Source organism: Marinomonas sp. S3726 (assembly GCF_000967665.1).
Lineage (GTDB): Bacteria > Pseudomonadota > Gammaproteobacteria > Pseudomonadales > Marinomonadaceae > Marinomonas.
This window is the reverse complement of sequence record NZ_JXYC01000008.1, coordinates 1-57,671: the sequence shown is the minus strand read 5'-3', so window position 1 is coordinate 57,671 and position 57,671 is coordinate 1. Positions and strand designations below refer to the sequence as shown.

Here is a 57,671-nt window from a genome sequence, read left to right as displayed (position 1 = left end):
GCGAAAACCTGGGATCAACTTAGCTAACCAAAAAGCCTTCATATTGAGTATTGGCGCATACTGCAAAGCAGCCTCTGGCACTGGGCCATGGACTTTCGCTTGGCGAAAGTAAGTCAACCTATATTGCAAAGCAGAAGACGGCTGAGGGTATCGTACCGTCTCTAATGGCCCATTGATCGCAGGAGAGACAAAGGCCACAGCTTTAATCTCATCACAGCCGTACTTATCGATATAGCGCAAACAAACCACTGCACCGGCTGAGTGCCCGCCTATCACTATGGCAGCCTTTTCATCTTGGCTTTTGATATGGGCAATCATGTCAGCCAGATCATCTTCTAACTGCCCCACATAATGAAGATCCCCCGGCTTACCTTGAGACTCCCCATGACCACGCCAATTAAGCAGACAAGTTTGGTAACCTTTACCAGACAGCGCCTTAGCAATATTGGCGTAACGTCTTGAGTTATAGGTACTGCCATGAAGGAAGATGAAGCACACTCTGCTAATCTCATCACTGCTGTTTGCGGCGATATCTTGAGCTAACGCCCCTTCGGGAGAAAACTCATCGTAGGCGAGGCGCACACCATCCCTGGCAAAAAAGCTCCTTTTTTCCATTAACATGTGCCTGCCTTTTCAGTTTCTGTCGTTTCTTCTTGACCAAGCTGCACACGCTCTTCTGCGCCAGCTGTTTGCGATTCTCTTTGCATTTGCGCAATCAACCTTTCTGCCGCGACTTTGCGGGTTGGCACTTCGGCATCCTGAATAGGGCCGTTCATAATGTTTTCATCGGTTTGACGGCAGAACTGTAAGAAATAAGGCACGGTAAAAGGCATGTGAATGTATTCTTGCTCTTGCGCCCACAACGCCTTAGCTTGCTTGGTCAAGAGCGCAATGTCGTCCTGAGTTAGCCCCTCTTTATTGAACGCTAAATGGACATCCCCTGATTCAAACGACATCTCATCAATACTTGCGACAAGTTCGTCTGCTTGAAATTCCAGCTCACTTTGCTCGATAAGTTTTTGTGTTAAAGCGGCATTAATATCCTGTATCAAGCCAGGCAAATCAGCTTTAGTGAAACTGTCTTTCGTCAGGATTTGCGGTAGGTTCAAACACTCTTGCACCAAGTTTCGGCTAGCAAACTTTTTAAGATTCAAACGGCTCCCCGTGACTTGCAGATAGATGCTAGCCCAGAGTTTGGTATGAAGATCGATACGACGACCATCCTTACCCTTATCGCCCATTTCGAAGACAAAGTAGCGATAAATCTCGGCACCAGACTCAAAAAAGCCAATTGAGTTACGGTCAAAATAACGACCTTCGTAGCTTAGAATTTCTGCGGTTTCTAGAATTTGTCGATTGAGTTTTTTCTCCAACGCTAGATAACCACGGCGTAAATGACTCTTAGATTGCCACCTTTCAAGATCGACAAAATTATCCGCCATATAATCCCAAGCAGTCTCTAAGAAGTAGGTCGCCGTGATGTAAGCCAAGATAGGAGAACATAGCTCGCCACAATCCAGCACGGGCGTCACATTGTTCACATGGCTATAAATACGTTGGTAGAACTCATGGGCCTGCTGGTTAAGGACAGGCAAGTTTTGCGCTAATTTGGTAATGGCTTCGCTTTCATCTTCGGTGGCAAAATCCTCACAAATGGTTTTGCAAATACCATCATTGAAAAGCGAAATCATATCGCCGCCAAAGCTAAACAAAGGGTCTAGGAACATGGCAGCAAAACCTGTGGTTGCCCACCTATGTTCGCTCATGTACTTCTCACCTCGGTAAGCAAGTTGCCCCCAAGCTTCAAAGTCTTCCATTTGTGCACCTTCAAGAAGGTCAGCAAGGCCTTTATGGCTTTTCAAGAAAGCCATGAACTCATCCCTTTTTACAGGGCGTTTTTTCATCCTTTCTTTGTCACAGTCCACACCAATACTGGTAAAACCGCCGCTTAGGGGAATGACCCAGATCCAATATCCTTCTCCTGTAAAGTGGATCGTCGATAGGAAACGCCCATTCACTTTACGACGCCACTCTTTTGGCCCTAGGGCATCGATATCTTTGATATTACTAAAGCGCGCCCAAGTGGAAGCGTTTTGTGGCACATCGCGTCTATGGTGCAGCTTGTATTTTTTAGCGATAAGCCCCGCTTTACCACTGGCATCCACCAGCCAGCGACCGCTGACAGTTTGCCCCATAGGATCAATGCTCTCTCCAAGTGCTGGACAATCAAATTGCACTAGGTGTGGCGCCGCATGAATGCTTTCATTTATTTCCAGATCTTTAACCCGCGCACCAAGCAGAATATCAATGCCCATTTCGCGGTTCATAGCAACCAGATCTTCTTCTAGCCTTGCCCTATCGAGCTGAAAAGCAGGATGTGGCGGAATATTTGAAGTACCGTGCTCACTCATTTCATGCAGTTCTAAGTCGTGATGTTCTGAATCAAACAAGAACCTCAAACCATTTTTAGGCAGATGATTACGATACAAGTAGTTCGCTAAACCAAGACGGTGCATAAAATAATGCCCCGTCATTTCAACGGTTGCTTCCCCAACTTTCGCCTTGTATTCAGTGGCGGCATCCAACTGCACAATGGAAAGCTCTGGTCGACTCATTTTCAGCTGTCTTGCTAAGGTTAAACCCGCCCAACCCGCACCAATAATCACCACATCATAACTAGGCTTAACTTTGGTGGTTAGGTTAGCTTGGGTAAAAGCAGGACCTGCTTTTACTTGCTCAGTCACGCTAGACATTCCGTTCATCTATCTACTCCTAAGTGTCACATTGTTAATAATTCGGTGATCGTTTCTGACCAGCGAAAATAATGATTATTGATACCCCGGTATTGGGTTTGCGGGTATTTCAGGGTGTGTTTTACCTGCTGGTAGTAACTTGCCTGACATTCGTTTTTGACATGCAAAGCGGCTTGATAGGCACTTTGATCTGATTTGATGCAGCACTCACTCAGTGACGCCTGAGTTAAAGCTTGATCGGCTTTAAGACCACGGCTTATCAACATGCAACCTAAACGACCGCCACCTCCCAATGTCATCAATAGCAAAGGGCCTTTTGCCAATGCTGCTTGGTAACCTTGCAATTCAAAAAGCGGTTTAAGGCTTAAAAAGTGTTGTTGCCCTTGTTCTGCACTCGCTAGCCATTCACTGGTGGCAAAAGGGCCAGATAGCCGCTCTTGCAAGGCAAGTTCTAGCTTCTTCCCCCATTGGGAACTGATAGCAAAGGAAACGGGCTGAGTCGCCTCTGGTAAGCACTTGATATAGTCTTCAAACATCAACAAAAGCTTTTGTGTACCCGACATACCAAGGGGCTGAGAAAGTATGTCGCACTGCATTATGATGATGTCTTTTGGCTCAGCATGTTTTTTACGAAGTACACACAAGCCAACGCAATTAAGCACGGTTAAGCCATCTTGTTCGACGTCATTGCCCACACCTAAAGAATTTAAACAGGCTTGCTGCAAACCTTGGTCTAGCTCTAGCGCAATCACCAAGCAGTCTTGGCTTTGCGATTGACTGGCTTCAAACACAGCCGCATGAAAACTGGTACAAGCCGCGCTAACAAATCGCAACTGACAGCCTTTTTGCATCAAGCCCCGAGCAAACTCGCGAATTTTTGCATTTAACAAAGGCTTCACTTCTCCAGCGCTAATCAAGAGCACTTGCTCTGGTAAAGTCGTTAGCTGATTTAACTGAGCTTCAAGCAAACTTAAACCATGACCCACCGAGAGCACCTGCCTTGCCCAAAGGGACTCAATCACCATACTAGTCACTGCAAGGTCTTCTGTCGGCGCAGAGCTAAAAGAAGCATCAAATTGCATCATCCCTCTCCTCTTTGGCAGCAATACCAAACTCAGCCAGTGACTCAATCAATTGCAAAAAGCAGGCTTCTTCATGAGAAGAGTCAAACTGGCTTTGGCTATACAAGCTGAGATGCATTTGATTTTTACCTTGCTCAAGCTGATATCGAAGCAGATGGTCATCAATCACCAATAGCCTTGAGACCTCACCTTTTGATACACCCTTTTTTAGGCGTAATAATTCAGGCTGAATGTCTTGCATTAAGAGCACATTAGGTTCTAATAAAACAGCAGGTAAACGCATACCACCTGGCATTGAAAGGCGAATAAGAAAGTTGACTTCGCCCTCAAAACAGGCATTTGCCTGCTTCACAAAACCCTCTAAAATCTGATAATGCTCAGCAAAGTTCAGGTAAATGGGTGTCTTACTGGAAGGCAATAAAGCAAAGACTTCAAAGTCGTTTTCACTTTCTAGCGGCATATATCTCGCAAGAGCAGCAGACAACTTGCCTTCAAAAGGCACTCGCTTAAGCTCGCCTTTAAAATACAGCTCATTCATAGCTCGCCTCCTCATTCAGAATTAAATGAGTGTCTTGATTCACTCGCACCTCTGCCATGGCAAAATAACCATTTAGTGCAAGCGAGGCAGCCATGTATTTTTGCTCTTCTAAGGGTGGATTTTCCAAGCTATGGCAAAGTATGGATAACCAAGGATCTGAGCCAAAACAATGGCCCCAGTTATGGTGTAAATCCGGCAAGCGCCATTGCTTAGCCAATAGCTTGTTAAACATCTCTTGAATGTGTTCGGGGAAAAACGGCAACGCCAGACAAACATTGTCTCTGCCTGTCACGGTACGCCTTACGACTGTGGCAAACTCAGCCATAGAATTATGGGTCAGCGCACATTGAGTGATGAGTTCGTTACTGACTTCACCTGTGACCTCAAGCAAAACCGTAGTGATACCAAAACCCGATTCATGCCAGTTCTCGTTATAACGCCAAAAAGTTAGATCATAGAGATTGGCATCTAAAATACTGACCAAAAGGAAGCGCTTCTTCTCTGCCTTGGCATAGGTTAGATAATGGCGTAATGAATAGCCCCAAGAGGCACATTCATAGGCATTGATATAAGTATCTGGGTTATTAGGACCAAGCGCCGTTAGCTTTTCAGCCACATCTGACCAAGCAATATCCCCTGTGGTAAATGGCATCTCTACCATGGTCGAGCACAGGAAATGCCTATCTATCTGGCTTCTTTCCTCTTCTGAAAGCTTGGCGAGCACTTGCTCTGTCTGGGTATGAATTAATCCAGATAACCATTCAAAGCTTGCCTCTATACTTGGCCTTTGCTGATAAAGGCAAGACTTAAGTGGCTGAAAACCTATCCCTCTTACGGTTAAAGCACTCATCGTCTCGCCCTCTTCTGCTTGGCGTATATCTCGAAAAAGCAGCGGTACGAGCTTCCTTCCATTTTAGTGAAACCCAGTAAATCTCTTTGATCAGCAAAGCTTTTTACTTTATTGCTTGCTACCAAGTTTGCTAATAGCTCATTACTAGCAAACTTCAGCGCTAGCACCTGATCCACACTGTGAATGGAGAAATCCGGTTGAGCCAAAAAGTGATCGGCAAAACCCAAGATAAAATCGATATTGGTTTTAAGTTCGGCATCCATATCTAATCGATTTTCTTTATCTAGCCACAAAAGGTGGTGCATTAAGGCTTTGACAAAACGTGGACGCACTAAGGTTAAAAAGCGGTTTACACTGGCCATGCCACCTTTCTTCAGGATCTGATCTGGGCTGACTTTCACCTCACCCACCACATTGCCTAATTGCAAAACACCATCAAGATAAGCACGCCCGACCTTGTCTTGCTTGAGCGCTTTTGACTGCTCGGGAGTAAGCATTAAAGTAATGGGATAAGGTTTACCTGACTGCTTCACCACCAACATAACAAAGCCTAAATCGTGGGCTTCAATGCCCCATTTTTTATTGACTTTTAGCTGGTGCATACCAGTTTCATCTGGACTCACTGACAACTCAGTCGACCAATTAGCGAGACTTGGACCACCTGCATCTGTCATTAAGAAATGTCCAAAAATATCTTTCTCTAGCCAAGCATCCACCTGAGCTTGCTGCGCTTCTGTGGCTGTCAGGTTGAGCATAATAGAACCAAACAGCCCGATAATTTGATGAAAATGCGGGCCAAAGCCGGTCTCTTTTATGGCCTTTGTTAATTCATCAATAACAAAGGTTTGCTCAAACTTGGGCAATGGCTGTTTTACCTTGGCAACACTTAATGGCAAACGCTGGCTGAAATCATCTTCAATCAGAATTTCCGAATCTAGCAGCGATAAACACGCTTGGTTAATCATGCTATCTAAGCTTTCAGGCAAGGCTTTGTAGCCAGCCAAAGGCTCTGTGATAAAGCCACCAAAAAGTTGTGATAAATCATTCATAATGATGGCCTATTCGATAATGTAAGTTTTAGCTTGAGGAAGCTTGAGAAATGGTGTGACCGTATAACTGGCGTTATAGGCTCCACAGTGATCGTAAACACAGATGTCGCCCGCTTGCGGCAATAGATGCTTATCCGTTTGTTTACCAATTACATCGTCTTTAGAGCAAGAACTGCCCACATAAGTACAAGCACCCTTTTCTGTCTCATCCAAAGCAGCATCAGTACTTAAGTCAGCATTAGGCTTGCGCCATAACAAAGGCGTTTTCAATTTACGAAAGGTGTTTTCCGTTTGAGCCAATAAGAAGTTTTGATTAATACCACCATCGCAAATAGCAAACTGGTTACCATCAATTTGCTTGGTATAACGAACCCGAGTAGCAAAGTAGCCTGCACTTGCCATCAGGCCTCTGCCTGTTTCGTGGGCAAGGGTTATATGAGCAGGAAACTCGCCAAGAAGCTGACGATAAGATTCAAAGTCGAACCCTTGCTCTTGCCACTGCTCGGAGAATCCGCCCCCTAAATTGACAAAGCTTAGCGCTTGATCATAAAGGCGTTCCATTTCAGCGAGGATAGCAATAGCAGCAACAGCCGTGGCATTGGCAGCCTTAGTAAAACTGTAAGAGCCGTTAAATAGATGGAATCCTGCTAAGGGGATATCAAACTCTCGACATAAGCTAATCGCTGTTGTCACAGTCACCCAATCCATACCAAATTGATCGGCACGAATACTGGGTAAATCTTGATTAAAACGCTTTAGAACAGAAGAGTTCAGACGCAAAAGGACAGGCTTTAAAGGGCGTTTACCAACAAATTCGCGCAAAGCTTCAAGCTGAACCAAGTTATCAAGAATAATGGTAGAACGTGATGCTACGGCAGCCCTTAGAAACTTCTTGTCAGCAGAAGGGTTATTAATAAACTTCTCACTATCTCCACCGGCAACAAGGTTAAGTTCGCCAATAGAAGCGACTTCGATACCACCATCAAGATGGTGACTGGCTCGCATCAATAAATCCGCGTTGTTATTCGCCTTCATTGAGTAGATTAATTTGGTACCTAGCGCCTCAGATAAAGCCTGATAGTTTTGTGCTACTTGGGACACGCTATAGAGATAACATGGGGTTTCAATCTGCCCTGCATTCTCTTGTAATAAGGCCTTAATCTTATCCATTTGACTCACCTTTCATTCTCCAACTGCTTGATATTGGCCTGTTTTGGGCGCAAAGGACCAAAGCGATGTGTTTTCACATCACAAGTAACAGGCTTATTGTTATTTTTTAAAGCGTAAAAATGCTTGGAAGCTAACCAGAAGATAAGCTGGCCATTAGATGCTGCTTATCCACTTTACTATTTTGAGTTAAGGCTAATTCATCAATAAAAATCAGCTGTCTGGGTCGGTAGTTATCTTCAATTTGAGTGGTTAACCAGTCTCTAAATGCTTTTTCTTGTTCCACACCAGGATTGATAAGTTGGACATTCAGGCAGGCAATTTCATCCCCCCATCTGTCTTTGTGTGGCACGATGGCGCAGAGGAAAACATTCGGATGTTGTTCAATTTGAGATTCAAGCTCTGCTGGGTACAAACAAAAACCAGCTTGCTTGATTAGGTCTTTAGATCGACCCTTGAAGTAAAAATAGCCATCCTCGTCTTGGCAAAATAAATCTCCTGTGGCTAGCCAATTATCATCACGATAATCGCCCGCTAATATACAGGCTCCAGCATTCGCCATACCAAAATAGCCCTGCATCAAGCTTGCGCCACGAATAAAGAGTTCGCCTATTTCACCCTGCTCCACTTCGTTATAGCTGCCATGATTTTCATCTTTACTTGGATGTAAAATCTTGGCTTCTAATCCAGGAATAGGCACACCCACAGAGCCTAATTTACGCAAGCTGTCTTCTGGCGGTAAATACAAAGCTCGTTTGCATTCGGTCAGACCATACATGGCAAAAATTTGTAACTGGGGTAATAGCTCACTGAGTAATCTAATATTATCTTCTGCTAGGTGACCGCCCGTATTGGTTAGTTTTTTGAAATGAGGCAAAGGCTTTTTAAAGGTTTGAATCATTTTCGCTAGCGCACTCGCCATCGCAGGCACCACAGGCACCAAACTGGCTTGGCTCAGTTCCAAGGCCTTAAGCACCTTGATAGGATGAAAGTCACCTTCGAATAAGGTTAATTGGCAATCGTAAGCCAAACTAAATAGCAATTGGTATAAACCATAATCAAAGGATAAGGGTGATAAACACAGAATATGCTCTTCTTCATCTATCGAAAGATAAGTTGCAATTGAAGACATGGCATTTAGCACATTTGCATGACTAAGCATGATGCCTTTGGGTTTACCTGTACTACCTGAGGTATAAATGATTAAAGCTAAATCGGCACCCGTTACTCTGCGCTCACTTTTAAAATTAAACTTAGTGGTGCTAGTTTGTTTTCCATGAGCCTCACCTTGGTTTTTATTCAAAGGTGCTAAATGGATGAGAGCATCGCCATGCAAACACACACTAGCATGGCAGTCTTGTGCGATAGCTAACCTGGCTTGTTCAGACATAGTATGTCTAACAGGCACTACAACGGCACCTTTACCCCATAGGTAAAGCATATTCGCTAATGTTTGAAGAGTCGGTTCATCCGTCACTAAAACAGCATCACCAAACTTTAAATTTGTTTGCTTATCTAGTCTGCTTTGCAATTGACCAGAATAAGATTCAAAACCCGCTAGATCAAACTGCTTGGCACTAGGGTAGAAACCAATCTTACCTTGCCATTTTCCTTTTGATACCTTGTGAAACAGGTCTGCCAATGTGAACAGCATACATTTTACTCCCTTAACATCCATTTAGTTTTGGCCATAAAAATCCGTTAGCGTTTATTCAACAATAAACACTTTATTGAAACTCAGCTAAAGGCAAACTAAAGAGAAAACACTTCAGATAAACATTCGACAAGAAAAGTAATTAGAGGAAAACCCTACTAGTTAAAAATCTAGAATACGAAAATCACCAAATGAAAAAACCAACTTTCTCAACCAAGCTTTCTTAAAAACAACTTAACCTTATTAGTCATTTTTTTATTTTCGATTAAATTAAAATTCATATTTTATTTTGTCAACTTAATTTTTATTGCAGAAAAATTAAAAACCTTAGATTCAAACAAAGCTTAAACAAACAATATTTTTTAATCTAGAACGAAAAATGAGCTCATATTTAAAATTCAAAAACATATATATAAAAAGCGTAAACTTTATATCGTTAATATTTATATCAGTTAAAAGGTCTAAATTTATTTTATATAAATTCAATAGGTTAGATATTGCCCTTAACGTAAACTAAAGACTTATGGAGATGAGTTAGCTAAGTGTGGAATCGCTCTAATAGACAAGTAAAACTAGCTTAAAACGCACAATAAAACTTCATTTTTAAGATAATTCATGCACATAACCTGCACAAAAATCAAAGGTGAAATTATTTTTTAAAAAATTAACTTTTTTATCCTTCGTACCAGATTTTAACTGAAAGAGACCACTCTAATCACTATAACCCTGGTTATATTTCGTACACTAGTTATTACATAAAAGGCCAGTTATTAAGGCTAGGTAAAACCAAACCATTTAAAAATAGAACTATCGGTATCAAATTTTGAGATTGAATTAATATTCAAAGAGAAAAATACTCTATAAAAATAAATTTTCCCATTTTCGTTTAGATATTAATGTTTTCGTTTTTCGATATTATTACTATATTTGATAAGCCTAATACAAGAACCGACCGGTTAGTTTAATACCTTAGGCTTTTAGTTATATTAAAGGACAAGTTAAAATAACTACATTAGACCAAAGAACTAGAAAGGTTATTATTAATATAAACACATTATTAAACTGAAATTTAGATACCTTACACAGACTAATATCAGATTAAACAATGGATCTAATTAAACTATTTAGTCTATGAGTCGTAAAATAGTGATATTCAAGAAAATGAGAGAATAATTATCATTTAGAAAAAATCAGGCTAACGCTTTCCTCTTCCTCAAGCCTTTCAAGACCCCATTGTTTAAGGAACCACAATTAGGGAACCTGCTATTAAGTCACCTCTTCTCTGTCTTTACGCCAAGAGCCTTATCAATAAAATAACGATTAAGTTGCGCCCTTCGCTATAAATCTAGCGGCTTTTATCCATACACGGAGGCAGGAGGACTGATTTGCAGATACCTTAAGCAAAGGATCTTGGTGTGCTATTGAAGTATCGTTTAAATTCACGACTAAATTGAGTTGGACTTGCGTACCCGACCATAAGTGCAGCCTCGCTTGCTCGCTTACCTTCTAAGTTGATCAGATCTTTAGCTTTACTAAGACGTATCTTTTTTAGATATTGCAGAGGGGTTTCACTCGTCACTTCACGAAATGCACGATGAAAGCCAGATAAGCTCATATGTACCTGTTGCGCTAGATCTTCAACTCTAATTTCGTCCGCATAAGCCAGATGTAAATGGTTAAGCACTTTAGCTATACGGGCATAATGTCCATCATGCTGGGCAAGATCAAACAAGATATGCCCATGACGGCCTAATAATGTGCGATAGACAATTTCCTTCACTATGCCCTCGCCTAAAACCTTGGCATCCCTGTCACAATGCAACACTTTAAGTAGACGTGCTAATGCATCGTCTAATTCTTCATTAAGACTTTCAGATTGAAGCCCTAAATTAAGCTTTTTCTCTTTTTGTTCTTTGTTTTTAAGGTAAGGGGTGAATAGCTCGGCTTCGTGCCTGTGAGAAAAAGCACCTTCAGTTAATTGATTCACTAAGGTGTGTAAAAGCTGAGCATCCACATCGATAGATAAGCCCAAAATGGGTTTATCATCTTGTGTGTAGGCTTCGCACTCTAGCGGCATAGGCACGCCAACCACAACATAATCCCCTGCCCCATAAGTTACACTTTTTCCACCAAGATAGATCTTTTTATGGCCCTGTGCCATGGCGATAATCCCAGACTGATATAGAAAAGGTTGACGCTTATTTCCAAGTGGGCTGCGATAAAAGTAGACACCATCAACTAATGTTTTAGCGACACCATCAAGTTGGTTTAAATTTTTTTTTTCGGCGTACGACTGCATTAGTAAGGCAAGTTTTGACATAAAAGACTCAGCTTGGTGTTCATTCAAACGTAATTTAAGCTAAATATAATTGATAATAAATAATGAGTAAAACAGAAATAGGCAAGTTTTATCTATTAAACACTCTACTTACGTCATAACTGCAATGATATTATGCAATCATAAAACAAAAGCATTCACTTTAAGGGGAAGTGAACGCCTTTGTTCATTTTCAGAAGACTCAAAGAGGTAAAAGATGGAATTTTCATATGTAAACCACACCCAGATACATTTTGGTAAAGGTCAAATTGCTAGCATTAAAAATAGCATTAGCCCCAATGATAAAGTCTTATTCATTTACGGTGGTGGCTCGATTAAAAAAAATGGCGTTTACCAAGAAGTTGTTGATGCTTTGTCAGACCATGCTTGGGTTGAGTTTTCAGGTGTTGAGCCTAATCCAACGATGGAAACCTTAGATAAAGCAGTTGCGCTTGTTAAACAAGAAGGCGTTAACTTTATTTTGGCAGTTGGCGGTGGCTCTGTTATCGATGGCTCTAAATATGTGGCAGCAGCTAGCCTTTATGATGGGGCTGGCTGGGATATTCTCGAAGGCAAACACTCACCTAAATCGGCTTTACCTATTGGCGCAATTTTAACATTGCCAGCAACAGGGTCAGAATCCAACCCTGCAGCTGTGATTACACGTGCAGCCACTCAAGAAAAGCTCTCTTTTTATAACCCAATTGTAAGACCGACTTTTGCTGTTTTAGATGCCCATGTGATGAAAACATTGCCTGAACGTCAATTAGCAAATGGCTTAGTTGATGCTTGGGTTCACGTGTGCGAGCAATACATTACTTATCCAACCGGAGCCATGGTACAAGATGGTTATGCAGAAACCCTGCTCAAGAACCTGCTTATCTTAGCTAAGGATTTTGACAATAGAGACAATGATGCTTGGCGTGAAAATCTAATGTGGACTGCCAATCAGGCGCTGAACGGTTTAATCAGTGTGGGTGTACCGCAAGATTGGGCAACCCATATGATAGGCCATGAGTTTACCGCGCTTTATGGCGTAGACCATGCCCGTTCATTAACACTGGTACAGCCTTCACTCCTTCGTCATCAAATCGAAGCAAAACGAGGCAAGTTAGAGCAAATGGGTAAAAATGTGTTTGCTTTGAATGACTCAGAAACACTGGCTGAGCAAACAATCGATGCGATTGAACACTTTTATCAGAGTTTGAATCTAGAAACTCGCTTTAAGCCTGAAGGGGAAGATAAAACCAACAGCATTGAAAAATTAATGGCTCAAATTGAAGCTCACGGCCTTACCGCAATTGGTGAGAATCAAGCACTTGGACTCAAAGAGATCCGTGAAATACTTAATGCGGTGATTTTGTAAAATGCGTTCTTGCTGATCGGTACTCATAGCGACTGACCATTAGCCACTTTAAAGACAAGTCGCAGCTAATCATGGACATTTTGGTACTTATGAAAAAACATGTCATAAGTACCATCTTGTTTCATCTCATTTAAAATGCGATCAATTCTATGAACATAGCTAATATCAGTACGTTTTTTTGAAAATAGAATATAAGTAGGCCATGTCAGCACAATGAGAGGACGAGATTGTTGCTCTTCTACAACAATATCTATCTCACTCGTTAAGCCATTTTCTTGAATGTAATGCATTACAGGAAGGTAATCCCCAACAAACATATCCACTCTCTTATTCAAGAGTAAATCAATGCTTTGCTTCGTTGTTTCAGACTTAACGAGATAACTGAATTTGTCTCTATCTAAAGCTTTTCTAAAAACACCAGAGCCATATAAGTAACCTGTGCGAATTGCGATGGCTAATGACTTAACATTATCAAAATTGGCATTGACTTTAACCTCATCGCCCTTGCGCTTAAAAAGTACATACTTCTGAAGAATTAAAGGGCTTTCAACATAGTACCCCCAAACCTGCCTTGCTTCATTTTTACCCGCGTTAAATAAGATATCACTCGAACCAAACTCGACTGAGTTCACCGCTCTTCGCCAAGGATAAAAATTAAATTCAACTCTGTGATCGCCACTTCGCTTGATCGCTTCTTTAATAATATCGACAGCGATACCTTTTGCTTGACCATTTTCCACGTATTCATAGGGCGGGTAATCAAGCGTTGAAGCCTGTAGCGGGTCTGCTTTTACGTTTAGAGAAAACGCAAATAAAGCGATAAAAATCAACGTATGAAGACAGTGCTTGAAATTCAATCGATAAATCACACATTCACCTTTTATTATTTTTATAGGATATGTATTGAGAAAGCTGAGGCTTACTACTCCTCTATTAATAAGGCCTTTATTACTTCAACATTCCTGACAGCTTTGCTGTGATAGGCAAAGCCTTTCTTTTTCATTAAGTTGCGTTTTTACTCAATTTACTTGGAGGAAAACCCATCTCCCTCTTAAAAGCTCTTGAAAATGCAGCCTCTGAACTATAGCCCAACTCTTCTGCTAAATTGATCATAGGCTCACTTTTTTTCATAAGCCTTTGGTAAGCAAGCTTCATACGCCACTGAGTTAAATAGTTTTTGACTGTATTTCCTACCAATGAGGTGAAATGCGCCGAGAAGCCAGAACGTGACATACCACACTCTCTTGCCAGAGAGTCTACTGTCCAGTTTCTCTCGGGTTCATGATGAATTGCCCTTAAGGCTAAACCTAAATGCTTATCCTTAATCGCCCCTAACCAACCTTGATTCGCTTCTGGAGATTCTTCCAGCCAATGGCGAATCAGCTGTATCACTAAAATATCAGCAAGGTGAGTAATAATGGTCTCCCCACCTGGTTTTAAGTGGCGCGCTTCGTGGCTAATAAGGTGAAGACTTGATTTGATCCAATCGGCCTTCCCTTCTTCTAATTCCTGTAACAAAATCATCTTAGGTAGAGACTCAACCAATTGCATACCTGTCATCTGATCGAAACTAAGAACACCACAGGTTAACTCTGTTTTTTCACCATTTCCTAATATGTCTAGGGTTTCATAACGCTCGCTAACTCGCTTAACACCTGAATCAAAAAAAGGGGTCGCTTCAAGGTTTGGGTTACTGGATAAGGTATGCCCTAGTCCATGGGGAATAAGAACAAGTGCGCCTTGTTGTAACGCTATAGGCACCTCATCTTTTACGCTTAACCAGCAGTTTCCTTTATTAATGATATGAAACATCATTTTTCCGGGCAATACAGGCATAGCGAGAGACCAATCCCCAGCAAGATGAGACCGACAATACAAGCTGCCATCTAGCCTGAGCTGATGTAGCACCTCACCAAGGGGATCATTAGCTAAGGGGTAAGCAGGATTATCCAATGTCATTTTAATTACCTTTTTATTTAGGAAGCCCGATACAAAGATTCAACTCAAAGCTCGACTCAAAACCTGTTTAGATAATTCATTTAGCTTTTTTGAAATGCGACTTTTCTTAGTTTAGACGAATTATCAAATTTCTTAGACACTAAAGCATTAACCATCTATCAAAAAACGAGAATACTAAGCGCTTAAGAAAGGTGCAATCCCAGGTTGCTTTTCTAGAGACTCCCCCAAGTTAATTTTAGAGGTTGATGACAATGACAAATCGTACATTAATAATTGGTAAACAAGGTAAAACAGGCCGACGTGTTGAAGAACGCTTAATCGCAGCAGGCCATGAAACACGTGCCGTATCACGTAGCACTAATCCATCTTTTGACTGGCTAAAGCCTGAAACTTGGTTAGATGCAATGCAAGGTTGCACTAGAGCTTATGTCTGTTTCCAACCAGACCTTGCCGTACCTGGCGCACAAGAAGCCATTACAGAGTTTGTTCGTCAGGCAAAAATTGCAGGCATTCATCACATAGTACTTTTATCTGGTCGTGGTGAAGATGGCGCTCAAAAAGCAGAAAAAATCTTGATTGATAGCGGTCTTTATTGGAATGTGGTTCGTGCTAGCTGGTTCTCACAAAACTTCAGCGAAGGCTTTTTAATAGATGGCGTTTTATCAGGAAAAATCGCACTTCCTTCTGGTGATATTCCAGAGCCTTTTATCGATGTGGATGATATTGCTGATGTGGCTTTTGCTTGTTTGACTGAGAAACGCTTAATTAACCAAGTGTTTGAAGTGACAGGCCCTGAAGCAATCACCTTGAATGATTGCGCAAGAATTATTGCCAAGGTCACTCAAAGAGACATTCAATTTGTATCCATCACCGCTGAGCAGTTCCTTAGCGCACTTGGCGAGCAAGGCCTACCGGGCGATGTCCTTTGGCTAATGAACGAGTTGTTCACTGTGGTTATGGACGGAAGAAATAGTGTTCCTCAAGATGGTGTTCAGAAAGCCCTTGGCCGACCTGCAACTTCATTCTACGATTACGCCACCAAAGCCTTTGAATCAGGTGTTTGGTCTCTACCCACTCCTGAAGTAGAAAACGGTTAATGCCTGTTTTACACAGCGAATTTTTCATAGGGATAGCTGCCATCAGCACAGGCATGATGGCAGGCATTTACTTCGCTTTCTCCGTTTTCATTATGGATTCATTTAAAGCATTACCTAGCCCAACAGCCGTTGCTAGTATGCAAAGCATTAATAAAGTCATTCTTACTTCTGGCTTTATGCCCTTGTTCTTCGGCTCTAGCATATTGGCTCTAACCTTAATATTCATAGTGGACAACCCACTAGAAGCGCCTTGGGTAAAAGGGGCTGGGGCTATCTATGTCGTTGGCATGTTCCTTTGCACGCTGTTTTTTAACGTGCCTTTGAACAATCGTCTTGAAAATGCCAAAGATGAAAATGAAGCTCGGCAGATTTGGCTTATGTACAGGGTTGAATGGACGCGTTGGAATCACCTAAGAAGTTTCAGCTCTTTTTTAGCCTGCATAGGCTATATTGTGGCACTTGTTTAAGTGGGCCTCTCAAACGGGTTTATAGCAAATTAAACCCGTTTTTGATTAGCCGCTTTTTTGCTACCTAATTATCTTACTCTCCTATACCTTTGCACTCTTAATCTAAGCAGCCTCTAATTTAAAAAGCGTTGAATCGCTTTACTGGCATTATCTTGAATTTTTTTATCATTCAGGTCTTTAAATAAGGGACCTTGCTCGCCAATTGGGCCTGTTAGCCCTTTTTTACTGGCATAAAAAACACCTGTTTGATACACCTCATTTTGCACAGCTTCGACAAAACGTTTTGCTCCAACTTCCACTTTATGCACCTTGCCTAGTAAAAGCATTAATCTCATCATGCCTTTCATCACATACTGTTTTACAGGTGACAAGGTATTAAAACCTTCTGTACCAGTCGTGCCGCCAGGGCTCATGGTAACAAAACGAATTTCAGGATAATCCCTTGCGATTGATGACATCCACAAGGCACCCATATATTTAATTGGGCCATAAGGAACAGTGGCATCTTTAACAGGGCCAAAGAAAGATCCATTACAGATAGAGACAAACTCTTCGATTGAAGAATGTTTCAACTCAGGACGTTTCATACCCATTTCTTTTACGCCACGAGCGGCTTCAGAACCTGCATATAACGCCATTTTCGTTAGCTTATTCGCTTTTAATAAAGCATTTGTTAACGCTACATGGCCAAGCAAGTTAACAGCAAATATTTGCGTCACACCATCTTTTGTTTTTTGATTAAATTTATCGCCACCCGTTCCTCCTGCATTCATTACTAGCGCTTCAACAGGTTCAGGCAAAGACTCTACAGCTTGCTTAACTGAGTCCAAATCAGAAACATCGATTTGCAAAATTTCAAAGATATTACGCCCTGTCGCTTGCTCTAACTCGCGTTTAGCGTCACTCGCCTTATATAGATTACGACAGCCTAGATAAATCTTCTCAACACCTTCTTGTAACGCGAATTGTCTAGCGCTCTCTTTACCAAGCCCTGCGTTTGCTCCTGTAATTAAAATGCTTTTCATCATGTTCACCTATTATTTTGAATTTTTTAAAGTTGCCCCGCTTAGATAACGCTCTAGCTTGGCGTGTTTGTATGGATCAAATATAAAGGGGTGAGAAAATGATTTTTTGATATTTCTTGCTAATGTGTTTTCTCAAACACATAGGTTCAAATCATTGTGATGAATAAAATCTAACTTTAAGAGTCGATCATTAAACAAAGACAAGTCAGCAAGAAATATCAAAAAATTAACATGGGCACTCTTTAAGATAGCGATAAATCAATTGCTAACGAAAAGGAACCACCCATGACACGATTTAATACATCCGAAAGAAGAGTCTTTCAACTAAAAGGGAGCCTATGATTAAGTCACCTCTTCTCAGTCTTATCAGAAAAAGTATCAAGCAAGGCGTTACTTTGACGTAATGTAGGTACCTTTCGAGAAGTAACAACACAGGGTGTTACTTTTTCTGAAAGACCCAAAGGGCGTGGTCTAAAAACCCTATCTTTACGTTGAAGAGCTTATCAATAGAATAACTATTAAGTTGCGCTCCTCGCCATAAATCTAGTGGCTTTTATTCACACGCTGAGGCGGGAGGACTTATTCATAGGCTCCCTTTGCCATTCTGGCTTTTATCTGTTTTGTTCCCGGCGGCATAAGCGCCTTTGGTGGCCTAAATGCCAGCGCGGGCGTCTCTGGTATGGAGATGATCTTTGACCAAGACAGTCTATTAAGAGGCTTTGCTGATAATCAATATCGTTTTGGTTATGGTGTTTTCTTTACCCAAGGCTTGGTATTGGCTTTCTTTCTAATCAACATTGAAAAACATACTAACTTATTCCGCTTTGCTCTACTGGCTTTATTTATTGGTGGTATTGCAAGGGTCACTAACATCATGGAATTTGGTATCGTCAGTGACAAGATCGTACCGCCAACCATTATTGAGCTTGCCTTGGTGCCATTATTAATCCTATGGCATTTGAGAGTTGCTAGAAAAGCCTAGAGACCCTGTCATTAAGCAATAAAGAGTCGATCCTCACATTTGGGTTGGCTCTTTCCAAACTCACTAAAGTATCCCGTCTTCACTTATTTCCTGCCTTCCTTACCTGTGTTCCTACCCCTCTAATACACCTTTTATGAAAATTCAGCCCGCTTGTAAGAAAAAATAAGCCATATAAAACAATTATTAAGAAATTTGATATATTTTATTTATCCGCAATGCAATACATATAAACCGCAATATGGTTTAATGATTCAGTTTACAGCAAGTGTCTTTCAACATTTTTAACTATGGGAAAACAATAATGAAAAACCATATTAAAATTTCAGCGATTACTCTTTCATCGGTTACTAGCGTATTTTGGCTAAATTCCAGTTATGCCACAGAACTCAAGGTCAATTGTTTTTGGCCAGCGCAACATATAGTTTGCCAAGAAGTATTACCCACTTGGCTAAAGCAGGTCGAAAAAGCGTCCCAAGGAAGGGTAAAAGGTAAGGTCTTGGCAAGCTCAGCTGCCAGCCCTGAGGAGCAGATTCAAGCGGTTGAAGCAGGTATCATAGATGTCGCGGTGCAATTTAATGGTTTTATACCTGAGCAAACGACAGGCGCACTCGTTGCTATGACACCTTTTGTTGCATCCAATGATGCCAGAGCTATGTCATCAGCTTTATGGCAAACTAACCGAAAGTTTTTTCCAGACGAGTTAAACCAAATTCACCTTTTATCGCAGTGGGTGATTTCACCTGCTGAATTATATAGCCAAACAGAACACCCCATAAATTCAATGTCAGAACTAAGGTCTCGCACCCTTTGGTCTTTACCCGGTGTACTAGAAACCCTAATGAACCAAGTAGGTGCTAAAGTCATTGCTATTCCGCCAGTAAGAGCGAGTGAAGTAATCAGCACAGGCGTGGTTAATGGCCATATAGGCTTAGACCCAGGCGATGTCAGTGCGTTTGAACTCTTTCCTTATACAAAATCTATGACACGCTTTAAACACAATGTGTATGCAAGTGGCTTCTCTTTAGTGATGAATAAAGCCGTTTGGCAAGGATTATCTCCTGAAGATAAAACAGCACTCTCTTCAGTAAGCGGTGATAGCTTTGCTCAACTAGCCTCTGGTTATTGGCAAGACACGACACAAGCAGCCTTTAATAAGTTTGATGCAAAAGGAGTGACTATTATCGATGCCGACCCAAGCTTTGAAGCGGCGTTGAAACAAGCATCTTTACCCATGACACAAGCTTGGATTGAGAAAGCAAACAGTAAGGGAATTGATGGGCAAGCAGCCTATGATTTTTACAGAACAAAGGTTGATGAACTTACTCAATAAAAGTAGTAAAGGGGCTCTTATCAAGTTTGATAGGAGCCCAAGCTTAGCATGGCCATATATGAGCAGCTTTTTGGCTCATATGATTTAAACCAGTTCAAGCAAAAGCAAAGGTCACGTAAGATTTAATTCTGCGCGATGAATTCTCACTATGTTATGATGCCAAATCATAAAATGATTAAAAATTAATAAGATAAAAGAAAAATTATGGAAAAAGAAAGCAGCTCTCGCCAAGGCGTTCAAGTAATTGCACGAGCAGCAGCCATTTTACGTGTGTTAGAAAATCAGCCTGATGGCCTTAGTTTAGGCGCCATTGCAAAAGCGCTCGGTTTAGCACGTTCAACGGTGCAGCGTATCGTCTATGCATTAGATGAAGAACGCTTTGTCATTGCTGCCTCACCCACAGGAAGAGTGAGATTAGGCCCAGGCTTAGTATCGCTTGGATCAGCGGCTAAAGCGGATATTGATAGGGTCATCTTGCCCTACATGAAACAGCTTTCGGATGAGATTGAAGAAACTGTTGACCTATCCGTCCATGATGGCTCATCCATGATTTTCATCGATCAAATTATCACTGAAAAGCAAAGACTAATGGCCGTTTCGGCTGTCGGTCAGCCCTTCCCTATTCATAGCTGTGCCAATGGTAAAGCCGTTCTAGCAGCCATGAGTGATGATGAAATTAATAAATTACTTACCTACCCTCTTGAACGTTCTACCAACAAAACCTTGATTGAAGAAAATGAACTTCAAGAAGATATTAAAAAGATTCGTAAAACTGGCGTAGCCTTTGATTTAGAAGAACATCATCAAGGCTTATGTGCTGTAGGGGCTTGTATTTCTGGTCCATACGGACAAAATCTTGCTCTATCTATTCCTGTGCCTTCTGTTCGTTTTTACGGAAATGAAGACAAGTTAGCTAAAACCTTATTAAAGTACTGCAATATTATAGAAGTGGCGTTAGGCAAGGTTTCTTAACTTTTCTGACTTACCCATTGTTTCATTCCTACATATGAAAATGCCTTTCTTATCTCTAAGAAAGGCATTTTTTATTCCTTGCTTGTATCTAATTACTCTTTGTTAGACATCTCTTTAAGCTCGTCATTCGACTCTCCTTTAGAAAGGGTTTTCGAGTAATAAAGGGAAACTAGGTAAAAAACAACACCAAAAGCGATCACGCCTAACATCCATAGCTCAGTACCTGCATCAAGACTCATGATTAAGCTCCTAGTTTCTCAATAATTTTAGACACTAAAATCGACGCCAAGACGATGCCCATAATAGTAACAAACGAAATAAGTAGTAGTTCTGTCGCAAAATTCATTACTTTTCTCCTATCCAATTAAGCTTGTGCTGTTAGAGCTTGTTTTGCGTCTTTTGACTCTCGGAATAAACCGGGTTTAGCATGAGTCACTAAGGCATTACCTATCAAGGTGGTTAACAAAGAAACAATGGCAACGATATGAGCATTTTCAAATGCAGATAAACCTATGCTGTGCTTGATATCACTAAAGGACCATAGCAGGTTCACTATCCATGCAGATAAGACAACCATAAGGGCTACACCTGAATGGCGTTTCCAATACAGGCCTGTCACTATTATAAAGAAGAATGGTACTAACCAAGCAAACAACCAAGTAATTGCCAAAATAACATTTGGTTGGAAGAAAAAGGTCATACTAGCTGCAATGATACCAATTAGAATGATCACATTACGGATCACACTTTGCTCCATTTTAGCGGATAACCCACCTTTAACATTCGCTCCAACTATGTCTTTAGCAAAGATGGTTGCTGGCGCAAGCGCTGACATAGCAAAGGTTGAAAGCAAGGCACCTAAAAAGCCAGCTTGAAGTAAAACCACTAACCATGAAGGTAAAAGCTCAACTATCATTGTTGCCCCTGCTAACTTTGGCCCTAAAGCCGCAAACTCAGGAATCGTTGCGGCTGCCAGCCCCACCAGCACAGGAAATACCCCAAACATGCCGTTTATGGGTGCAGCTATCCATAATGAACGCTTGATGACCTTTTCATTTTTTGCAGACATTGCTGATTGCATGCCTTGTTGGTTAACAGATTGAGAAAAAACCACGGAGAAAATCGCCGCCAAGGCAAAGCCAACTAACAGATCCGGCGTCCCTAAAATGGATAACTTAAATGCTTGATCATTCTCAACATAATGAGCTGTCACCCCTTCCCAACCACCGGGAATAACAAAGGCAAGATAAATACCCGCAATGATAATAGAGGCATACATGACAATGGCATTGATCAAGTTGACCCACATAGTTTGCTTTATTCCTCCCATGCAAACATATGCAGTTCCTATGGCAGCACCAAGTACAGAGGACCAACCTAATGACCAATCTGACATAGCAGAAATACCTATGCCTAGTGTTTGCGTTTCAAGCGTTACCAGCCCGAATACAACCATGGCACCAACACAGGCGGTATAGGTTCTTAACCGTTTGTTATAAAGCTTGCCAATCAACTCAGGAATAGTTGATGTGCCTATTCGACGGATCCAACGCCCTGTGCCTAAGCAAATAACACAAATTAATATGGTATGTGCAAAGCAAAACCAAAGCGCTACAGCCCCCAGCACAAAAGACATTTCCATTAACCCGTATACGTGAGCGGAGCCAAGATAGGTAATCGCGATAGTGACTGAAAACATAGCAATACCTGCATCACGTCCCCCTAAAGCCATATCAGTAATTGAGTGAGTTTGCTTTTCTTTCCACCTTAGATACCAGCCTATTCCACCAATCACAAAGATGTTATAGATAAGAACCATGAGTAATATACTGCTCATACTAAACCTCGATAATATTATTTTTATTTTATCTATAGGGAAGTGAGGTTTAAGTTTCCTCTTCTCAGTCTGATAAAACAAATCGTCAGACACTGAGACGGGAATACCGCTTTCGTCACTTCCCTGGTTATTTATTCATTAAGAATAGGTGATCAAATGCCGAAGGATTAACCGGCGGTACAACCTCCATCAACATAAAGTGTTTGACCATTCATAAAGTCAGATGCGGGTGCAGAAAGGAAAAGAACCGTTCCTATCATGTCATGGGTTTCGGCCACACGCCCCATAGGAAGACGAGATAAGAATGGGGCGATTCGAACTGGATCTTCACAAATTTCTTGAGTAAGAGGAGACTTAACTAACGTCGGTGCAATCGCATTCACATTAATATTAAATCCAGCCTCTCTGCCTTTAAACGCCCATTCAGTTGCAAGCTGTTTAGTCAGGTTATCCACGGCGGCCTTTGATGCCGCATAGGCCGTATAACCATCTGGATGGCCACTAAAGCCTCTGACCGAAGAGGTGTTGACTATCTTGCCATGTCCTTGTTGCATAAAGTATCGTCCAAATACTTGGCAAGGAATCAATGTGCCTGTGACATTTACCTGCATAACTTGATTAAACTTATCGGCGGGCATTTCCTCTGCTGCTGCCCTAAAAGCCATGCCGGCATTGTTAATCAAGATATCTATCTTCCCAAAATCTTGATCGATCTTCTCCACTAAGCTTTGCAAACCAACTGAGTCGGTCACATCTGATGCAATGGCAATGCAATCTCCTCCCACTCGTTTGACACTGGCAACAGTTTCTTCAAGGGTAGACATATTTCTTGCCGTCACCACCACTTTTGCACCATGCAAGGCAAAAGCTTGAGCGTATGCCGCTCCTAGGGTGCCATTCCCCCCTGTGATGACAACCACCTTTTCTTTTAGGTTGAATATATTAAGAGCAAAAGTATTACTCCAGGTTTCTGTCATAGACATAATTGACTCACTTTTTATTTTTCTTAGTCTGATTTTTAGGTTTTGATGGGACTTAATGCGTCGATACAGTCACCAAAGCCGTTGTCGTTTTATTAGTATGATTAAACACACTGCGACCTTCATTCGGGTATATGGCAATCGAATCCCCCTCTGCTAATAAAAGGGATTCGCCACTAGCACTGGTTACTGTCAGCTCGCCTTTTACGATGAAATAGGTTTTTTCAAACTCGGCTCCAAAGCTGCCTTTTTCATACTGCATCTCAGCACCGCCTTTAGGTAAAAAATAAGACAGACCTTGCCAAAACTGAGTAATCCCAGTTTCTTCTTTGCCTTGAAGCTTAAGCGCAGTCATATCAAAGTGGGCTGGAGGGTTATAAGGCTGAACCTTATCAAGTGATACTTTTTTCATTCTTTATCACCTCATTGAGCACGAATTAGATGAGATGAGCCCAATATTCTATTAAGCTCACCTTTTAGGGTTCTTTCTTAAATTGGTAATAACCTAGTGATCACCGTATGGGTAAACTCGGGTTGGTACATCATTTAGATCGGCTTCGTCAATTTCAGCGACTAATCGCACCATGGAACCATCTCCTTCTACCCAACGTATTGGGAAGCCCATGATCTTAAAGCGTTTACCCACCACTTTTTCCAAGTCACCACCGACATTTTCCCATCCGGTAATGCCATTACCTAGCATGAGCTTATGACAAGGTTCCCAAGTTCCCCCTGTGCCTGCTTTTTCTTCAATTTCACCGTACAACTCATAATAGGCAGACTCACCATGGAGCTTGATAAAGCGGTCTTTTTCGAACCAGGCGTAAGCATCTTCACCAAACTTTTCAATAAACTCATCAACAATAGGTTTGCCACTTTTACCCATGAGATTCATAGGAATGCCATTACGCCCCATAGAGGTATGTAGAGGATGGTCTAGGGCTTGTTGGTCCATACCCACAGTTTTCACCTTGTGTTTCACGAACCAATGCCCTGCTTCTACACCACAACCTGTGGCATAGTGGAAGTAGTCTTTTGAATCATCCCAATTTAGGTGCATACCCGTTCTTAGAATCACTATCATGCCTTCTAGCTCTTCGTTCTTCATACCGGCTCTTCGGACTGCATCATCAAGATCTTCGGCGGTTATTAATCCCCAAACATGGGTTTTAATATCCAAACAGACGGCATCGCCATAATACTCATCAAGCTCCATTTCATGAGTATATCGAGCACGCCTTCCATCAAACTCTTTATCCATAACATGGCGTGGCGAATCAGCATGGGTACCACAATGCATCACAATTTTAAGTGACTGTGTTAGCACACCAGATTTGGCAATACCATGTACAGTATCTATGTCTGGTTTTTTAAAATAAGGCCAAACTGGCATGTTAGGGCCAAATGGATGGCTTAAATCAACGAGTACTTTCTTACCCATAACGTCTCTCCTGCATAGTGCAATTAATAGTGTAATTAAATAATGATTAGCTAAATTCGGTGGGAAATTAGCTAAATTTGGTTAGCTTTATGTGCGTGCTAATAACATGTCTGGTGTGTTTTGAAGGCTTAATATTTGTCGTGTTTCATCTGGTGTTGCGATGCTTTTATCTAGTTCTGCCACCATGCGCTTGGTACGCTCGACAAATTCAGTATTTGATTTCGCCAACTGACCCTTGCGATAAAAAATATTGTCTTCCATGCCCACACGAACATTTCCACCAAGTGCCAGAGCGGCATACATAATGGGAAGATGACCACGGCCAATACCCAGCGCAGACCAAGTAAAGTTTTCACCAAGGTTGTCTTTGCAAACACTCAGTAAAAACATGAGGTTTTTCACTTCCGCCGTCATACCACCTGGTGCCCCCAGTACAAATTGAATATGAGGGGGTGTCTGAATTAGCCCTTTTTTGATGTAATAAAGCAGGTTGTAAATCATGCCCACATCAAAAATCTCAATCTCAGGTTTCACATGACAATCTGCCATTGCGACTGCAAGCTTCTCCAGAAATTTAGGGCTATTTTCAAAGATGGTTGAGTGAGCCCAGTTCATAGTGCCAGCATCAAAAGAGGCTATTTCTGGACGTAACTCTTGAAAAGGTCGCATACGGGTTTCGTCATCCAACCCAAGGCCACCCGATGTGGTGAGATTGATAACGATGTCAGAGCGAGTACGAACTAACTCGACGGTTTCGGCAAATTTATCAAAATCCATGGATGCGTTATCTTCATCGTCTCGAACATGAATATGCGCAATTGAGGCTCCTGCTTCACCACAAAGCACTATCTCATCCGCTTCTTCTTGCGGTGTTAATGGCATATAAGGTGAATCGGCTTTTTTAGGCCAAGCCCCGGTACATGCAACGGTTAATATAACTTTATCTTCAAGTGACATGGTGAACCTCGATCTTGAAATAGGTTGAGTTAAAAGTGGCCTTTCTGGACCACCAGAATAGGAATATAAGCCTTATTTTTGCTGGGTTTGATTCACTTTTAAGAGGTAATCAACTAGGTCCGATTTCACTTTATTGGCCTCTTTTTCTGACCAAGACATAAAGCCTTTACCTGCTTTCATGCCCAGTTCGCCCTCCGCGACTTTTTGCTGTAAAAGGAGCGAAGGCGATTCATCTCGGTTAATACCTTTTAAAATCACATTGTGAATATCTAGCGTGAGGTCTAAGCCAACCAAGTCGCTGTTTTCAATCGGACCTAACACTGGCAAACGCAGACCAAATGAATTTTTTACAACCACGTCGACGGTTTCAGCGTCACAAACACCATCATTAATTAACGCAATAGCTTCGCGCCATAAGGCATGCTGAAGACGATTTCCAACAAAACCAGCGACATCCTTTTTGACATGAACAGGTTTTTTACCCACTTGCTCTAGAAGGGCAATTGTTTGATCAACAACCCAATCACTGGTGGTTTCTGACTGAACAACTTCAACAAGCGGGATGAGATAAGCAGGGTTCCACCAATGGGTTCCAACAAGACGGCCTTTGTGATCCAAATTTTGACCTATTTCTTTAATGGGAATTACAGAGGTATTACTAGCTAGAATGGCATCGTCTTTAACTAAAGGGAGTAAATCTCGGAAAATGGCGCGCTTGACCTCAAGCTGCTCTGGCGCGGCTTCAAACACAATATCAGCACCATCAACTGTCTCAGCAAGACTGTTTGAAATGCTTAAATTAGCAAGGCAATCATAGGGTTGTTCTACTAAATCTAAATTCTGACGTAGACGATCAGCTAGGCTTTTCAACGAGGATTCAACAGGGTCATAGACTCTTACTTGTTTGCCCTGACTAATAAAAACCTGAGCAATGCCAGCACCCATAAGGCCCGCACCAATTACCGCGATTGTATTTATATTTTGCATTATTTATTGCTCTTATTTTTATTTTAGTGCTCAAAAAGAAACGAACGAATAAACGTATCTTTTTAGCTATTCTTGCAATAAATACTGTACCGCAAAACGATACATGTCAACCGCGATACGGTCATTATTTATATTTTAATTACCTGACTCGCTCTGTCTGGATGATGTAATAAGGAGAAAACATCATCTTAAGATTCTGATAAATAACAATAAAAAAAGCATTTTCATGCTTTTATAAGACAAAAGAAAAAGACACTGTTTTTTTAAAAGAAAAAGGGGAAAAACGTTTTTTAGGCCACTCTTAGCTAAAAATAAATTTTTAAACTGAGTAAATTGATTCAAATACAGCGCTTTCGTCTAACATGATGAATCTAAAAATGATTAAAAATCAGGTAGGCAATTTGCTTAAAGGTTGTGACTTTTGGTGGGTGTTTCTTGTTCTAAATTGGTTGGAGTGTGATTTAGATTTAAAGCTTTTAATAGGATTGATATGAGCAGATGTTAGGAAACAAAGCTATTATCCAAATTATAAAAACGTGAACATAGCCTCAAAATATAGAAGTAAAAAATATAGACTCAAAAGGGCTAAATATTAGCCCTTTTAGTGCCTAAGAAATGACTGTTGTTTTCAAATTAAGGCCAAGCGTACATCTGCTGCGTACTTTTCTGAATCATAAATCTCGACATATGTTTAACCGCAGTATTACGCATATAGCAGGCGACAGGATTAGATAGGTTCGTTACTTGGCCTATTTGCCAAGCGGTTTTGACTAGGTTGTCCACTTTCTTTCGTCTTGCTTTTTCAAAGATCTTAAATGCCGCTTCAGCATCCTGATCTTGACTGATAGCTGATGACAGAGTTTGCGCAAGAAGATGTGCGTCTTCAATAGCTTGGGCGCCACCTTGCCCTAAGTTAGGTGTGCTTGCATGAGCCGCATCTCCCATCAGAACAACATTGCTATCTGACCAACTTGATAAGGGCGCTAGGTCATAAATATGGTCTTGAATAATTTGATTTGGTTGAGTGCTCTCTATTAAGGCTTGTACTGGAGAAGGATAATGAGCGAAGTGACTTATAAGTGATTGAAAATTACTTTTCTGCTCTAAAGGAGATTTTTGATGTTGCGTTGCATACCAGTAGACTTGTTCTGGTGCAATTTTCACAAAGCCAAATCGAGTACCTTGTCCCCAAATTTCGGTAAGCTGAGTACGCCATTTTTCATCAAGCTCTATATTGGCGACACCACGCCAACATAATTGCCCTGAATAACGTAAACTGGACTCAGCAGAATGACGAGAAAACAAACTGTTTCTTACCTTGGATCTAAGGCCGTCTGCACCAATCACAAAATCTGCTCTGATATTAGCCTTATTGTAAAAATCCACTTCTACTTTATTCCCGTTAAAGTTGAGATTGTCACACTTATGACCAAGATTGATCTGCTTATTGTTAAGCTTGTTTAGTAGCAGTTTTTGCAGCTCTCCCCTGTGTATTGCATGGGTTTGAAAGCTTTTACCATGATATACATAATTTGTTGATGAAGATGAAAGCACTTCCCCGTTTGCATTCATAATCACCATGGATTGAATCGGCTGGGCAAAGGGTTTTAACGCTTCAACCAGATTATATTGAGCCAATACAGCCATAGCATTAGGTGGAATGAGTATGCCTGCACCTTTAACACTAAGCTCAGGTGCAGCTTCAAATATTTGATACTCAATACCTTGAGATTCAAGCGCTATGGCTGTTGTTAATCCACCAATACCTGCGCCAACTATGATTCCTTTCATTTTTTACCTCTAACAAATTGATGTTAATCTTTTTGCATCAAGCGCTAATAAGAGCATAAGCCGTTTAGTAAAGGCAAAAATTTATTGTGAAAAGTAAGGGCTAAAGCAAGAAATTAACATTTTTATTGCAATGCATTTATTCCTCTTTTTTACACTTAGCCCGTCAATTGAGCAATGGCTTCGACTTCAATTAACAAGTCAGGGCTAGCCAATGAAGTCACACCAACACCCGTTAATGCCGGGCGTGCTTTAGCAATATATTTACCTAAAACAGGACTTAAAGCCTCCATATGATCTGACACCTCTCCTTTCACATAAATACGCACTTGAAGAAGGTCATCAATAGATGAACCAGACTCTTTAAGCACTGTTGTTAGGTTTTCCATTGCTACTTCAGCCTGACCTGCCATGCTAGTATTTGTCACAGTAAAGTCTTTTGACCAGTCAACTTGGCCAGAGACAAAAATAAGCCCTAATTTAGTAGAGACTGCAGCATGCGATAAGCCATTTTGGGACCCATCATACAAGTTATCAGGGTTAATTTTTAAAATACTCATATCTGTTAAACCTATCTTTAAGATTGAAAAATCAATCATAAATTTAACGATAATCTGCAACAATCAGGCTACAGAGGTAACTGATACAAGTCTAAGTTGTAAATTCAAATGGTTAGTCTTTGAGCTACGAGTTTTCTAATAAGCAGGCTTCAAGTAGAAAATGTATTAGCGCATCATTTTTAACCTTAGCATGATAGGCTGCGACGACTTGGTAGCCTGGGGGAGACTTTTCTAATGCAATTACTCTTAAGCCTGCTAGAGGTAAAAGTTTTGATGGCATAAAGCCCACCATATCAGAGGCTTTGATATATTCTTGTGCCATATAAAATGTTGGAGCCGATACACTCACATGTCGAGTCAATCCTTGCTGTAAAAACCAAGCCTCTGCTGACCCGGTTAAACTAGCCGTTCCAGGATTTACCACAACAAAGTCTCGTTTAGCTAAGTCTTTCACAGCCATTGCTTCTTGCAGGTTCTTTTCAATACTTAACCTATCTGGGTTACTTTTATCTAAATCAGCTTCAACACAAACATATCTTTCAATAAACAAAGGGGTCGAGATCAAGCCATCTGGCACATAACCTGAGGTTGTAAAAGCTAAATCGATTTCTCCCTGACTCATTTTTTTGGTAAGCGCTGCTACCTCAACATTACATACAATCACTTTTACCTGTGGTGCAACCTGCCTTAGCTTGTTAATTAATTTGGGTAAAATAACGGCTTGAGCATAATCTGTCGCCGAAATAACTATCTGCCGCTCCATTTTACTAATGTCATTACAAGCCGGTAATGGAAAGGCATTTAGCTGACTAATTAAGCTTTCTACATAAGGCAGAATGCTCCTAGCATAAGGTGTTGGCACGATACCATGCCCCTCTCTTATGAATAAATTATCGCCTAAAATATCCCTTAGCCTTTTTAACTTTGCACTAACGGCTTGCTGAGATAAGTTTAATGACTCTGCCGCTAACGAAATGTTTTGATAATGAAGTAAGGCTGCAAGTGTTTTTAAATGATGAAGCTCTAGTTTTTCAATCATATATAGCCTGTGTGCAAAAACGATCTAACGAGTTAAAAACGTACAGACTAAAACTTTACTATAAAAAGTCAAAACTCACTGAACTATAAGCTATAGACCCAGTTGTTTTACGATTAACAGCCTCTCCTTCCCTTGCTTAAGAATAAGAAGAGACTGCCATACTATCTTCAAAATGCTTCTGCCTTTCGTTAATGCCTATTGCCCAAAGTGCTTTACCAATATCAGAATAGATCACGAAATTACCATCGCTTTGCTAACAGTTAAACATCAACCATTTTAACCTCTTAAAACAGGCAGCAAGATTATTAAAAAAGATGAGATTAGCGCTTGGTTTTATCAATGGAGATATTGGGTAAGCCGGTCTCAACATAGAGTCCGTACATTAAATAGCAACTAATGACTAAAATTTGAAGTTAGCTTACCAAGTAAAAAAATAAGCTTTTGAACAAAGCCCTTTGTATAATCAATTGATACTATTAAGCTTTAACTTATAACATTTCTTTGGAAGGCAAGATGTCGGCAAAACTCTATATTCGTTCTTTTAGCTTTGCCACATATACGCATCTTCACGACTATAGTCAGTTGGTTATTCCCATTCGTGGTGCTGCTGATAACTTCACCGAAATGGGAAGCGGGCGTATCGGTCCAGGTCAATGTATTGTCTTTCCTAAAGGATGTGAGCACAAGTTTGTACCGGATGAAGGTTCAAGCTTTTTAGTGGCAGACATGAACGAACTCCCTCCTAGCCTAGCGTGCCTTTCTCACCCTGTTATTAGCATTCCTCCTGCACTCCAGTATTTTTGTGGTTATGTTGAAAAACAGCTGGAGTACCCTATTAGTAAGCAGTTATATGAATCTATGGGGGAAATGTTTATGACAATACTAGAAGAACAGACCTTCATTCCGAGACTAGACCCAAGAATTGCCAGAGTTTTAGAATACTTTGAAAAAGATATTAGTGTGACACCGAGTCTAGCTACATTAGCGCAAGTAGCCTGCTTAAGTGTGAGCCAGCTAAAGAATCTATTTAAAAAAGAAACAGGCCAGACCACCAGCCAATATTTATTATCAATCCGTATGACGAAAGCAAGAGGCCTGCTTGCTCATACAGACACACCTGTTAATATCGTAGCGAATAGCGTCGGCTATCAAGACCTTTCAGCCTTTAGTCATCGCTTTTCTGTTTACTTTGGACACTCACCCAGTAATTCACGCCATCAATAACAAAAGTTGGTCTTTTCAATTAAGTTAATCGGCTTTTCACAACATTAAATAATTTCCAATATGGATATACTGCTATGCATCACTTACAAGGAAAAAATTGATGAACTCACGTAAAGATATTGATCGTTTAGCCATTACGATCGTTGCCCTAGTCAGCTTAATTTGGGGCTTACAACAAGTCTTTGTTAAAGCAGTAGCATCCGATATGTCACCTGTTTTACAAATTGCATTAAGATCTGGCATTGCAGCTATTCTCTTAACAATTGTCATGCTTTGGCGAAAAGAGCCCTTAATCAATGCCAGTACTTTTAAACCTGGTATTTTGGCGGGTTTACTCTTCTCTCTCGAATTCTTTTTTGTAGGTGAAGGTCTAAGGCATACAACGGCATCTCACATGGTTGTCTTCATGTATACCGCCCCCATTTTTGTCGCCTTTTGTCTGCATTTCACCGTTAAGTCAGAACAACTCAAACCTCTGCAATGGTTAGGCATTATTGTTGCTTTTATCGGGATATCGTTGACATTCCTTTTAAGAGAAGCAGGATCAGATACAGCAAGCGCGCCAAATATGCTTTGGGGTGATTTATTAGCTATCTTTGGTGCTATCTCTTGGGCTGCAACAACCGTACTTGTGCGTAAATCAAGTTTAGCTACTGCTCCTGCGACACAAACCCTCTGGTATCAGTTGATTGTTTCATTTATCGTCATTTTTATTGTGGCGATAGTAACAGGGCAAACCCAATATTCAATGACCCCAACCGTTATGGGTAACCTAGTTTTCCAAGGAATCATTGTCACCTTTGCAAGTTACCTCATTTGGTTTTGGTTACTAAGGCAATATTCAGCTTCGCAGCTTGGTGTGTTTACTTTTATGACACCCATGTTTGGTATAGGGTTTGGAGTATGGATTTTAGATGAACCACTTGAAATGAGTTTTATCTACGGCGCCATTTTAGTCATGCTGGGCATAGTTCTCGTTAATGGACATAAACGAATTACATCAGGCCTCAAACTTCTATTGCGAAAACCAATCTCTTAAACAAAATACTTTTATTAGAAATGCATAATTAGCCGCATTGAGATAACTGGCTTAAAGCAGCTGAAATACAAGTCTTGCTTTAAGCCATTTTGCTGTCCATGATTTTTTCATTTGCAAAACAAGTATTCGAAGCCTGATTACGGCCATTAGCTTTGGCCAGATAAAGCGCCTTGTCACTTCGCCTTATGACTTGTTCCCATGTCACATCATCAATACCTACCTGAGCACAGCCAACACTCACAGTAACGACTTCATAATGGCTTTTATCATGCTTAATTTTGAGTTTCTTAACATCTTCTACCATCTTTCTAGCCTGTGCATAGGCTTTCTCTAGATCTGATTCAGGCAAGACACAAATAAACTCTTCTCCTCCAAATCGGTAAATTTGCTCCGATTTAACTAGATGAGCATTCAAACAGTTAACGACTTGAATAAGGGTGTTATCGCCTTCTTGGTGGCCATAAAAATCATTAAATTTTTTGAAGTAATCAACGTCAAATAGAAGTACAGCATAGGTTTGCCCTTCTTCTTTGAAACGGGTATGAGTCAGGTTTAAATGCCTTTCTAGGCCCCTGCGGTTGCCTATATTTAGCATCATATCTAGCATGGCAAGCTCTTCTAAATGACGATTAGCGACTTCTAACTTAAGCGTTCTTTCTTTCACTGTTTTCTCTAAGTCACTGTTGAGCTTTTTAATTTTCTCTTCGTTCTCAGTGAGCTCACTTATATCTACGTGGGTGCCAACAAATCTCTGCGCTTGGCCTTCGTCATCTCTAACCACGATTCCACGAGTCAATATATGAACTAGGTGACCTTCTTTATGACGCATACGTACCTTATATTTAAAGGTGTTCTTATCTGAGTTTCGTACCGATTCAATCTCTTCTTGTAAGTGCTTATGTTCTTTATTATCCAAAAGATTAAAATAGGTACTTGAGTCTTCTGTTAATTCATCAGAATCGTAGCCTAACATTTGCTTCCAACGGGGTGAGTAATACACTTTATTAGTATCTAGGTGCCAATCCCATAGGCCGTCGTTAGCACCTTTCATTGCCAATTCGAACCTTTCTTCACTCATCTCCAGACGTTTTTGTCTATCCAGAATAACCTTTGCCATTTGCGAAAAGGTTTGCGATAACTCACGTAATTCACCTGTTCCTGTGTCGTCACTCTCAGCTTGGTAATTTCCTTCTTTTAAACGATTTGCTTGGTCGACTAGACGACTAATCGGGTCAGTAATCGCTTTGGCTATCCATATTGCTGCAAACATAAAAACACACAAGGTAATGACAAAGATAAAAGCGTAGAGGTTTTTGAGTTCATAAGAGACTTGGTTTATGTTTTTTTCTGACACCATCAAGGCGATAGAGTATTGGCTAGAAGCAATGGGACTATAAAATAGATAGTTGGTTTCGCCAGTTTCTTTTAAGGTAAACTCAGTAATACCAGACAGTCTCTGCATCATGGCTGTATGAGATTCATGAAGGCCAACTTCAGGTTCTTGATAAATATTACTGGATACTGAAATAGGTAGACCTTTTGCGTCTTTAACCACCTCACCCTTTTCATTTTGTTTTAATCGCACCAGTTTATCTTGGTCCCAATGGTACCAATATGTACCACTCGAACTGATTAACATAACCTTTGGAGTCCAGTTAAATTGCGAAAAAATAGAACGAGTTAAATCAGTAATCATGGTGGAGATGCGATCCCACTCTATCGAAGCACCAACCATACCTTTAAGCTGATTATCATCAAATACTGTGGTTGCTATGATCAATTGACTCACGCCAGTAGAATAAGAAATGATGGGGTCAGAAAGATGAGTAACGTTTTTTTCTGACAAGTTATTACCCACGGTTTCTTGCCAGTATTTCCTTGACGTTAAAAACTTTGGCTTAGCGCTTGGGTCTGTATCATCAAAAGTGCATTTATAGTCCTGTGCAATATTGCCGCAGGCCGTATTGTATAAATGCCCTTTTTTATCACTTACCAAAAGTTTTTCATAGCGTCCGTTCTGACGTAATAACTCTTTTTTTAGTACAGGTATAAATTGACTAGGTTCTAAGGATTTAACTTGCTCGATCTGAGCGTAAATTTCAACTTCGCGGATACTGCTATAAAACTCATCCGAGAGTTTAGAAGACATAAGTTGCAGATAATTTTGGATGGTATGTTTGGTGTCTTTTTCCGCATCATTAGTAACGTGCCAAAACACAAAGAATATCAAAATGGAAACAGGGACAAGAGTGGTAACTACCAAAGAAAGCGATATCTTGTATCTTAAGTTCATATGCTTGTTTTCCTCTAGAGGCGAACAGCATCCATTGCACGCTATGAGTCCTTTCTAATTAATAAAAGCATTTCTAACAGCTAACCGAACTTATCAAAACAATTAATATTGCCTCGACCTTAATAAGTTTAAAACCTTTTAACTAATACTATGAATACTCCTTCATAATGAATGTTGTGATAACGACATTTTTTGTAAAAGACTGTTTTTTTATAAGGATAGTAAAAAAAGGAAGAAGGTACTATTTTTTATCAACCCTCTCCCTTAAGAGTAAACCCTCATACCTAATTAGGGCTAAGAAGCAATAACCAAAGGGTAATGATGCTCTGGGTGCGACATGACAGTTACCTTGATGCCATAGAGGCTTTCAATTTGTTGAGGTGTCAGTACGGTTTTCACGTCACCTTGCGCTACACATAAGCCTTCTGACAGTAAAATAATCCGATCAGCATATTGGGCTGCAAGGTTGAGATCATGCAATATAGCCAAAACCCCCGCACCTTCCTTCGCTAAATCACGAGCTAAGCTTAAGGTTTGATGCTGATGAGGAAGGTCAAGCGCTGATGTGGGTTCATCTAGCAACAAATAACGCTCGCCTAAATCACTTTTTTGCCAAATTTGGGTTAGCACTCTAGCAAGTTGAACTCTTTGTTTTTCCCCTCCAGATAATGAGGGATAAAGTGCACCCGCTAGATGAGATACATCTGCTTTTGACATGGCTTCAGTAATAATCTGATGATCCAGTACACGGCCTGTACTATGAGGCAATCGTCCTAGGTTAATCACTTCACTCACGCTAAAGGGAAACGCCAAGGCTGATGATTGAGGTAAAACACCTAATAGTTTTGCAACATCAGATGCTTTCCAGCTTTTTAAATCTTTTCCTTCGAGTATGACCCGGCCTTCATAATGTCTGTGCTCCCCGCTAAGCACCTTAAACAGTGTCGATTTACCAGCACCATTTGGCCCTAAAATAGCGACAACTTCATTAGTCTCAAGTTTAAAATTAATATCTGACAGTAACTTTTTAGCACCTATTTTTAAGCTCAGGTTTTTAACTTCAAGGCTCATAATGCATTGCTCCTAGCGCGATATACCACCATACCAATGAAGAAGGGCCCGCCAATCAAGGTAGTAATTAACCCTATTGGCAACTCTGCTGGCGCAATAATCGTACGAGAAACGATATCCGCAACAAGCAAGAACAAACCACCTAACAAGGCACTTAGCACCAAGAGGTACCTATGGTCTGGCCCTAAGGTTAGACGTACTAAGTGTGGCACTATCAAACCAACAAACCCTATCATCCCAGAGACGGAGACACAGGCCCCCACCGCAATGGCAGTCAGAAGAATCAGGCGACGTTTTACTTTCTCAACATCAATACCTAAATGCCTTGCTTCAGATTCACCTAATAAGAGCGCATTTAACTCTTTAGCGTAAAGTGGAATTAAAACCAAGGGGATAGCAATGAAAGACCCTGCTGTCAGTACACTTTGCCAAGTGGCGCCACCAACACTTCCCATAGCCCAAAAGGTCAAGGTTCTGAGTTGGCTATCATCAGCTAGGTAAGTTAGAAAACCGACTGCTGCACCTGTCACTATGCCTATTGCTATGCCTGCTAAAAGCATGCTCGTCACAGACGTGCCATATTTAGTCGTTGCAATTCTAGCCACTAGGCTAGTGGTTAATAACGCTCCTAAAAACGACGCCACCATCAAGCTATATTGCCCTAACCATTCACTGATAAAAGTAAGACTAGTGCCACCTAGTACTATCATGGAAACCGCGGCTAAGGAGGCTCCACCTGTCACTCCCACAAGGCCTGGGTCTGCTAATGGATTACGAAACAAGCCTTGCATCGCCGCACCACATACTGCGAGCGCAGCACCAACCAAAATAGCGAGTAAGGTTCGAGGCAAACGAATAGCCGTGACGATAGTATCTACCGTTGCGCTCACATTTGACTCGTGCAGACCTAATTTGGCTGTAATCACACTTAGAGAATCCAGCATGCTAACTTGCATTGGGCCAATACCCACGGAAGCTAGAAAAGAGATCGCTAATGCGATAATCAGTAAGAGAGTTGCAAAACGAACTCGCCGCTCTCTCGCACTGATCAAAGATTCATTTATGGGAGTAGACAGGGTTGAGATCATAGCTGGTTTATCTCCTGCTCTGCAGGATAAAACGCTTGCCCAAGCTCACGAATCGCGTCGGCAATACGCGGACCAAAGCCCAACATTTTCATACCATCCATAGTAACAAGGCGTTGGTTTATGCCAGCAGGTGTTAGACTAAATCCAGCGCCTTTAAGTTGCTCGATACTCGCGCCATGATCACCACCTCGATACATCATTAAAATGATATCAGGCTGAGCCGCAATAACCGCTTCAACAGGCATAGGTTTATAGCCAGAAAATCCTTGAGCCGCATTAACACCACCAGCTAGATAAATAATTTCTGCAGCTTGAGTATCAGCACCTGACACCACAGGACTACCAGACTGCATACTCAGCACAAATAAGACTTTTACCTTATCTTGGATATTGACCAGATTTTGTCTCGCCGCTATGACATCAAGCTCTATTTTCTGCCACAACTGCTCGCCTTCGGCTTCTTTATCTAATAACGCTGAGACCGCTAAGATTTTTTCACGTACAGCATTGAGGCTAGGTTCAGCACTGTATTTAAAGACTTCAACACCCGCACCTTCTATTTGGTCTAGAATCTTATCCGGCCCTGAATCTTGTGTCGCTATCAGCACTTGTGGTTCTAATGATAAAACCCCTTCAGCAGAAATATTACGTTTGTAACCAATTTGAGGCAGAGATCTAGCGCTCACAGGAAAACCTGACGTAGTATCTACCCCTACAAGTTTATCCTCTTGGCCTAAAGCATAGACAATTTCTGTTAATGACCCGTCTGCAGAAACGATGCGCTTAATCTCATCAGCAAGCACAAACTGGCTTGCTAACAACATAGTTAAGGCAATTGAAATGGATTTCATCATGCCACTGCTTCCGTTTTAATCAAGCCTTCTGCAAAAGCGCGCCACTGCGAATTTTCTGGATTTCCTTCTTCTCTTTGACCGAAGAACTGAGCAATGGTCTCACCTGCTTTGTCATATAATTCGACAGAGGTGATATTTCCATCAACACTTGGTTTACGGATCAACCATGCGGATTCAATATTGGCCGTTAGCAGGTGAAGATTAAACTCTGGATCAAGTATGTTTAACCAAGGGCCTAACGTTTTTACTTTATTGATCGGACCCGTATGAATTTGAATATTGCCGCGGTTACCCACAAAGCACATGATAGATAAGTCTGTTGCCGCAATTTCATTTAACAATGGCTCGATCAATTCTGGATCAAACTCTTGAGCTAGTGGTGCGCCAACTAGCCTAAAAGACTGTACTCGGGAGATTTGATGCTTTTTTAATAAACCAAAGAATTGGTGCACATTACTCATCTCACCCCATTCTTTTGTCAGCGCAGTTCTATCCACATCCTTGTCTGCTGCGTACTCAATCACATCTGGGTCGCGTTTCAGGGTCAATGCAGGGCTATCAAGCTTACAGTACTTATCTACTAGTGCTTCAAATGCAGCAAAATTACTATCGGCTTGTAGGTAAATTTTTTGAATTGCTATGCCTTCAACATCAAAAAACTGCAAGCTATAACGGGGGCCTGAATCTAAATCTTCGATTACAGCGAAACCTGAATCCCAACGACTAATAATGATACGTAAATCAATTTTTCTATCTGGCGTAATCACCAATCCCATAGGTCCATTGATACTGACATTATCGTAAATACCTTTGCGCTCATGCACAGCGCTGTCATTACGTGTCAAAGTCATGATGTAACCTAGACTTGGAAAATCACGAATAATATCGGCAAATTTGTTTGATAATCTCACACTACGTAAACCACATTGGGCTTCTAATAACTTCGCCTCTGCAACATTAAGCTGTTCTGCTGCATCACGACGACGAAGTTTTGGCTGATCCTGCATAAGCCTTTCGTATTTGGCTTTTAATGGAAGGCTATTTTTATTGGCTGCCGATTCAAATATGGTATTAAGTAACTGCATATCTAGGTCTCTTTGAGGTTTATATCTTGTAAGTTGTCTGTTTTTGCTATCAAAAAGAATGGACTAAGCACTGACTAGCCCATTCATTAGTTTGAAGATTAGAAGTTACCCGTGATCGCCAAACGTAGTTCTCTACCTGCATGAATAGCTTGATTGCTCTCATCCAATACAACACGGTCATTAATATTGATGATGTTGGCTCTTAGCTCTAGATTGTCACTAACCTGTTTCACTAAGCCCAAATCTAGAGTGCCGTACCCTGCTATTTCGTTAGTGTTGGCGGAATCTGTGTACTGAGAACTTACCCCTTGAAGCGCCACATAAACACTGGAATCAATGGCATCCACTTTTTGGTTATAAGACAGATTTGCCACATGCTTTGGTCGTTCGGTAATTTGATTTCCATCATTGTCACTTCCGTCTTTATTAACCGCATCAGTGTAGGTGTAGTTAAAAGACACTTGAGCTAATTTATCTAGCTGCCAAGTAATCTCACTCTCTAAACCGCGAATTTCGGCTTTATTGACGTTGCTGTAGACTTGATCGCCGTTGACGTCTTTAGTCGTAATCAAATTATCAACATCAGAGTTAAAGACAGTTATCGAGGCAAATACATCATCCCCTCCATAGCTAACCGTTAACTCTGCTGTTTGGCTCTCTTCTGGATTCAAATCATCATTACCGCGATAGGTTCTATGCCCACTAATCACATAATCAGATGATCCTTCTCGTACCGCTGGCGCAATACGTCCTTCGGAATAACCAAGTTTCATATCCCATTCGTCATTTAAGATATTGCCCCAATAAACTTTAGGACTAAAAGCCGCGCCATATTTATTATGGTCTTCAAGAGAGAAGCCTAATGTCAGAGTGTTAGTGTCATTTAGTTTGATTATATCTTGACCATAAAGAGAGCCGGACTTGAAGGTATCATCAAAGTCTAGATTCGCACGTTTAGCTGACTCCTCACGGTAACTAATACCTGCGTTAATATATTGGTTATCAGTTATGGCTCCATCAATATCAAAGCCCACGTTCGAATCTTCGATGACCCAGTCGGTACCATTGTCATCAATATTATTTCGTGCAGCAGAGGCAAATAATGCTGTGTTATAGTCATTAATTTTTGAGCTGTAATCCAATGATAAAAGTGTCTTCTCTTGCTCTAGCTCTTTTGCCGATGCCGTACCGTAAGAACTGTAGGTACCATCTGCCGACTCCTCATCGTAAATAACACCAAGCTCTAATCGTTCATCATCGTCTAAATTAATGCCTAACTTAACCTGAGAATTCGTCGTCTTTCGATCTGAACGCTGAGAACTACCATCAGCATTCAAAATTTCATCTTCTTTTTGCTGATCCACATTGATACTTAAATCGAATGTGTCATTGATCTTGCCAGAAGTAGCAAGGTTAATGCCTGAATCGATTTCGCCATCACCTTGGAGTCTGCCACCAGATAAGGTAATGCTATTTCGCCACTCATCTCCTGCTTTTTTAGTGATGATATTAATCACCCCAGACAAGGCATCAGCACCATATAAACTTGAAGCCGCACCACGAATCACTTCAATACGATCAATATTCTCGACACTGACCCAGTTAGTACGATTAGCAGGGCTTGATGAAATGTTACGCTCTGCATTCGGTACACGCTTACCATCTATCAAGATCAAGCCGTATTCACCCGCCATACCACGGATACGGATCTCACTTTGCGCATTGCCAGAGCCTGTTCCAACAAATACGCCTGGCAAGGTGCCCAAAGCTTCTGCTACCGTCGTCGCACCACTTAATTTGATTTGTTCAGAAGTAACGACACTCACCGAACCAGAAAACTCTTCTGCTGCGATTGGCGCTTTAGCGGTTACAAAAATGGTGTCTTCAGTTTCAACTGCACTGATGTTTGTAGTATTTGCAAGCACGACTGCGCCGGCAATAAATTTAGCCTTGTTTCTCATTTGGGATACAACCTGTTATTGGTTAAGTTTCAGCGCTCATGGCGCTTTCGCTAACACCTTGCTTTAAATCTATTTTTAAAAAATTGATTTAAATTGCTCTAACTGGCTGCCGAAAAAGGTGGCTATCTTAGGCAAGATAAAGGGGTTCTGTTATTTGGTTTGCAGTCACGCTGCAGAGTTATTTCGTTAGTATCAGCTTTCCATTGCGTGTGATACGTAACCTGTAATGCTGTTCGTTATGAACTATGGTTAATTCGCTTTTTCCCTGCATTAACTTTTCTGTCGATACCAAAGAAGTATCGCTAATCGTTGGTTTAATTGAGGACATGTTTAACTGCCAATTACTAATTGATAATGATAACAGTTCGCATTTAAGCATTTTTATAGACTTAGTGCAAACTTTTTGTAAATGAAATGAACTTAATTCAGAAACAATAAGTTAATGACACAACACCCCCTTTTTACCACATTATGAATCTGTGATTTTTCACTAATATTTTGACGCAGTTAAATAAATAGCATCGAATCCAAGCTGTTATCTTGCAACACAGAAACAACATCAACCAAAACTCAAGAAATATTATATTAGTCATATTAATCAATACGATAGATACGTATTACTTGGTTTAAATACTTTTTAAAAGGATAAAAAGATGACAATTCACTACCGTGCAGGCGAAATGACGCAAGCACAATTAACAGAAAAACCGTTAGAACAACCTACTGCTGAAGCTCTTACAGGCGAGATAACAACGCGTAGCCACGCTTTTTACAACACAGAAGATGAATCAATTAAATCAGGTACATGGGAATGTGAAGAAGGCGAGTCTCGCTGGGAATTTACCACGCGTGGTGAGGTGATTTATGTTCTTTCTGGCAGCATGACAGTGGTAGAAGATGGCGGCGAGCCTGTCACTCTAACAGCAGGTTCAAGCGCTGTATTCCCAGTGGGCTGGTGTGGCAACTGGACAGTACACGAAACCCTACGTAAAGTTTTTGTGATTTATAGTGCTTAATCAGCGCTAACTGTTTGCGTCACCTAAATTGACACCAAACTAGCATTTGGTGACGCAATACATTTAAGCTAAACCCCTCCCCATCGCACCTTTCTTAAATATTATATCTATTCTTAAGTATTTCTTACTCAGAACATCTAACAAATTGACGCATTTGTTCAATCATTTTTATCCATGAACCACTAAGATTAAGACGACTTAAACGCCTTTATAGTGCGTGCATTTGAATCATCAGGACAATTATCATGACGGATTTGATTTCACTTACCAGCTTAGGTTGGCAAGCATTCTTTCAACAGCAACTTAGTCTTGAAGAGTGGGAAAGTGCTGAGGCTGGCCGTGTCATAGAGCAACACAAATCCGAGGTTAAAGTCGCCACAGAAGAAGGCATTATCACCTTAAGCTTAAACCATAAAATGCCTGAAATGACAGTTGGAGACTGGTTACTCCTTAGTAAAAAAGAAAATAAGTATTTAGATAGAGATCAAGAAAGAGACTTCATTCGTTTACTGGATCGAAAAACCAGTTTTTCTCGCAAAGCTGCAGGCAGCAAGCTTCAAAAACAACTTATTTCAGCCAATGTAGATACGGCTTTTATTCTTTGTTCAATGAACGAAGACTTTAACCTCAACCGTATAGAGCGTTTTTTATCACTTGTACACGAGTCATCAGCAGATGTAGTCATCATTTTAAGCAAAAGCGATCAGGCGAGTTCACCTCAAGATTATATTCAAGCAGTACAAAGCCTTGACCCTCTAATCATTGTTGAGGCCTTAAATTGCTTAGACCCTAATTGTATTGAACAGCTATCACCTTGGATAAAACAAGGTAATACCATTGCTGTATTAGGTTCATCAGGCGTAGGGAAATCCACACTCACCAATACCTTGCTAGGTAAACTTAAACAAGAAACCCATGGAATTAGAGAGCAGGATAGTAAAGGCCGCCATACCACTACGAGTCGCTCTCTTATGGTTATGAGAAATGGGGGTTTAATTCTTGATACTCCAGGTATGAGAGAAATACAGCTAACAGATAGCAAAGAAGGTATCAGTACAACTTTTTCAGATATTGAAACAATCGCTGCCCAATGCCGATTTTCCGACTGCCAACATCAAGGAGAGCCTGGCTGTGCGATAGAAAAGGCTATCTCTAAAGGTGAGCTAGAGCTAAGGCGTTTGGCAAATTATCAAAAACTCTTAAAAGAAGATGCGTTTAATTCCGCTAATTTAGCTGAGCGTCGAGCCAGTGATAAAGCGCTAGGCAAGAACTACAAAACGACCCAATCAGAGGCAAGTATTTTGAAGGGAAGTTAAGTATTAGTGCAAGGAAAACTAAGAATTTAAAGTCAAAGCCCCTGAATCCTGTAAAGGCGACATCACCTCCATACTAATGCTTTCTATTTCTATCAGCCCCATTAAGTTAACCATAGATGTTTTATCTGCCATCAAGCTATTTGAGTTATGAGCATCTACTTCTGTTTGCCAAAAGTAGACTTCTACCCATCGCCCTTTGCTGTCTTTACTGAGATTCTGGAATAAAAATCCGGGTAAGGTTTTAAGATCAGCTAACAAGCCTTCAACAGCATTAATCATATCTTGATCTGATACATTCGCCTTTGCTTGCCAACTCAATACTTCAGTTACGTACATTGTCATTTCCTCTTAAATCGATAAAAACTATGTTAATTAATTTCAATTAATAGATAATCGATAAAATTAGAACTTCACTATTCTCATTTTGGAATGAATATGAATCAGTTTGAGCAAGCTTCCTTGTTCTTATTAGTCGTCGATCAAGGCTCTCTTGCAGGTGCTGCTCGCTTAAAAAATATAAGTCCCTCGGTTGTCAGTAAAAGGCTGGCCGAATTAGAAAATGCCTTAGGCGTGCAGCTGTTAAGGCGCACCACTCGTCGTATGACATTAACTGAAGCAGGTGAAAATTTTTATAAGCAGATGCGCCACCTTGATGGCCAATGGCAAAGTCTGCTTGATGAGACAGCAAGCCTAGGGCAAGAAGCTAAAGGTATCTTACGATTAGCAGCACCCCAGCCCGTACTAACAAGGGTATTGCTAGATGTGGTAACGGCATTTAGGCAAGTTCATCCGCAAATAGAGGTCGTATTGCAGACAGCTGAATATACTCAGCTCCCTCTTGCTGAAGCTGATATTTCACTCTGTCGCATGTTGGAGAAATTAGACACAGCCACAACGGTAGGCCTGCCTATTTGCCGATACCAAAACGCTCTCTTTACCTCCCCTTCTTATTTAGCAAAGGCACAAACATCAGAGCTCAGGACTTTAGAGGATCTAAAACATCAGGCTTGTTTGCCCTACGGGTTAACATCTCCTAATACTTGGTCATTTATTGATAGTAAAGGGAGTGAAGCTAGCATCATGCTTGAGTCTAAACTCTTAACAAATAATACTGAGGTGATTATACAAGCCGCTATTGCCGCTCAAGGGATAGCTTATATTCCGGGTATGATTATTACCCGAGAACTGGCGGAGAATAAGCTACAGCCAATCCTCACACATTTAACCAGCCGAGATTTTCATTTATGGGCTTATTATCAAAAACTCGATTATGCTCCTTTGAAGGTGCGTGTTTTTCTCGATTTTATTAGAGACTATTTTGCCGATAGACAGTAATTAATAACCCATATAAAAACTAGTGTAACCGACTATAAATGCAGGGATTGCACTATAAATAGTGGCTTTTACGGCGGCTTCAGGCGCTAGGGCTAACGCAGGAAATAATGCATCACCATCATTACTAATCGCATTCGCTAATTGTGCGGATAAAGGCACAACACCATTTATATAAAGGCTTGTCATAACAATTTGGGGGCCACAGCCAGGAATAAAACCTATTAAAATAGCTAACAAGATAGTCACGCCACCTAAGCTAGAAAACGCAGTTTGTAGATTAATACCTGTAGCATAAACCAGCAGCTCATAAGCGAGAAAGCCAACTATTACCCACACAGAAACAAAGCTAGTTTCTGCCACCACCGTTTCTTTTAAATAACGTATTTCTGCTTTTTCAGCAAAACGAGCCGACCATGAGTCTAGCGGCTGAGACACCCAAACTAAGATACATAAAAGCGCACCAACAAAAGCGAACCATTTTGTTGGCTCAAGGTGAGCCCACTCTCCAAAAAGCTGATTTGAATCCCACTGAAAGGCTTCCAGTACACCAAACACTGTAGCGGGAGCTAATAATAGAATGAAAATAAATACTAATAGAGGAGGAAGCCTTGGCAATACATAAGCGTCATTTTTAGGCCCTGGGTTATTTGTCTTTAAATAATTATGACCGTGATACCAGTTAACTAAGTAACCTGTCACTATTCCTGCTATTAGACTCACACCATAGACTAATAACGCTATATCAGGCTTTTTAGAAAGTAATAAAAATGCCGCATCACCCATGGTCGATATCAAAACAGCAACCAAAGCGCCAAAACTCATTTTTCCATTCACAAACTGAGTTACAACAATGATTGCGCCACCACAGCCAGGTAATGCCCCTAAAAATGCCGCAACAGGCACTTGTAAAGGCCCTCCTTGATTCAATACTTGGGTAAGGTCAGCTTTAAAACATTGATCAAGGAAGTAAAAGCCCCCCAGAGTTAAAGCAATAAAGATACTGACACCAAGATAAGCATCAGCTAAAGCGGATACTATGACATCAAAAAGCCCATGATCAATCTGGTAAAGAGAAACAAGCACACAAAGAATAATGCTAAAAAGCAGCAGACTTTTCGTCACAGCCGCAGAAAAGCTTGGCAGAATCACAGAAAGCTTTGCTAGGTTAAGCTTCTTTAACACCCTAGTTGTCATGATACGTTTCTCTTTTTTTATTCGCCTGTTTTGCATGGCTTTGAAGAATGGGTTTGATTTGATCTAGGTGTTGAACTTTTTCCGACAAAGTACGATAAGACAAATCAAAAATTTGGTAATCGTATTCCATGGTTAAAGTACAAATATCCGTATAGGTTGCAGCTAAAAAGGCATCTGATTCGTACAGCATATTGATCAACTGATAAGGCTCTAGCTTCATGACACTAAAACGAGTTGTGACTGATTTAATACGAGGTTTGCCACCTAATCGCTTAATAGATTTCAGCATACCTTCATGATGAGAATTGGTTTCAACCAAAGCCGATTGTAAATTTGTCACCACCATGGGAGTCAAAACAGTTGAGTCATTGAGCAAGTGATAATACAGATGACTACTGAGGCACTCGTTCTCGGCAGCAGCTAATAACAAAGGCAAAAGCTGCTGAGAATGATCTTCCAAAGGTACAAAAGGTTTAAGCTGCAACATAAGAACAACCTCAATCAAGCTATTAAATGATTATCATTCTTATTTGATGATTTGTAAAGGCTCTTTCCCACCTCATTTATATGACAAGTTTTAAGGTTTAAGGTCATCCAACTGATTGATATAAATACCCTAATCAGCTTTTTAGTAATATTTCACAATAATTTATATGGTATTTTCTAAAAGTAGCATGGCATTCACTTAACGTTTACCTAACTTATGTTTAAGTGCTCTGCTTCATTTAATCAGTATGTTCAAATCAGCCACAATTATCATTTTCTAGAGTCTATTTATGCAGTTCTTAAACAGTGTTGCGACAAAAAAAAAGCTAATTCTCGGTTTCGGATTAATTATTGCAATAGCAGTAATTAGTACCTCTCTTGTTTATATTCAGTTAGAAAAAACCAAACGTAATCAAGAGCTACTTTTAAATGTTAGAGCGCCCACTGTTGAAGCTGGCTTAATGTTAACCAGTGGTATTAATCAGAGTTTATCTGGCTTAAGAGGTTATTTGATTCTTGGGGATGATCCTAATAAAGCGGATATTTTCAAGAATGAGCGCCAACTTGGCTGGCAAGGTATTGATAAAGCACTCACTGCATTAAACCAGTTTTCAGATAACTGGACAGTGGCGGCTAATATAGAAAAACTGAAAGACATGAATACTCTCATTAAAGAGTTTCGTAATGCTCAGCAGCAAATTGAAGATATCGCTCATACAAAAGATAATATCCCCTCTTTTGATATTTTGTTAAACCAAGCGGCGCCAAAAGCTGCTGAAACCATCGCATCTCTGACAAATCTAATTGAGTTAGAAATGGATCAGGCTTCAAATCCACAGCGCAAAGCCCTGCTAAAAACTCTTGCCGATAGTCGCGCTTCGTTTGCCTTAGGCTTAGCCAATATTCGTGCCTACCTTCTATCTGGTGATGAAAAGTTTAAGACAAACTTTCTTAACTTATGGCAGAAGAACGAAGCACAATTCGAAATTTTAACAACAAAGTCCAAGCTTTTATCAAGTAGTCAAAGTACAGAATGGAACGCCTATCAAGAGAATAGAGAGTAGAGAGTATTTCCGCCCTCTTGTTGATCAAATGTTCACCTCTCGTGCTAGTAATGACTGGAACAAGGCAAACGCTTGGTTAGGTACAAAAGCCGCGCCAAAAGCTCAAAAAATCCAAGCTATTTTGGCTGAGATGCGAGCCTCCCAAATCACCCTATCCAAAAATGATCAAGCCGCGTTAGCCGATAATGTCGACTTCCTCTATAGCATTCTGTTTCTCGGGTTATTCTTGATCATCAGCTTTGGTGGTTTACTGTCTTGGTTGATTAGCACTTCCATCACCAAGCCTCTTGGTGGTGAGCCTCATGATATGGCAGACCTTGCAAACCGTATTGCCAATGGTGATTTATCAACTCGCTTTGATAAGGATTTAAAAGCAGGTGGTCTGTATTTATCTATGATCACAATGAGCAATAATTTAAAGCAACTTGTCAGTGATATTCAGTCCGTATTAGAGAGTTTAGCCACATCTTCTAACCAAACCTTGGGTGTAGCAAATGATACGAGTACTAACATCACCTCCCAGAATGAAAAGCTTGAATTAGTCGCCACAGCCATAGAAGAAATGACAGCAACCGTGAATGATATTGCTGAAAATGGAAGTGACTGCGCGAGAATTACGGAAGAGTCGCAACAAATCACATTAGATGGCCAGCAGAATGTGAAAAACACAGTCGCCACCATAGAAGAGCTATCTCAAGATATTAACCATGCATCTGATGTCATCACCACAGTTCAGCAAGAAAGTCAGTCGATAAGCTCAGTATCAGAAGTTATCGCGACTATAGCAGAGCAAACCAACCTACTAGCCTTGAATGCAGCGATAGAAGCGGCACGTGCCGGAGAGCAAGGGCGTGGGTTTGCAGTGGTCGCAGATGAGGTCAGATCTTTAGCGTCAAAAACGCAAGAATCAACCACCAGCATTAATGAGATAATTACAGCACTTCAAACTCGATCAAACGAAGCTGTCGGCATGATGCAAAAGAGCCAAACCAAAGTAGAGGAAACCATTAAGCAAGCTAATATCTCTGGCGATTCTCTAAATAAAATCACACTATCCGGTAAACAAGTTCAAGAGATGATAGTACAAATCTCCACCGCCTCAGAAGAGCAGGCAAAAGTCACTCAAGATGTCATGCATAACGTGGTCGAGATAAGTGCCGTCGCACAGCAAACTTCTGATGATGCTGTGTCTACAGTACAAGCTGGCAATGAGATGCAAAGTCAGACGGAAAAATTAAGAGACTTGATTTCAACCTTTAAAATCTAATCTCAGACTCCCTCCCCCAGAAATAGAAATAAATGAGTGCAGGTACAAACAGGATAGTTTTATCTTGTTTGTGCCTGCATCCATTTACTATGTATTACTGCTCTTTTAGCGTCTTTTATCAGGCCTGAAATTTACTTAGATTATGCTTTTAGCGATTTTTAAGCACTTTTAGTAACAAAGTCTTCATGTTTTAATTACCTGAAGAGGCATGACAGATAGCACTAAAGCAGCATAAAATGCCCTCATCATCCATCCGAAAAATGACTGCCCTAAATACGAGGAATAGCTCTCATTTCTCTTGATATATTCAATTAATATTAAAAAGGATTTTAATGAAGCGGCTATCTCAGCGAGCGACTAAAGGGTTTTCTTGGCCAATTTTCACCCTATTAAGTCTCAATGGCATAACGATTTTAGGTAATGCACTGACAGAAGTTGCCATACCTTGGTTAATCCTAGAAATATCGGATAGCCCAGGGTTAGTCGCAGCCGTTATGTCTGCCAAAATTTTACCTATCATTCTCTCAACCTTTTTTAGTGCTCCTTTAGTCGACAGGTTTGGCGGCTTTAGAACATCTATCATTTCCGACCTTGTTAACTTTTTAAGCGTCTTACTTATTCCCCTTTTCTATCGCTTAGATATGCTAAATTTTGCTCTCTTAGCCGTTTTGCTTGCCCTAAGTACATTACTGGATTCTCCGGGACGTTTAGCGAAAGATGTGCTCTTAATGAAAGAAATTGCAAAAGGAAAGTATGACAAGAGTTTTATCAATGGGTTAAACACATCGATAGAAAATGTTTGCGATCTAGCAGGCCCACTTATCGCAGCCATTATTGTTGCTAGCTTAGGGACGATAACTGCCTTGTATTTTGATGCGGCAAGCTTCTTAGTTGTTGCCTTTGCTTTGATTCTGCTTAAAAAATACCAGGATCTTGATCATGTAATAACTAACCAACAAAAGGCTGACCAACAAGAGGTAGCTCATTTAAGTTGGCGTTACTTTAAAGATGGCCTAATTTATATTCGTTCTCTGAATCAGGTAAGCGCTGTGCTTTTTATTAGTGCTATCGTCAATATTGTTATCACACCTTTTTTGCTAGTTTATTTACCTTTTATGAATAAGCTAGTGTTTGACTCTGTGATTAACTTTGGTCTTTCAATGGCCTGCTTTGGCGCAGGCACAACCGCGTCTTCACTCGCCTACAGCTTTTTTGGTAAGCATATTAAGGCAAAAAACATCATACTAGTTGGTTACCTTTGCCTTACCCTCACGCTAGCCTCCATCCCATTTATTCAAAACCAAATACTCATTCTGATTCCGCTATTTTTCATAGGGCTAAGTATTGGCTTTGCAGGCCCGATAGAAGTCACCTTGATACAAACTCAAGTGGCAGAAAGTTTTTTTGCCAGAACCATGACTATCTTTACCTCAATTCGCTTTTTATCCGTACCTCTGGGTTATTTATGCTTTGGAGCCTTACTCGAATCAAGCCTTGCCCTGTATACCCCAATTGTCATGTCAGCCACCGTCTTTGTAGGGTTAGCGATCTTTTACTTTTGGCTAGAAAAAAACCAACCTAATAGACACTAAGAGATACGGCTTAGTGTCTCTCAGCCCTGCTCACGACAAGCTTTTAAAGTGCTCTAATAAATGGTGTTCACCATAAGCAGGCGCCACCATGTCTTGACCAGAGACAGTTAAAAAGAACTCAGCTGGGCCACCCACTCTTTCTGGCAATTGTTTCGCCACTGCCAAAGCTAATTTTCTTACCCAATCTGGTAAGTACATGAGTTTTTCTGGTTTATCCATGGCTTTAAAGGCAAGTTGCGCCAGCTCCTTTATGCTGAAAATATCTGGACCACCAATGGCTAATTCACGTTTATCTTGTCTAGGCCGCCATGTTTGTTTGGCCTTATGTGGTGAGTCATTTAAATAGCTATCTTTAGGTTGAGAGCCCTGATGAGAGCTTAGCTCAGCAGCTTCTAAACAAAAGCGTGCTAGGTCTTCCCCATGGATAGGATTCACTTTCACATCTCCCCACCCAAATAAATAGGCACGCCCTGCTTTTGCCATGGCATAAAAGGCTTCAATATCAGAAAAGAAACCATTAGGCCGTATCACACAGGGCTCTAACATTTGAGAAGATAATAAGCGCTGCGCAAATTGTTCTTTGGCGTACAACATTCGTACCGATTGATAATTAGGCGCATTGAAAGCAGAGATATAAATAAACTTCTTTACTCCTGACCTTTCTGCTTCTTCAAGCAAATTGATATTGGCTTGATAGTCCACATCCATATAGTTAAGGCCATCTTTTTGTCGAGTAATACCAACACAAGAAATAACGATATCTATACCGTCACAACAGCCAGCAAGGCTCATAGGGTCAGTAACTTGAGCCAATTTAATTTGCGCTTCACCAAGCCCCATAGCCCCTAACTTTTTAAGTGAACGACCTAAAGCAACAAAGCCTTTATCTTGTTTAAGTAACGCTTGTACTAAGTAACGCCCTAAATAACCTGTTGCTCCGGCAAGAAGAATTTTTGCTTGCATCATTTACCTCCTATTCTTTTCCTTTATCAAAGCCTGAATTATCAAGGCTATGCGTCCTTGCTACTTTCGTGTTCTGGTCGATATGGTTCTTCCCTTAAAATATGGCTAATCAGCAGTTTCAAATAAAACACAGGCAAGAACCACTCTAGCCCTACAGCCGTCTCAAACACATACAAACTCAAGATAAGGCTCACAGAATACAAAATGAGCGCGATAGGTCTTTGTAGATAAAGCGGGGTAAGTAGAATTGCCGCCGAAGCAAGCAACATATAAGCCCCAACATAAGCAATCCACCAAACATTCAATTCAAGAAAGAAATAACTAAACACGGCTAACTGAATAAAGTGAATGCTAATAAAGCTCATATGTTGTACAAAGCCTTCACCTTCACGGTGATACCAGCGTTTAGCACTTGAAGTGGCATTTGTAATAACGCCGCCGACCATATCGACAGTCAATAAAATGGCAACAAAATACTGCGCCCAACTCCAATCAAGTCCGGCTTGATAAACAAAGTAAGCCAAAATACCAGCGGCAATAAAGGGAATGTAAGTCTGCACATCTTTTTCTGCACGTGTTGCCCCAGGGCCAATTAGCTTATCTAATTTACCTTTATATCCCGCTCGAGCTGCTGGAACTTGCCAATCAATTTTCATAACACACCTTTATCAATTTGCTGCTTACTTATTTCTTAAAAGTCTATATAAATTTTTATTTAGAACACTTGGTCTTTTTAAAATACCCTAATTACACAAGACTTGTAAATCCTTTTTAGACCAAATGGACTATAATTTTCAAAAAAGCCTCCATCAAAAATAATGAATACGCAAAAAAGTAAAAACATAGGGTTAAATCTGGTGTTTTAGAGGTGATTCTGTTTAACTTTGCAGCCTTTTTTAAAAGCCTATGAATGAGTTCTTAGCTTTTTGCTTCGGATTAAAGCACGCTAAAAACTAGCTAAGCCAGTAAGGAAAACCTATGCCAAAAATTGTTGACCATGATAAGAAACGTGAAGAGATTGCTTTAAAAGCAGCAAGTATTTTTCTTGAGCATGGCTATAAAGATCTTGGCATGAGGCAGCTTTGCAGCCACCTATCCATGAGTAAAAGCGCGGTTTATCACTACTTTAAAAGTAAAGATGAGATCTTCGTTGCTTCCACAGAAGCCATGTTTAGTTCAGACAGCATGATCTTAAATGGCTGCCCTCACGTGGAGCATGCAAGCCAGAATGAGAAGCTAGAAAACTTCATACAAATCATGAATCTTTTAGCACCGCGACATTTTCAAGAAACCAAGTTGGTAATGGAGTATATAGATGTCATTGGTTTAGAAAATATCCCACAAGACACCTGTATGAGAACGGCTAACGAGAAGTACCAAAGCCTGTTAGCCAACTATGTTGATGCCGAGCAAACAGAACAACTTTACGCCATTCTCTTAGGGCTACTTAGCCAGCAATTACTTTTAGGCCGCCCTTTAAGCAAAGACTATATTTCTGGATTAATTCAAAGACACATAGGCTAATTTTTCTCTTAGCCGTATTTAACGCCAGTAAGCAGTACCCACGGCGCTAAACACAAGCAACTAGCTAGTTTGGCTTAATCCCAATTTATAATACCAAGGCTAATGCCGTAACCAGTTTATCTAATGCTTTAGCCGCTTTAGAAACAGCCACTGCCGTTTTTGATAAATCATTAACCGCTTCTTGAGCAACGTTTGATGCAAGAATCAATGCCTCTTTGGCTTCTTTATATTCAGCAATACTTTCTTCCCATTCTTTCCCTTCCGCTTTCTGAAGCTGATCGTATAACTCTTGAATCTTCTGATTAAGTTCTTGATCATATGGAGAGGCTTCTGAAAGTGCTTCGTACTCTTCTATAGCCAGCGAGATTTCTGATGAAAGTGTTTTAATCGTCATAACCAATCCTTTTTGTTAATGAGATAGAAGTTGAATATAGGTATTTAATTCTTTCACTTGCTTTACATATGACTTAATTTGATCAGAATTAAACTTATCGTTTTCAACTGATTTTAATAATTCGTTATTGGCTTTTTTGAACTGAGTAATAGCTTTAAAACCACTGCTGGATAAAACGTTTACCTCTTCGAGCGCCTCAATACTGAGCACATACGAATCATAAGCAAACTCTCTTTCGATAAAAGAGTTACCACCTACTCTTAATACATCAGATGAGGCTTTACGTAAGGCTTTTGCACTCGTGCAATAGTGGTCAATCACACCTGTTTTTATATCATTATCTTGTCTGCTAGCTTTATCGATACATAAAGAGCGGCCCTTAAGAGTAAGATCATTAACCAATAAATCCGCTAAAGCATTCACCTCTTGAGAATAAGCTTTGACTATTTTTACTAGGCTTTCCTTCTTCTTTTTCTCAACAAACCAGCTTCCCGTAAGCTTGACTACGCCTTCAAATGCTTCTTTTTTCTCATCTGAAATAACATAACCCGCTTTATCCAGCTGAACAGCAGATTCAAAAGAAGTAGAAAATGCCGTTGCCGCTTTCCCTAAGTTTTCTGATTCATCATGAGACGCAAGCTGATTGAGCAATTTCCCATATGCATTTAAAACATCTAACACAGAGATTAATTCAGCAACACCAGTCGCACTAATGCCACCGTCTAAATCCAAATCAGCAGGAGGTTTATTGTTTCTAATAATTAATCGACGCCTTTCGATTTCAATAATTTTATCCCTAGTTTCTTTAAAGTTATTCTGGCTTGAAACACTAATGCTTTGCGTAGCAGATGCGAACTGAGAGACCTGTTGTTTTTGAACAGAGGTTAAACCGCACCCAGAGATCAGTGCTGGAATGACCAAAAGTATCAACTTCTTATTCATAATTTCCCTTTAACAGTGTGCTGTTTTAATAATTAAATCTAACTTTTAGATAACATTTAATGGCAAAAAACGTATTATGCCGTTAATAAAAAGCTCACAAATTACAACCCATTACAGGCAAATTAGAGATAAGAGTTAACTCAATGAAAAAAGTGACCCTCTACACACTGAATAAATGCCCTCACTGTGATACAGCCAAAGCTTATCTAGACCAACAAGGTATTACCTATCGTTTGTGCAATGTACAAACACCAAGTGGTCGCAAGGAGTTTACAAAGCTAGGGCTTCGTGGCGTGCCTGTGCTGAAAATAGGCGATCAAATATTAAAAGGGTTTTCAGTAAAAGCATTTAATAAACTCTATTAGATAAGGTCTATTTTCATGCTTAAGAAGCTTGCGAACAAACTTGCTTTACTCACTAATAACACTCACCTCATTCAAAAAAACATTCATTGAAGTGAGTGTTATTGCTTAAGGAACCTGCGAATAAGTCCTCCCGCCTCAGCGGGTGGATAAAAGCAACTAGATTTATGGCGAGGAGCGCAACTTAATAGTGATTCTATTGATAAGATCCTCAACTTAAAGGTAGTGCTTTTAGACCACGCCCTTCGGGTCTTTGAAGAATACCTAAACGGCATTTCAGAAAAAAGTATCACCCTGTGTTGTCCCATTTCGAAAGGTACCTACAGCTCTTATCAGAAAAAAGCGGCAAAGTGACGCCTTGATTGATACTTTTTCTGAAAAGACTGAGAAGAGGTGACTTAATCGCAGGTTCCTTATGTGGATTACATCCCAGGCATGGTTTCAAATTTAGGCAAAGCTGGATCCATATGATCCCATGAAGCGCCACTACTGGCGTACACCACCATACTAGGTTTGAAGTTTTCTAAGTCATGTAGGCTCCCTGCTCGGATAAATTCGAATTGAGGAAAGCCGCTATTCTCAGCATAAATGTGTGAACCACATTGAGGGCAAAACCCTCTTTTTATCATATTGCCGCTAGCCGCTTGCTTCTCATGAAATGCCATTTCGCCCTTAAAAGTTAAGCTACCTCTTGGAATCGCTAAACTTGAAATATGGCCAGCACCACTGATTTTCTGACAATCCGCACATTGACAATGACCAGACATAACAGCCTCTTCCGTGCAGGTATAGCTGATATTGCCACAAAGACAATCTCCCGATAACTGTGTCATACATTACTCCTTAAATGGTTACTTACGAAATTGAAGTAATATTAGATTATATCAGTAACTTCAATTTCGCAAGTAAATGAATTAGTATTTCTGGAGCACTAGAGCAATTTAAGAGATTTAATATGAGTTCAGACAGTCAGTTTTTACGCTCACCCTGCCCCATTGTAAGTGGGTTAGACATATATGGCGATAAGTGGACATTAGTGATTATACGCGACCTCGTCTGCGGCAAAGAGATCTATAGTGAGCTGGCTGATTCTCCTGAGAAAATCCCCACAAACAGACTCGCCGAGCGATTAAAAATGCTGCAAGCAGAAGGCATGGTTGAGAAAGAAGAATATCAATCTAAACCTAAAAGATATAAATATCGTCTCACTCAAAAAGGGCTAGATACCCTACCTATTCTCCAAGAGATTGCTAAGTGGAGTAACAAATATATCCAAGATACTTGGATTCCACCCGAATGGTTTATGAAGCCAAAAAGCTGATTAAATAATAGCGTGGCTAAAGCACTTCAACCTCTCGACTCAATACATTGAGTCGATGAACTCGAATCTTGTTGTCCTTTGTATAGGCTGTAAAGCGAACGAAATGAACCTCATCCTCTGCACTTTGATAGATGCCTTCCGTCCAAAGCGTATTATCAGCCTGTGCCCCGATTGAGTAGCTTTCACCTGTTTCTAAAAAATATAGGGAGAGCCCGCAACCAGCTAAGGCAACAAATGCATTATTCCAAGCAATTAAGCCAGAATCTGGGTCACCATAAATCGACGCGATAACAATATCTGACTGAACACTTTGGGATAACGTTGCTTTTAATGACTTGTTAAGCAAATAAACATCTTCATAGATGGCATAAAGCCTAAAAGCTTCATTTTCAAACAATATTCTGTCACTCACACTCATAAAACGACTCGTTTTAACAAACTTGTTACATTGATCTATGAGATTAGATTAGCCTTATAGTATGAAAACAAACAGAAACGGCCTGTATTAATACAAGCCGCTTTAGTAATGAGTTTATTTCTTAACTTAAAGAGAAGAACCTAATTCATCCCAAATTGTTATGCCAGACCAATCCGTTAAGAACTGATAAGGGTATTCGGGTAAGCCAGGGGCTGACACTTTAGTCAGTGTATTAATTTCTTTACGCTCCAATTCTAAGCTAATGGACTTAAGGTTATCCTCAAGCTGCCCTATAGTCCTTGCGCCTAATAATAAGGTGTTCACCGCTGGACGAGATAGCAACCAAGTTAATGCTACATGAGATATAGGCACTTGATGCTGAGTCGCTATTGATTCTAGCGTATCTAACACTCGGTACGTTTTATCCGTATTACGCTTGTCGTAGGCTTCTACACCACGCGCAGGGTTTTCACCTAAGCGAGTACTGCCAGTTGGCACAGTTTGACGGTTATATTTACCTGTTAACCAGCCACCACCCAAGGGAGACCAAGGCGCTAGTCCAATACCATTCTCAAGACAGCAAGGTAGCACTTCTACCTCAATGCCACGATCTAATAAATTATATTGAGGTTGAACCGATATAGGTCTCGACACGCCTAACTTATCGCACGTTGATACTATTTTTTGAATCTGCCAACCAGACACATTAGACCAAGCAATATGGTGAATTTTACCCATTCGAATAAGATCGCCCAGAGCATTAACCGTCTCTTCTATATCTGTTTGAGTATCCCAGCCATGCATATAATAGACATCAATTGAATCTAGCTGAAGACGTTTAAGACTGGCCTCAACCGATTTCACTATGGCGCGACGTGAGCCACCATAACTGCCCGCAGGCGGCGCGAAACGACCTTTAGTTGCCAGTATCATTTGCCCAAGACCGCCACGTTGCTTAATCCAACGCCCTATTATCTCTTCCGAAATACCCGCTGAATACACGTCGGCCGTATCAATAAAGGTACCACCATAATCAGCAAAACAATCTAATTGACGAAAGGCTTCAGCCTCATTGGTTTCTGCTCCAAATGTCATTGTCCCAAGAGCAAGCCTAGAAACAATAGGTCCATTTTGACCAAGTTGTTGATACTGCATATGAGTGCTGTTTGATACTGCCATATTTTATTCTCCCTAATAAAAATAAAGACGTACTGGTTAACTTAAATTTTATAAACACAAAACGAGAGATGAGTGATCTCTTCTTCTCATCAAAATAAGAAAGGAAATTTGCCTTAAAAAGGTCGTTTTTTTTAAGATTAAAAGTTAGGTCTATAGATAACTTTAAACGAAATGATGAAGACACAAGTGCATGAGCGTTTGATATTAGCTAAAACAGTTAATTAAAAGCTGAATGAGATAACCTTTAACACAAACCGAAATGTCTTGTTAGTAATATTAAAAGATTAAAGAGATACAGGTAACCGATCTAGAACCTTAAATATGGCTTAATTTTCTTAAGTTTTCTTAAGCAAAATAGTGACATCAAATTAATCACTTAAAGGCTTTATCTGATTTTAGAATGGCGTAAAAAGAAATAAAAAAGTAGAAGAAGAGAAAGTAAAAACTGAAGGTTAACAGCGCTAATTAGGAACTTAAATGATAACA

At 40.6% G+C, this 57,671-nt stretch carries 56 protein-coding genes (1 of these 56 running past the window's edge); 17 read left to right on the top strand and 39 right to left on the bottom strand.

Features of this window, described 5'->3' with window-relative positions; translation table 11 throughout:
• The 9 genes from TW85_RS07440 to TW85_RS07400 all read right to left on the bottom strand — a co-directional run.
• Window positions 1-615, bottom strand: the 5' portion of a protein-coding gene (locus TW85_RS07440; protein ID WP_162197495.1) for an alpha/beta fold hydrolase. Its footprint begins 453 nt before the window's first position; the window shows 615 of its 1,068 coding nt (coding positions 1-615); the start codon lies at window positions 613-615; its stop codon lies beyond the left edge, outside the window.
• Window positions 615-2,762, bottom strand: a complete 2,148-nt coding sequence (locus TW85_RS07435; protein ID WP_238326182.1) for a tryptophan 7-halogenase — start codon at window positions 2,760-2,762, stop codon at window positions 615-617. Before TW85_RS07435 ends, TW85_RS07440 begins: the two co-directional genes overlap by 1 nt.
• 17 nt (window positions 2,763-2,779) lie before the next feature.
• Window positions 2,780-3,835, bottom strand: coding sequence for a hypothetical protein (locus TW85_RS07430; protein ID WP_046016484.1), 1,056 nt, complete (start codon window positions 3,833-3,835; stop codon window positions 2,780-2,782).
• A complete protein-coding gene (locus TW85_RS07425; RefSeq protein WP_046016483.1) occupies window positions 3,825-4,373 on the bottom strand; it encodes a hypothetical protein in 549 nt (182 codons plus the stop codon). The genes TW85_RS07430 and TW85_RS07425 overlap by 11 nt, the downstream gene beginning before the upstream one ends.
• The gene (locus tag TW85_RS07420; RefSeq protein WP_046016482.1) at window positions 4,366-5,223 is read right to left on the bottom strand and encodes a hypothetical protein; all 858 of its coding nucleotides are present in this window, start codon (window positions 5,221-5,223) and stop codon (window positions 4,366-4,368) included. The genes TW85_RS07425 and TW85_RS07420 overlap by 8 nt, the downstream gene beginning before the upstream one ends.
• Entirely contained in the window at window positions 5,220-6,272 is a 1,053-nt protein-coding gene (locus TW85_RS07415; RefSeq protein WP_046016481.1) for a hypothetical protein, read from the bottom strand. Before TW85_RS07415 ends, TW85_RS07420 begins: the two co-directional genes overlap by 4 nt.
• A 9-nt stretch (window positions 6,273-6,281) precedes the next feature.
• Complete coding sequence (locus TW85_RS07410; protein WP_046016480.1) at window positions 6,282-7,442, bottom strand: amino acid decarboxylase; 1,161 nt, start codon at window positions 7,440-7,442, stop codon at window positions 6,282-6,284.
• 130 nt (window positions 7,443-7,572) lie between these two features.
• A complete protein-coding gene (locus TW85_RS25390; RefSeq protein WP_052701990.1) occupies window positions 7,573-9,093 on the bottom strand; it encodes a class I adenylate-forming enzyme family protein in 1,521 nt (506 codons plus the stop codon).
• A 1,396-nt stretch (window positions 9,094-10,489) separates the two neighbouring features.
• Window positions 10,490-11,413, bottom strand: a complete 924-nt coding sequence (locus TW85_RS07400) for an AraC family transcriptional regulator (RefSeq protein WP_046016479.1) — start codon at window positions 11,411-11,413, stop codon at window positions 10,490-10,492.
• Window positions 11,414-11,627: 214 nt separating this feature from the next.
• On the opposite strand from TW85_RS07400, the gene TW85_RS07395 reads away from it, so the two are divergent.
• A complete protein-coding gene (locus TW85_RS07395) occupies window positions 11,628-12,776 on the top strand; it encodes an iron-containing alcohol dehydrogenase (protein ID WP_046016478.1) in 1,149 nt (382 codons plus the stop codon).
• 65 nt (window positions 12,777-12,841) lie between these two features.
• Here the strand turns inward: TW85_RS07395 and TW85_RS07390 are convergent, their stop codons facing one another.
• The gene (locus TW85_RS07390; protein ID WP_046016477.1) at window positions 12,842-13,645 is read right to left on the bottom strand and encodes a transporter substrate-binding domain-containing protein; all 804 of its coding nucleotides are present in this window, start codon (window positions 13,643-13,645) and stop codon (window positions 12,842-12,844) included.
• 133 nt (window positions 13,646-13,778) lie between these two features.
• Window positions 13,779-14,735 carry an AraC family transcriptional regulator gene (locus tag TW85_RS07385; protein WP_046016476.1) on the bottom strand — a complete coding sequence of 319 codons (957 nt, stop codon included), beginning with the start codon at window positions 14,733-14,735 and terminating at the stop codon, window positions 13,779-13,781.
• Between the two features lie 251 nt (window positions 14,736-14,986).
• Here TW85_RS07385 and TW85_RS07380 point away from each other — a divergent pair, with 251 nt between their 5' ends.
• Both TW85_RS07380 and TW85_RS07375 read left to right on the top strand, forming a co-directional pair.
• Window positions 14,987-15,832, top strand: a complete 846-nt coding sequence (locus tag TW85_RS07380; RefSeq protein WP_046016475.1) for an NAD(P)H-binding protein — start codon at window positions 14,987-14,989, stop codon at window positions 15,830-15,832.
• Window positions 15,832-16,299 (top strand): anthrone oxygenase family protein, encoded by a 468-nt coding sequence (locus TW85_RS07375; protein WP_046016474.1) that lies wholly within the window; start codon window positions 15,832-15,834, stop codon window positions 16,297-16,299. The genes TW85_RS07380 and TW85_RS07375 overlap by 1 nt, the downstream gene beginning before the upstream one ends.
• A gap of 113 nt (window positions 16,300-16,412) precedes the next feature.
• On the opposite strand, the gene TW85_RS07370 is transcribed toward TW85_RS07375, so the two are convergent.
• Entirely contained in the window at window positions 16,413-17,324 is a 912-nt protein-coding gene (locus TW85_RS07370) for an SDR family NAD(P)-dependent oxidoreductase (RefSeq protein WP_202904837.1), read from the bottom strand.
• Window positions 17,325-17,925: 601 nt separating this feature from the next.
• Between TW85_RS07370 and TW85_RS25385 the strand changes: the two genes are divergently transcribed.
• The 3 genes from TW85_RS25385 (at window position 17,926) to TW85_RS07355 (ending at window position 20,608) form a co-directional block, all read left to right on the top strand.
• Complete coding sequence (locus TW85_RS25385; RefSeq protein ID WP_084616177.1) at window positions 17,926-18,306, top strand: DUF4345 domain-containing protein; 381 nt, start codon at window positions 17,926-17,928, stop codon at window positions 18,304-18,306.
• A 301-nt stretch (window positions 18,307-18,607) separates the two neighbouring features.
• The gene (gene dctP, locus TW85_RS07360; RefSeq protein ID WP_046016472.1) at window positions 18,608-19,636 is read left to right on the top strand and encodes a TRAP transporter substrate-binding protein DctP; all 1,029 of its coding nucleotides are present in this window, start codon (window positions 18,608-18,610) and stop codon (window positions 19,634-19,636) included.
• Between the two features lie 204 nt (window positions 19,637-19,840).
• A complete protein-coding gene (locus tag TW85_RS07355; RefSeq protein ID WP_046016471.1) occupies window positions 19,841-20,608 on the top strand; it encodes an IclR family transcriptional regulator in 768 nt (255 codons plus the stop codon).
• A gap of 92 nt (window positions 20,609-20,700) precedes the next feature.
• Here TW85_RS07355 and TW85_RS26145 read toward each other — a convergent pair whose 3' ends face one another.
• The 10 genes from TW85_RS26145 to TW85_RS07310 all read right to left on the bottom strand — a co-directional run bounded on the left by TW85_RS26145 (window position 20,701) and on the right by TW85_RS07310 (window position 30,197).
• A complete protein-coding gene (locus TW85_RS26145; RefSeq protein ID WP_157196905.1) occupies window positions 20,701-20,847 on the bottom strand; it encodes a hypothetical protein in 147 nt (48 codons plus the stop codon).
• Between the two features lie 125 nt (window positions 20,848-20,972).
• Window positions 20,973-22,445, bottom strand: coding sequence for a sodium:solute symporter family protein (locus TW85_RS07350; RefSeq protein WP_046016470.1), 1,473 nt, complete (start codon window positions 22,443-22,445; stop codon window positions 20,973-20,975).
• A gap of 167 nt (window positions 22,446-22,612) precedes the next feature.
• Entirely contained in the window at window positions 22,613-23,428 is an 816-nt protein-coding gene (locus tag TW85_RS07345) for an SDR family oxidoreductase (protein WP_046016469.1), read from the bottom strand.
• A gap of 52 nt (window positions 23,429-23,480) precedes the next feature.
• The gene (locus TW85_RS07340) at window positions 23,481-23,837 is read right to left on the bottom strand and encodes a cupin domain-containing protein (RefSeq protein ID WP_046016468.1); all 357 of its coding nucleotides are present in this window, start codon (window positions 23,835-23,837) and stop codon (window positions 23,481-23,483) included.
• A 93-nt stretch (window positions 23,838-23,930) separates the two neighbouring features.
• Complete coding sequence (locus tag TW85_RS07335; RefSeq protein ID WP_046016467.1) at window positions 23,931-24,866, bottom strand: cyclase family protein; 936 nt, start codon at window positions 24,864-24,866, stop codon at window positions 23,931-23,933.
• 87 nt (window positions 24,867-24,953) lie between these two features.
• The gene (locus tag TW85_RS07330; RefSeq protein WP_046016466.1) at window positions 24,954-25,823 is read right to left on the bottom strand and encodes a 3-keto-5-aminohexanoate cleavage protein; all 870 of its coding nucleotides are present in this window, start codon (window positions 25,821-25,823) and stop codon (window positions 24,954-24,956) included.
• 72 nt (window positions 25,824-25,895) lie between these two features.
• Window positions 25,896-26,810: a 3-hydroxyacyl-CoA dehydrogenase NAD-binding domain-containing protein gene (locus TW85_RS07325; RefSeq protein WP_046016465.1), complete on the bottom strand. Its 915-nt coding sequence runs from the start codon at window positions 26,808-26,810 to the stop codon at window positions 25,896-25,898.
• Window positions 26,811-27,443: 633 nt separating this feature from the next.
• Window positions 27,444-28,601 (bottom strand): FAD-dependent monooxygenase, encoded by a 1,158-nt coding sequence (locus TW85_RS07320; protein WP_046016464.1) that lies wholly within the window; start codon window positions 28,599-28,601, stop codon window positions 27,444-27,446.
• Window positions 28,602-28,756: 155 nt separating this feature from the next.
• Window positions 28,757-29,158 carry a RidA family protein gene (locus TW85_RS07315; protein ID WP_046016463.1) on the bottom strand — a complete coding sequence of 134 codons (402 nt, stop codon included), beginning with the start codon at window positions 29,156-29,158 and terminating at the stop codon, window positions 28,757-28,759.
• A 124-nt stretch (window positions 29,159-29,282) separates the two neighbouring features.
• On the bottom strand, window positions 29,283-30,197 hold the full coding sequence (locus tag TW85_RS07310) for a LysR family transcriptional regulator (RefSeq protein WP_046016462.1): 915 nt from the start codon (window positions 30,195-30,197) through the stop codon (window positions 29,283-29,285).
• 513 nt (window positions 30,198-30,710) lie between these two features.
• Here TW85_RS07310 and TW85_RS07305 point away from each other — a divergent pair.
• Window positions 30,711-31,421 (top strand): AraC family transcriptional regulator, encoded by a 711-nt coding sequence (locus TW85_RS07305; RefSeq protein ID WP_046016461.1) that lies wholly within the window; start codon window positions 30,711-30,713, stop codon window positions 31,419-31,421.
• A gap of 100 nt (window positions 31,422-31,521) precedes the next feature.
• Entirely contained in the window at window positions 31,522-32,460 is a 939-nt protein-coding gene (locus tag TW85_RS07300; RefSeq protein WP_046016460.1) for a DMT family transporter, read from the top strand.
• A 79-nt stretch (window positions 32,461-32,539) separates the two neighbouring features.
• Here the strand turns inward: TW85_RS07300 and TW85_RS07295 are convergent, their stop codons facing one another.
• The 7 genes from TW85_RS07295 to TW85_RS25920 all read right to left on the bottom strand — a co-directional run bounded on the left by TW85_RS07295 (window position 32,540) and on the right by TW85_RS25920 (window position 41,140).
• Entirely contained in the window at window positions 32,540-34,753 is a 2,214-nt protein-coding gene (locus tag TW85_RS07295; RefSeq protein WP_046016459.1) for a diguanylate cyclase, read from the bottom strand.
• A 294-nt stretch (window positions 34,754-35,047) separates the two neighbouring features.
• Window positions 35,048-35,824 (bottom strand): heme ABC transporter ATP-binding protein, encoded by a 777-nt coding sequence (locus TW85_RS07290; protein WP_046016458.1) that lies wholly within the window; start codon window positions 35,822-35,824, stop codon window positions 35,048-35,050.
• Entirely contained in the window at window positions 35,821-36,912 is a 1,092-nt protein-coding gene (locus TW85_RS07285) for an iron chelate uptake ABC transporter family permease subunit (protein ID WP_046016457.1), read from the bottom strand. Before TW85_RS07285 ends, TW85_RS07290 begins: the two co-directional genes overlap by 4 nt.
• The gene (locus TW85_RS07280) at window positions 36,909-37,766 is read right to left on the bottom strand and encodes an ABC transporter substrate-binding protein (protein WP_046016456.1); all 858 of its coding nucleotides are present in this window, start codon (window positions 37,764-37,766) and stop codon (window positions 36,909-36,911) included. Before TW85_RS07280 ends, TW85_RS07285 begins: the two co-directional genes overlap by 4 nt.
• A complete protein-coding gene (locus tag TW85_RS07275) occupies window positions 37,763-38,851 on the bottom strand; it encodes a hemin-degrading factor (RefSeq protein ID WP_046016455.1) in 1,089 nt (362 codons plus the stop codon). Before TW85_RS07275 ends, TW85_RS07280 begins: the two co-directional genes overlap by 4 nt.
• Window positions 38,852-38,949: 98 nt before the next feature.
• Entirely contained in the window at window positions 38,950-40,812 is a 1,863-nt protein-coding gene (locus tag TW85_RS07270; RefSeq protein WP_046016454.1) for a TonB-dependent receptor, read from the bottom strand.
• Window positions 40,813-40,990: 178 nt separating this feature from the next.
• The gene (locus TW85_RS25920; RefSeq protein WP_082827891.1) at window positions 40,991-41,140 is read right to left on the bottom strand and encodes a hemin uptake protein HemP; all 150 of its coding nucleotides are present in this window, start codon (window positions 41,138-41,140) and stop codon (window positions 40,991-40,993) included.
• Between the two features lie 325 nt (window positions 41,141-41,465).
• On the opposite strand from TW85_RS25920, the gene TW85_RS07265 reads away from it, so the two are divergent.
• Together TW85_RS07265 and rsgA are read left to right on the top strand one after the other, a co-directional pair.
• Window positions 41,466-41,828 carry a cupin domain-containing protein gene (locus tag TW85_RS07265; RefSeq protein WP_046016453.1) on the top strand — a complete coding sequence of 121 codons (363 nt, stop codon included), beginning with the start codon at window positions 41,466-41,468 and terminating at the stop codon, window positions 41,826-41,828.
• A gap of 245 nt (window positions 41,829-42,073) precedes the next feature.
• On the top strand, window positions 42,074-43,144 hold the full coding sequence (gene rsgA, locus TW85_RS07260; protein WP_046016452.1) for a ribosome small subunit-dependent GTPase A: 1,071 nt from the start codon (window positions 42,074-42,076) through the stop codon (window positions 43,142-43,144).
• A gap of 18 nt (window positions 43,145-43,162) precedes the next feature.
• Here rsgA and TW85_RS07255 read toward each other — a convergent pair whose 3' ends face one another.
• The gene (locus TW85_RS07255; protein ID WP_046016451.1) at window positions 43,163-43,480 is read right to left on the bottom strand and encodes a hypothetical protein; all 318 of its coding nucleotides are present in this window, start codon (window positions 43,478-43,480) and stop codon (window positions 43,163-43,165) included.
• 99 nt (window positions 43,481-43,579) lie between these two features.
• On the opposite strand from TW85_RS07255, the gene TW85_RS07250 reads away from it, so the two are divergent.
• Window positions 43,580-44,479 carry a LysR family transcriptional regulator gene (locus TW85_RS07250; RefSeq protein WP_046016450.1) on the top strand — a complete coding sequence of 300 codons (900 nt, stop codon included), beginning with the start codon at window positions 43,580-43,582 and terminating at the stop codon, window positions 44,477-44,479.
• Here the strand turns inward: TW85_RS07250 and TW85_RS07245 are convergent, their stop codons facing one another.
• Together TW85_RS07245 and TW85_RS07240 are read right to left on the bottom strand one after the other, a co-directional pair.
• Entirely contained in the window at window positions 44,480-45,673 is a 1,194-nt protein-coding gene (locus TW85_RS07245) for a putative manganese transporter (RefSeq protein ID WP_052701984.1), read from the bottom strand.
• On the bottom strand, window positions 45,663-46,160 hold the full coding sequence (locus TW85_RS07240) for a hypothetical protein (RefSeq protein ID WP_046016449.1): 498 nt from the start codon (window positions 46,158-46,160) through the stop codon (window positions 45,663-45,665). The genes TW85_RS07245 and TW85_RS07240 overlap by 11 nt, the downstream gene beginning before the upstream one ends.
• A 289-nt stretch (window positions 46,161-46,449) precedes the next feature.
• Between TW85_RS07240 and TW85_RS07235 the strand changes: the two genes are divergently transcribed.
• From TW85_RS07235 to TW85_RS07225, 3 genes are all read left to right on the top strand, one after another.
• Window positions 46,450-47,223: an MCP four helix bundle domain-containing protein gene (locus TW85_RS07235; protein ID WP_046016448.1), complete on the top strand. Its 774-nt coding sequence runs from the start codon at window positions 46,450-46,452 to the stop codon at window positions 47,221-47,223.
• Between the two features lie 28 nt (window positions 47,224-47,251).
• Window positions 47,252-48,490, top strand: a complete 1,239-nt coding sequence (locus tag TW85_RS07230) for a methyl-accepting chemotaxis protein (protein WP_052701982.1) — start codon at window positions 47,252-47,254, stop codon at window positions 48,488-48,490.
• Between the two features lie 332 nt (window positions 48,491-48,822).
• The gene (locus tag TW85_RS07225) at window positions 48,823-50,082 is read left to right on the top strand and encodes an MFS transporter (RefSeq protein WP_046016447.1); all 1,260 of its coding nucleotides are present in this window, start codon (window positions 48,823-48,825) and stop codon (window positions 50,080-50,082) included.
• 30 nt (window positions 50,083-50,112) lie between these two features.
• On the opposite strand, the gene TW85_RS07220 is transcribed toward TW85_RS07225, so the two are convergent.
• Both TW85_RS07220 and TW85_RS07215 read right to left on the bottom strand, forming a co-directional pair.
• On the bottom strand, window positions 50,113-51,048 hold the full coding sequence (locus TW85_RS07220) for an SDR family oxidoreductase (RefSeq protein ID WP_238326181.1): 936 nt from the start codon (window positions 51,046-51,048) through the stop codon (window positions 50,113-50,115).
• A gap of 44 nt (window positions 51,049-51,092) precedes the next feature.
• Window positions 51,093-51,701, bottom strand: a complete 609-nt coding sequence (locus TW85_RS07215; protein WP_046016445.1) for a hypothetical protein — start codon at window positions 51,699-51,701, stop codon at window positions 51,093-51,095.
• 322 nt (window positions 51,702-52,023) lie between these two features.
• Here TW85_RS07215 and TW85_RS07210 point away from each other — a divergent pair, with 322 nt between their 5' ends.
• Entirely contained in the window at window positions 52,024-52,569 is a 546-nt protein-coding gene (locus tag TW85_RS07210; RefSeq protein ID WP_046016444.1) for a TetR/AcrR family transcriptional regulator, read from the top strand.
• An 85-nt stretch (window positions 52,570-52,654) separates the two neighbouring features.
• Here TW85_RS07210 and TW85_RS07205 read toward each other — a convergent pair whose 3' ends face one another.
• Window positions 52,655-52,963 (bottom strand): hypothetical protein, encoded by a 309-nt coding sequence (locus TW85_RS07205; RefSeq protein ID WP_046016443.1) that lies wholly within the window; start codon window positions 52,961-52,963, stop codon window positions 52,655-52,657.
• A 15-nt stretch (window positions 52,964-52,978) separates the two neighbouring features.
• Window positions 52,979-53,905: a hypothetical protein gene (locus tag TW85_RS07200; RefSeq protein ID WP_046016442.1), complete on the bottom strand. Its 927-nt coding sequence runs from the start codon at window positions 53,903-53,905 to the stop codon at window positions 52,979-52,981.
• Window positions 53,906-54,048: 143 nt separating this feature from the next.
• Here TW85_RS07200 and TW85_RS07195 point away from each other — a divergent pair, with 143 nt between their 5' ends.
• Complete coding sequence (locus TW85_RS07195; protein ID WP_046016441.1) at window positions 54,049-54,270, top strand: glutaredoxin family protein; 222 nt, start codon at window positions 54,049-54,051, stop codon at window positions 54,268-54,270.
• A gap of 419 nt (window positions 54,271-54,689) precedes the next feature.
• Here TW85_RS07195 and TW85_RS07190 read toward each other — a convergent pair whose 3' ends face one another.
• A complete protein-coding gene (locus tag TW85_RS07190) occupies window positions 54,690-55,100 on the bottom strand; it encodes a GFA family protein (RefSeq protein WP_046016440.1) in 411 nt (136 codons plus the stop codon).
• A 122-nt stretch (window positions 55,101-55,222) separates the two neighbouring features.
• Here TW85_RS07190 and TW85_RS07185 point away from each other — a divergent pair, with 122 nt between their 5' ends.
• Window positions 55,223-55,588 (top strand): helix-turn-helix domain-containing protein, encoded by a 366-nt coding sequence (locus tag TW85_RS07185; protein ID WP_046016439.1) that lies wholly within the window; start codon window positions 55,223-55,225, stop codon window positions 55,586-55,588.
• 16 nt (window positions 55,589-55,604) lie between these two features.
• On the opposite strand, the gene TW85_RS07180 is transcribed toward TW85_RS07185, so the two are convergent.
• Both TW85_RS07180 and TW85_RS07175 read right to left on the bottom strand, forming a co-directional pair.
• A complete protein-coding gene (locus TW85_RS07180; RefSeq protein ID WP_046016438.1) occupies window positions 55,605-56,006 on the bottom strand; it encodes a hypothetical protein in 402 nt (133 codons plus the stop codon).
• A gap of 126 nt (window positions 56,007-56,132) precedes the next feature.
• Window positions 56,133-57,185 (bottom strand): aldo/keto reductase, encoded by a 1,053-nt coding sequence (locus TW85_RS07175; protein ID WP_238326180.1) that lies wholly within the window; start codon window positions 57,183-57,185, stop codon window positions 56,133-56,135.
• Window positions 57,186-57,671: the final 486 nt, after the last annotated feature.

Excerpts from the sequence above, each read along its gene's own strand:
- TW85_RS07380 (WP_046016475.1), top strand. The coding sequence starts at position 14,987 with ATGACAAATCGTACATTAATAATTGGTAAACAAGGTAAAACAGGCCGA.
- TW85_RS07430 (WP_046016484.1), bottom strand. The coding sequence starts at position 3,835 with ATGCAATTTGATGCTTCTTTTAGCTCTGCGCCGACAGAAGACCTTGCA.
- TW85_RS07330 (WP_046016466.1), bottom strand. The coding sequence starts at position 25,823 with ATGTCACTTGAAGATAAAGTTATATTAACCGTTGCATGTACCGGGGCT.
- TW85_RS07435 (WP_238326182.1), bottom strand. The coding sequence starts at position 2,762 with ATGAACGGAATGTCTAGCGTGACTGAGCAAGTAAAAGCAGGTCCTGCT.
- TW85_RS07210 (WP_046016444.1), top strand. The coding sequence starts at position 52,024 with ATGCCAAAAATTGTTGACCATGATAAGAAACGTGAAGAGATTGCTTTA.
- TW85_RS07185 (WP_046016439.1), top strand. The coding sequence starts at position 55,223 with ATGAGTTCAGACAGTCAGTTTTTACGCTCACCCTGCCCCATTGTAAGT.
- TW85_RS07200 (WP_046016442.1), bottom strand. The coding sequence starts at position 53,905 with ATGAATAAGAAGTTGATACTTTTGGTCATTCCAGCACTGATCTCTGGG.
- TW85_RS07250 (WP_046016450.1), top strand. The coding sequence starts at position 43,580 with ATGAATCAGTTTGAGCAAGCTTCCTTGTTCTTATTAGTCGTCGATCAA.
- TW85_RS07340 (WP_046016468.1), bottom strand. The coding sequence starts at position 23,837 with ATGAAAAAAGTATCACTTGATAAGGTTCAGCCTTATAACCCTCCAGCC.
- TW85_RS07300 (WP_046016460.1), top strand. The coding sequence starts at position 31,522 with ATGAACTCACGTAAAGATATTGATCGTTTAGCCATTACGATCGTTGCC.
- TW85_RS07175 (WP_238326180.1), bottom strand. The coding sequence starts at position 57,185 with ATGGCAGTATCAAACAGCACTCATATGCAGTATCAACAACTTGGTCAA.
- TW85_RS07225 (WP_046016447.1), top strand. The coding sequence starts at position 48,823 with ATGAAGCGGCTATCTCAGCGAGCGACTAAAGGGTTTTCTTGGCCAATT.
- TW85_RS07285 (WP_046016457.1), bottom strand. The coding sequence starts at position 36,912 with ATGATCTCAACCCTGTCTACTCCCATAAATGAATCTTTGATCAGTGCG.
- TW85_RS07335 (WP_046016467.1), bottom strand. The coding sequence starts at position 24,866 with ATGGGTAAGAAAGTACTCGTTGATTTAAGCCATCCATTTGGCCCTAAC.
- TW85_RS07315 (WP_046016463.1), bottom strand. The coding sequence starts at position 29,158 with ATGAGTATTTTAAAAATTAACCCTGATAACTTGTATGATGGGTCCCAA.
- TW85_RS07375 (WP_046016474.1), top strand. The coding sequence starts at position 15,832 with ATGCCTGTTTTACACAGCGAATTTTTCATAGGGATAGCTGCCATCAGC.
- TW85_RS07255 (WP_046016451.1), bottom strand. The coding sequence starts at position 43,480 with ATGTACGTAACTGAAGTATTGAGTTGGCAAGCAAAGGCGAATGTATCA.
- TW85_RS07420 (WP_046016482.1), bottom strand. The coding sequence starts at position 5,223 with ATGAGTGCTTTAACCGTAAGAGGGATAGGTTTTCAGCCACTTAAGTCT.
- TW85_RS07310 (WP_046016462.1), bottom strand. The coding sequence starts at position 30,197 with ATGATTGAAAAACTAGAGCTTCATCATTTAAAAACACTTGCAGCCTTA.
- TW85_RS07355 (WP_046016471.1), top strand. The coding sequence starts at position 19,841 with ATGGAAAAAGAAAGCAGCTCTCGCCAAGGCGTTCAAGTAATTGCACGA.
- dctP (WP_046016472.1), top strand. The coding sequence starts at position 18,608 with ATGAAAAACCATATTAAAATTTCAGCGATTACTCTTTCATCGGTTACT.
- TW85_RS07415 (WP_046016481.1), bottom strand. The coding sequence starts at position 6,272 with ATGAATGATTTATCACAACTTTTTGGTGGCTTTATCACAGAGCCTTTG.
- TW85_RS07240 (WP_046016449.1), bottom strand. The coding sequence starts at position 46,160 with ATGTTGCAGCTTAAACCTTTTGTACCTTTGGAAGATCATTCTCAGCAG.
- TW85_RS07190 (WP_046016440.1), bottom strand. The coding sequence starts at position 55,100 with ATGACACAGTTATCGGGAGATTGTCTTTGTGGCAATATCAGCTATACC.
- TW85_RS25390 (WP_052701990.1), bottom strand. The coding sequence starts at position 9,093 with ATGCTGTTCACATTGGCAGACCTGTTTCACAAGGTATCAAAAGGAAAA.
- TW85_RS07345 (WP_046016469.1), bottom strand. The coding sequence starts at position 23,428 with ATGTCTATGACAGAAACCTGGAGTAATACTTTTGCTCTTAATATATTC.
- TW85_RS07280 (WP_046016456.1), bottom strand. The coding sequence starts at position 37,766 with ATGATGAAATCCATTTCAATTGCCTTAACTATGTTGTTAGCAAGCCAG.
- TW85_RS07295 (WP_046016459.1), bottom strand. The coding sequence starts at position 34,753 with ATGAACTTAAGATACAAGATATCGCTTTCTTTGGTAGTTACCACTCTT.
- TW85_RS07395 (WP_046016478.1), top strand. The coding sequence starts at position 11,628 with ATGGAATTTTCATATGTAAACCACACCCAGATACATTTTGGTAAAGGT.
- rsgA (WP_046016452.1), top strand. The coding sequence starts at position 42,074 with ATGACGGATTTGATTTCACTTACCAGCTTAGGTTGGCAAGCATTCTTT.
- TW85_RS26145 (WP_157196905.1), bottom strand. The coding sequence starts at position 20,847 with ATGAGTCTTGATGCAGGTACTGAGCTATGGATGTTAGGCGTGATCGCT.
- TW85_RS07400 (WP_046016479.1), bottom strand. The coding sequence starts at position 11,413 with ATGTCAAAACTTGCCTTACTAATGCAGTCGTACGCCGAAAAAAAAAAT.
- TW85_RS07245 (WP_052701984.1), bottom strand. The coding sequence starts at position 45,673 with ATGACAACTAGGGTGTTAAAGAAGCTTAACCTAGCAAAGCTTTCTGTG.
- TW85_RS07275 (WP_046016455.1), bottom strand. The coding sequence starts at position 38,851 with ATGCAGTTACTTAATACCATATTTGAATCGGCAGCCAATAAAAATAGC.
- TW85_RS07370 (WP_202904837.1), bottom strand. The coding sequence starts at position 17,324 with ATGAAAAGCATTTTAATTACAGGAGCAAACGCAGGGCTTGGTAAAGAG.
- TW85_RS07180 (WP_046016438.1), bottom strand. The coding sequence starts at position 56,006 with ATGAGTGTGAGTGACAGAATATTGTTTGAAAATGAAGCTTTTAGGCTT.
- TW85_RS07320 (WP_046016464.1), bottom strand. The coding sequence starts at position 28,601 with ATGAAAGGAATCATAGTTGGCGCAGGTATTGGTGGATTAACAACAGCC.
- TW85_RS07325 (WP_046016465.1), bottom strand. The coding sequence starts at position 26,810 with ATGCAAAATATAAATACAATCGCGGTAATTGGTGCGGGCCTTATGGGT.
- TW85_RS25920 (WP_082827891.1), bottom strand. The coding sequence starts at position 41,140 with ATGTCCTCAATTAAACCAACGATTAGCGATACTTCTTTGGTATCGACA.
- TW85_RS07220 (WP_238326181.1), bottom strand. The coding sequence starts at position 51,048 with ATGATGCAAGCAAAAATTCTTCTTGCCGGAGCAACAGGTTATTTAGGG.
- TW85_RS07270 (WP_046016454.1), bottom strand. The coding sequence starts at position 40,812 with ATGAGAAACAAGGCTAAATTTATTGCCGGCGCAGTCGTGCTTGCAAAT.
- TW85_RS07385 (WP_046016476.1), bottom strand. The coding sequence starts at position 14,735 with ATGACATTGGATAATCCTGCTTACCCCTTAGCTAATGATCCCCTTGGT.
- TW85_RS07350 (WP_046016470.1), bottom strand. The coding sequence starts at position 22,445 with ATGAGCAGTATATTACTCATGGTTCTTATCTATAACATCTTTGTGATT.
- TW85_RS07215 (WP_046016445.1), bottom strand. The coding sequence starts at position 51,701 with ATGAAAATTGATTGGCAAGTTCCAGCAGCTCGAGCGGGATATAAAGGT.
- TW85_RS07305 (WP_046016461.1), top strand. The coding sequence starts at position 30,711 with ATGTCGGCAAAACTCTATATTCGTTCTTTTAGCTTTGCCACATATACG.
- TW85_RS07235 (WP_046016448.1), top strand. The coding sequence starts at position 46,450 with ATGCAGTTCTTAAACAGTGTTGCGACAAAAAAAAAGCTAATTCTCGGT.
- TW85_RS07195 (WP_046016441.1), top strand. The coding sequence starts at position 54,049 with ATGAAAAAAGTGACCCTCTACACACTGAATAAATGCCCTCACTGTGAT.
- TW85_RS07230 (WP_052701982.1), top strand. The coding sequence starts at position 47,252 with ATGTTCACCTCTCGTGCTAGTAATGACTGGAACAAGGCAAACGCTTGG.
- TW85_RS07265 (WP_046016453.1), top strand. The coding sequence starts at position 41,466 with ATGACAATTCACTACCGTGCAGGCGAAATGACGCAAGCACAATTAACA.
- TW85_RS07290 (WP_046016458.1), bottom strand. The coding sequence starts at position 35,824 with ATGAGCCTTGAAGTTAAAAACCTGAGCTTAAAAATAGGTGCTAAAAAG.
- TW85_RS07410 (WP_046016480.1), bottom strand. The coding sequence starts at position 7,442 with ATGGATAAGATTAAGGCCTTATTACAAGAGAATGCAGGGCAGATTGAA.
- TW85_RS07425 (WP_046016483.1), bottom strand. The coding sequence starts at position 4,373 with ATGAATGAGCTGTATTTTAAAGGCGAGCTTAAGCGAGTGCCTTTTGAA.
- TW85_RS07205 (WP_046016443.1), bottom strand. The coding sequence starts at position 52,963 with ATGACGATTAAAACACTTTCATCAGAAATCTCGCTGGCTATAGAAGAG.